At 66.0% G+C, this 40,770-nt stretch carries 40 protein-coding genes and 1 riboswitch; of the genes, 30 read left to right on the forward strand and 10 right to left on the reverse strand.

The features are described 5' to 3' along the window. The first annotated feature begins 171 nt into the window (after positions 1 to 171). The 4 genes from R3P93_RS23325 to R3P93_RS23340 are packed head-to-tail and all read left to right on the forward strand — an operon-like array spanning position 172 to position 2,986. A complete protein-coding gene (locus R3P93_RS23325) occupies positions 172 to 825 on the forward strand; it encodes a GntR family transcriptional regulator (protein ID WP_317534251.1) in 654 nt (217 codons plus the stop codon). Beyond that, a complete protein-coding gene (locus tag R3P93_RS23330; RefSeq protein WP_094640897.1) occupies positions 825 to 2,081 on the forward strand; it encodes an MFS transporter in 1,257 nt (418 codons plus the stop codon). The genes R3P93_RS23325 and R3P93_RS23330 overlap by 1 nt, the downstream gene beginning before the upstream one ends. Before the next feature lie 30 nt (positions 2,082 to 2,111). After that, entirely contained in the window at positions 2,112 to 2,732 is a 621-nt protein-coding gene (locus R3P93_RS23335) for a hypothetical protein (protein ID WP_317534252.1), read from the forward strand. A 59-nt stretch (positions 2,733 to 2,791) separates the two neighbouring features. Further along, complete coding sequence (locus R3P93_RS23340) at positions 2,792 to 2,986, forward strand: hypothetical protein (RefSeq protein WP_094640899.1); 195 nt, start codon at positions 2,792 to 2,794, stop codon at positions 2,984 to 2,986. Between the two features lie 85 nt (positions 2,987 to 3,071). Here the strand turns inward: R3P93_RS23340 and R3P93_RS23345 are convergent, their stop codons facing one another. Continuing rightward, positions 3,072 to 4,409: a M1 family metallopeptidase gene (locus R3P93_RS23345; protein WP_149406444.1), complete on the reverse strand. Its 1,338-nt coding sequence runs from the start codon at positions 4,407 to 4,409 to the stop codon at positions 3,072 to 3,074. Between the two features lie 6 nt (positions 4,410 to 4,415). Next, positions 4,416 to 8,348, reverse strand: coding sequence for a Pls/PosA family non-ribosomal peptide synthetase (locus tag R3P93_RS23350; RefSeq protein ID WP_317534272.1), 3,933 nt, complete (start codon positions 8,346 to 8,348; stop codon positions 4,416 to 4,418). A gap of 209 nt (positions 8,349 to 8,557) precedes the next feature. Continuing rightward, positions 8,558 to 8,673: riboswitch (SAM riboswitch) on the forward strand. 54 nt (positions 8,674 to 8,727) lie between these two features. On the opposite strand from R3P93_RS23350, the gene R3P93_RS23355 reads away from it, so the two are divergent. Both R3P93_RS23355 and R3P93_RS23360 read left to right on the forward strand, forming a co-directional pair. Then, complete coding sequence (locus R3P93_RS23355; RefSeq protein ID WP_317534253.1) at positions 8,728 to 10,083, forward strand: aminotransferase class V-fold PLP-dependent enzyme; 1,356 nt, start codon at positions 8,728 to 8,730, stop codon at positions 10,081 to 10,083. 165 nt (positions 10,084 to 10,248) lie between these two features. Continuing rightward, positions 10,249 to 10,749: a hypothetical protein gene (locus R3P93_RS23360; protein WP_317534254.1), complete on the forward strand. Its 501-nt coding sequence runs from the start codon at positions 10,249 to 10,251 to the stop codon at positions 10,747 to 10,749. A gap of 30 nt (positions 10,750 to 10,779) precedes the next feature. Here R3P93_RS23360 and R3P93_RS23365 read toward each other — a convergent pair whose 3' ends face one another. The 3 genes from R3P93_RS23365 to R3P93_RS23375 are packed head-to-tail and all read right to left on the reverse strand — an operon-like array spanning position 10,780 to position 13,289. Further along, a complete protein-coding gene (locus R3P93_RS23365) occupies positions 10,780 to 11,253 on the reverse strand; it encodes a YbaK/EbsC family protein (RefSeq protein ID WP_068053615.1) in 474 nt (157 codons plus the stop codon). Between the two features lie 37 nt (positions 11,254 to 11,290). Further along, positions 11,291 to 12,280, reverse strand: a complete 990-nt coding sequence (gene alc, locus R3P93_RS23370) for an allantoicase (RefSeq protein ID WP_317534255.1) — start codon at positions 12,278 to 12,280, stop codon at positions 11,291 to 11,293. Between the two features lie 4 nt (positions 12,281 to 12,284). Then, positions 12,285 to 13,289 carry an ABC transporter permease gene (locus tag R3P93_RS23375; protein WP_317534256.1) on the reverse strand — a complete coding sequence of 335 codons (1,005 nt, stop codon included), beginning with the start codon at positions 13,287 to 13,289 and terminating at the stop codon, positions 12,285 to 12,287. A gap of 52 nt (positions 13,290 to 13,341) precedes the next feature. On the opposite strand from R3P93_RS23375, the gene R3P93_RS23380 reads away from it, so the two are divergent. Together R3P93_RS23380 and R3P93_RS23385 are read left to right on the forward strand one after the other, a co-directional pair. Further along, positions 13,342 to 13,986, forward strand: coding sequence for a TetR/AcrR family transcriptional regulator (locus tag R3P93_RS23380; protein WP_179271959.1), 645 nt, complete (start codon positions 13,342 to 13,344; stop codon positions 13,984 to 13,986). Positions 13,987 to 14,014: 28 nt separating this feature from the next. Continuing rightward, positions 14,015 to 14,239, forward strand: coding sequence for a DUF6480 family protein (locus tag R3P93_RS23385; RefSeq protein WP_068283967.1), 225 nt, complete (start codon positions 14,015 to 14,017; stop codon positions 14,237 to 14,239). Between the two features lie 37 nt (positions 14,240 to 14,276). On the opposite strand, the gene R3P93_RS23390 is transcribed toward R3P93_RS23385, so the two are convergent. Then, positions 14,277 to 14,774 (reverse strand): 2-oxo-4-hydroxy-4-carboxy-5-ureidoimidazoline decarboxylase, encoded by a 498-nt coding sequence (locus R3P93_RS23390; protein WP_068053631.1) that lies wholly within the window; start codon positions 14,772 to 14,774, stop codon positions 14,277 to 14,279. A gap of 119 nt (positions 14,775 to 14,893) precedes the next feature. Between R3P93_RS23390 and R3P93_RS23395 the strand changes: the two genes are divergently transcribed. The 3 genes from R3P93_RS23395 (at position 14,894) to R3P93_RS23405 (ending at position 17,348) form a co-directional block, all read left to right on the forward strand. Further along, positions 14,894 to 15,721, forward strand: a complete 828-nt coding sequence (locus tag R3P93_RS23395) for a crotonase/enoyl-CoA hydratase family protein (RefSeq protein WP_317534257.1) — start codon at positions 14,894 to 14,896, stop codon at positions 15,719 to 15,721. 1 nt (position 15,722) lies between these two features. After that, a complete protein-coding gene (locus R3P93_RS23400; RefSeq protein WP_068053636.1) occupies positions 15,723 to 16,187 on the forward strand; it encodes a MarR family winged helix-turn-helix transcriptional regulator in 465 nt (154 codons plus the stop codon). Positions 16,188 to 16,265: 78 nt separating this feature from the next. After that, positions 16,266 to 17,348 (forward strand): GGDEF domain-containing protein, encoded by a 1,083-nt coding sequence (locus R3P93_RS23405; protein ID WP_317534258.1) that lies wholly within the window; start codon positions 16,266 to 16,268, stop codon positions 17,346 to 17,348. A 49-nt stretch (positions 17,349 to 17,397) separates the two neighbouring features. Here R3P93_RS23405 and R3P93_RS23410 read toward each other — a convergent pair whose 3' ends face one another. Next, on the reverse strand, positions 17,398 to 17,847 hold the full coding sequence (locus tag R3P93_RS23410) for a PAS domain-containing protein (protein WP_032395173.1): 450 nt from the start codon (positions 17,845 to 17,847) through the stop codon (positions 17,398 to 17,400). Positions 17,848 to 17,910: 63 nt separating this feature from the next. After that, positions 17,911 to 18,402: an inorganic diphosphatase gene (locus R3P93_RS23415; protein ID WP_068053642.1), complete on the reverse strand. Its 492-nt coding sequence runs from the start codon at positions 18,400 to 18,402 to the stop codon at positions 17,911 to 17,913. Positions 18,403 to 18,544: 142 nt separating this feature from the next. Between R3P93_RS23415 and dacB the strand changes: the two genes are divergently transcribed. The 19 genes from dacB to R3P93_RS23510 all read left to right on the forward strand — a co-directional run bounded on the left by dacB (position 18,545) and on the right by R3P93_RS23510 (position 38,937). After that, positions 18,545 to 19,948: a D-alanyl-D-alanine carboxypeptidase/D-alanyl-D-alanine endopeptidase gene (gene dacB, locus R3P93_RS23420; protein WP_317534259.1), complete on the forward strand. Its 1,404-nt coding sequence runs from the start codon at positions 18,545 to 18,547 to the stop codon at positions 19,946 to 19,948. Next, positions 19,933 to 21,030, forward strand: a complete 1,098-nt coding sequence (locus R3P93_RS23425) for a zinc-dependent metalloprotease (RefSeq protein WP_317534260.1) — start codon at positions 19,933 to 19,935, stop codon at positions 21,028 to 21,030. Before dacB ends, R3P93_RS23425 begins: the two co-directional genes overlap by 16 nt. Next, positions 21,030 to 21,986, forward strand: coding sequence for a tRNA lysidine(34) synthetase TilS (gene tilS, locus R3P93_RS23430; protein ID WP_317534261.1), 957 nt, complete (start codon positions 21,030 to 21,032; stop codon positions 21,984 to 21,986). Before R3P93_RS23425 ends, tilS begins: the two co-directional genes overlap by 1 nt. An 11-nt stretch (positions 21,987 to 21,997) precedes the next feature. Next, positions 21,998 to 22,549, forward strand: a complete 552-nt coding sequence (gene hpt / locus R3P93_RS23435) for a hypoxanthine phosphoribosyltransferase (RefSeq protein ID WP_032395535.1) — start codon at positions 21,998 to 22,000, stop codon at positions 22,547 to 22,549. Positions 22,550 to 22,847: 298 nt separating this feature from the next. Continuing rightward, positions 22,848 to 25,739 carry an ATP-dependent zinc metalloprotease FtsH gene (ftsH, locus tag R3P93_RS23440; RefSeq protein WP_317534262.1) on the forward strand — a complete coding sequence of 964 codons (2,892 nt, stop codon included), beginning with the start codon at positions 22,848 to 22,850 and terminating at the stop codon, positions 25,737 to 25,739. Positions 25,740 to 25,958: 219 nt separating this feature from the next. Then, positions 25,959 to 26,558, forward strand: a complete 600-nt coding sequence (gene folE / locus R3P93_RS23445) for a GTP cyclohydrolase I FolE (RefSeq protein ID WP_037195562.1) — start codon at positions 25,959 to 25,961, stop codon at positions 26,556 to 26,558. A 19-nt stretch (positions 26,559 to 26,577) separates the two neighbouring features. Next, the gene (gene folP, locus R3P93_RS23450; RefSeq protein ID WP_317534263.1) at positions 26,578 to 27,426 is read left to right on the forward strand and encodes a dihydropteroate synthase; all 849 of its coding nucleotides are present in this window, start codon (positions 26,578 to 26,580) and stop codon (positions 27,424 to 27,426) included. After that, on the forward strand, positions 27,423 to 27,827 hold the full coding sequence (folB, locus tag R3P93_RS23455; protein ID WP_317534264.1) for a dihydroneopterin aldolase: 405 nt from the start codon (positions 27,423 to 27,425) through the stop codon (positions 27,825 to 27,827). The genes folP and folB overlap by 4 nt, the downstream gene beginning before the upstream one ends. Beyond that, positions 27,824 to 28,366, forward strand: a complete 543-nt coding sequence (folK, locus tag R3P93_RS23460; protein ID WP_317534265.1) for a 2-amino-4-hydroxy-6-hydroxymethyldihydropteridine diphosphokinase — start codon at positions 27,824 to 27,826, stop codon at positions 28,364 to 28,366. Before folB ends, folK begins: the two co-directional genes overlap by 4 nt. Beyond that, positions 28,363 to 28,833 carry a DUF3180 domain-containing protein gene (locus tag R3P93_RS23465; protein WP_149406707.1) on the forward strand — a complete coding sequence of 157 codons (471 nt, stop codon included), beginning with the start codon at positions 28,363 to 28,365 and terminating at the stop codon, positions 28,831 to 28,833. The genes folK and R3P93_RS23465 overlap by 4 nt, the downstream gene beginning before the upstream one ends. Before the next feature lie 90 nt (positions 28,834 to 28,923). Further along, entirely contained in the window at positions 28,924 to 30,249 is a 1,326-nt protein-coding gene (locus R3P93_RS23470; protein WP_300523556.1) for a DUF6779 domain-containing protein, read from the forward strand. Positions 30,250 to 30,363: 114 nt separating this feature from the next. Beyond that, positions 30,364 to 31,275, forward strand: a complete 912-nt coding sequence (locus tag R3P93_RS23475) for a Rossmann-like and DUF2520 domain-containing protein (RefSeq protein ID WP_317534266.1) — start codon at positions 30,364 to 30,366, stop codon at positions 31,273 to 31,275. Continuing rightward, on the forward strand, positions 31,272 to 32,174 hold the full coding sequence (gene panC, locus R3P93_RS23480) for a pantoate--beta-alanine ligase (RefSeq protein ID WP_317534267.1): 903 nt from the start codon (positions 31,272 to 31,274) through the stop codon (positions 32,172 to 32,174). Before R3P93_RS23475 ends, panC begins: the two co-directional genes overlap by 4 nt. A gap of 9 nt (positions 32,175 to 32,183) precedes the next feature. After that, positions 32,184 to 32,615, forward strand: a complete 432-nt coding sequence (panD, locus tag R3P93_RS23485) for an aspartate 1-decarboxylase (protein WP_317534268.1) — start codon at positions 32,184 to 32,186, stop codon at positions 32,613 to 32,615. Between the two features lie 4 nt (positions 32,616 to 32,619). After that, positions 32,620 to 33,420 carry a type III pantothenate kinase gene (locus tag R3P93_RS23490; RefSeq protein ID WP_269595900.1) on the forward strand — a complete coding sequence of 267 codons (801 nt, stop codon included), beginning with the start codon at positions 32,620 to 32,622 and terminating at the stop codon, positions 33,418 to 33,420. A 137-nt stretch (positions 33,421 to 33,557) separates the two neighbouring features. Next, positions 33,558 to 34,127, forward strand: a complete 570-nt coding sequence (locus R3P93_RS23495; RefSeq protein ID WP_317534269.1) for a cysteine dioxygenase — start codon at positions 33,558 to 33,560, stop codon at positions 34,125 to 34,127. 11 nt (positions 34,128 to 34,138) lie between these two features. Continuing rightward, positions 34,139 to 34,561, forward strand: a complete 423-nt coding sequence (locus tag R3P93_RS23500) for a rhodanese-like domain-containing protein (RefSeq protein WP_149406462.1) — start codon at positions 34,139 to 34,141, stop codon at positions 34,559 to 34,561. Between the two features lie 36 nt (positions 34,562 to 34,597). Beyond that, on the forward strand, positions 34,598 to 36,121 hold the full coding sequence (gene lysS, locus R3P93_RS23505; protein ID WP_317534270.1) for a lysine--tRNA ligase: 1,524 nt from the start codon (positions 34,598 to 34,600) through the stop codon (positions 36,119 to 36,121). Positions 36,122 to 36,396: 275 nt separating this feature from the next. After that, on the forward strand, positions 36,397 to 38,937 hold the full coding sequence (locus R3P93_RS23510; protein WP_094640916.1) for an ATP-dependent Clp protease ATP-binding subunit: 2,541 nt from the start codon (positions 36,397 to 36,399) through the stop codon (positions 38,935 to 38,937). Between the two features lie 248 nt (positions 38,938 to 39,185). Here the strand turns inward: R3P93_RS23510 and R3P93_RS23515 are convergent, their stop codons facing one another. Next, complete coding sequence (locus tag R3P93_RS23515) at positions 39,186 to 40,040, reverse strand: IS3 family transposase (RefSeq protein ID WP_317534271.1); 855 nt, start codon at positions 40,038 to 40,040, stop codon at positions 39,186 to 39,188. Next, positions 40,037 to 40,525 carry a transposase gene (locus R3P93_RS23520; RefSeq protein ID WP_269595324.1) on the reverse strand — a complete coding sequence of 163 codons (489 nt, stop codon included), beginning with the start codon at positions 40,523 to 40,525 and terminating at the stop codon, positions 40,037 to 40,039. The genes R3P93_RS23515 and R3P93_RS23520 overlap by 4 nt, the downstream gene beginning before the upstream one ends. Positions 40,526 to 40,770: the final 245 nt, after the last annotated feature.

A 40,770-nucleotide genomic window follows, 5' to 3' on the forward strand; every position in this document is an offset into this window, starting at 1 on the left:
CCTCAAACGCGCCATCGCCCGCGAAATATTCGGCCTACTGAAGCCCACACCCAGCCCTTGACAGACATAGGAGCATCGTTCGGTGGCCTTTTCGGCAGTCAATGTCACGTTGAGTGGACTTTTTCGGCTCCCGAATTGGTGCACAGTTGAGGTGCATCTAGTATCTATGTTGTGTCCGAGACGAAATCTGCCGCTGATACGGCGTATGTGACGGTCAAGGAGCTCATCGTCTCGGGGGAACTGCCCGGCGGTGAGCTCGTCAGCGAGGGTGAGATCGCCACCCGGCTCGAGATCAGTCGCACGCCCGTACGCGAGGCGTTTCTGCGTCTGCAGGTCGAGGGGTGGATGCGGCTCTACCCCAAGCGCGGGGCACTGGTGGTGCCGATCGCGGTGGGTGAGGCCGAGAGCGTCGTCGACGCGCGTCGACTCGTCGAGGCAGGCAGCGTTCGCGCATTCATCGACGACGCGTCAGCCCGCGAATCCGTGGTGTCCGCGCTGCGGGAGAACCTGCAGCTACAAGAGCAGCTGGCCGTGGACGGTACCGCCGCCGAGTTCAGCGCCGTCGACGCCGACTTCCATCGCACCGTCGTCCATGCGGGCGGCAACCCGTTGCTCGACGCGTTCTACGACGGACTTCGCGAGCGTCAACGCCGAATGACCGCAGCCTCGGTGACGCGTGACCCAGGCCAGATCTCCCGCATCGTCGACGACCATCGCCGGCTGGCCGACCTGATCGAGGCCGGCGACGCAGACGGATTCGAGCGCGCCGTCGAACAACACATGCTCGGGGTGCACGGCCTACGACCGGACAGAGGGGGAGCGTGATGAGCGAGACGATCACGAACGATCGAGACATCGAGACGACTGCGCGACGCTGGCTGCTGGTGGCGTCGGGGATGTTCGCTGTGGCCTGGGGCGGCAACGAGTTCACGCCGCTGTTGGTGATGTACCGACTCGACCACGGGTTCTCGGCCGTGGTGGTCGATACGTTCCTGTTCGCCTACGTTCTGGGCATCATTCCGGCGATGCTGATCTGCGGACCGCTGTCCGACCGACTCGGTCGACGCCCGATCATGTTGCCCGCTACAGCAATTGCCGCGGCCGGGTCCATCCTGATCGCACTCGGACCGGACAATGCGTACCTGCTCTTCGGTGGTCGCGTGCTCAGCGGTATCGCGCTCGGAATCGGTATGGCCGTGGGCGGCAGCTGGGTCAAGGAACTCTCGAGCCGCGACGCCACCGCCAAACCCGGTGCCGGAGCGCGCCGTGCGGCGATGTCGCTGACCGCGGGCTTCGCCCTCGGTGCCGGAGTTGCCGGTGTGCTCGCGCAGTGGGCGCCGTGGCCGACGCACCTCGCCTACAGCGTGCACGTGCTGATCTGCATCGTCGCCGGTGTCGGCATGCTGTCGGTTCCCGAAACTCGCACTGCCACAGCGGCATCGAAGAACAAGAAGCTGCTCGACGACCTGAGGATTCCGTCCGCCTCCCATCGACGGTTCCTGTTCGTCGTGCTGCCGTTGGCCCCGTGGGTGTTCGGTGCCGCGAGCGTCGCGTACGCGGTGCTGCCGTCACTGATGGCCGACGCGCTGGCCGACGAGCCCGGGGGCGGCTATCCCGTCGCTCTGTCGGCCGCGATGGCGGTGATCGCGCTCGGTTCCGGCTTCGCGATCCAGGCCGTCGGGCGTCGAATCGACACTCCCGCCAGTGCGCGAGGCGCTCTGGTTGCGCTGACACTGCTTGTTGTCGGCATGGCTGTCGCGGCGTGGGCGGCGTCGGTGCTGACCATCGCCGCGGCCCTGATCGCGGCGGCAGTGCTGGGGTGCGGGTACGGCATGGCATTGGTCTCGGGTTTGCAAGAGGTGCAACGCATTGCGGGCCCCGATGATCTCGCCGGCCTCACCGCGGTGTTCTATTCGCTGACCTACCTGGGCTTCGCGGTGCCCGCCCTGCTGTCGGCATTGACCGAGACATGGCCCGGCGTGGTCACGTATCCGATCATCTTCGGCTTCGGCGCGGTGATGGCGGCACTGTGTGGCCTGGTGGTGCGATCGAAAACGTCTGCGCACTTGCCGAGCGCGTAGGGGCGGTTCGGCTCTAGGATCAGCGGCATCATGCTGCAGTCCTCGCGCACGGTCCCGCCGCATCGGGTGCCTCCGACGGTGGCGATCGCGGGTGCCACAGTATGGAACCGGCGTGAGGCGTACTGGTTTCTCGTCGCGGTGATCGTGCCGGCCGCATGCTGGTCGAGATTTCCGACGATGGTGCCCTACGTCTTCGCGATCGTGCTGCTGGGTGCAGTGGTATTTCGCAGCCGACGGATTGCCTGGTGGGCGTCGATGCTGCGCTGGGGACTGATCGCCGACGTCGAGACCGTGGACACGGCACCGCGTGGTGACCGCAATCTTCGCCTCGCGCACGCCACCGGCTGGAACGTCCAACGACGTTGGTACACAGGGGTTGTCACCGAATCAACGGTGCGGTACCGGGCCGGGGAAGCGCGCGGCCATCTGTTCGTTCGGGGACTGCCGTTCACCACCGGCGTGGTGCTCGCGCACTCGAAGAATCCTGGATCGGCCATGGCCATCAGCGACTTCCCCTGCGATCTGCAACTGGACGGCAGGGGACGCTGGGCGGCGTCGTTCCCGCCGGGCTTCTGGCGACAAGCACTGGCAACGTCAGCGCTGTACGGCTACGCCGTGGCCGGCTTGGTGTTGTCAATCGGAGTTCGCTGACACAGCCGATGCGGTGGGTACCGTGGAGCGGGCACATCCCTCGTCCGACGGGAGCGAGCATGAAGTACAACTACTCCGGACCCTGGCCGATTTTCGCCGTGCTGGGCGTCATCGTGTGTTGGGTGCTGTTTCAGGTCGTGGCACTCGATGCGAGTGTCGGCCGTGCGATCGCGTCGCCGATCAATCTTTTCGCGTTGATGTCGGCGGGCTTCTTGACCATCGGCTACGCGCAGAAACGGCGTCGGCGGGTCTGACCGGAGGATCGGCTCCCCAGACTTGGATCCAGGCCTCCGATTGCAGGCTGATATCCGAAACTGGGGAGCCGATTGCCCGCGGGAGCTACGGCAACGACGGAAGTTGCTTGTCCACCAGCCATGCGTCCCACAGATTTCGGGGGCAACCGAAGCGGGAGGCGAGGTCGGTGAAGTCCGCCGTTGCGACCGTCGAGTAGCGGTACTTGGAGGTCCATTCCTGGATCAGTCCGAAGAATCGCTCGTCGCCGATGGTGCGTCGCACTGCATGCAGTGCCAGTGCGCCGCGTTTGTAAACGCGGTCGTCGAAGATGCGCTCGGGCCCCGGGTCGGTGAGTTGCAGGTCCATCGCCAATCCGCGCTGAATGGTGTGCGCCCGCTTGGCCTTGTCGTGAGCCGTTGCGCCGCCGGAGTTCTCGGCCCAGATCCACTCCGAGTAGCACGCGAATCCCTCGTGCAGCCAGATGTCGGCCCACTTGCCGAGGGTGAGCGAATTGCCGAACCACTGGTGCGCCAGCTCGTGCGCCACCAGACGCTCGTAGTACCGGGAACCGGAACAGTGATTGGCACCGAAGATCGACAACCCCTGCGCCTCGATCGGAATCTCGAGGTCGTCGTCGGTCACCACCACGGTGTACGACGCGAAAGGGTAAGGGCCGTAGAGCCGTACGAATGTGTCCATCATCTGCGGTTGACGACCGAAGTCGTGATCGAACTGCGCTCGCAGGCGCGGCGGAGTGATCGCCTTCATCGGCACCGGCCCCGGGCTGACGATGCGATGCTCGTACGGACCGATCTGGATGGTTGCGAGGTAGCTGGCCATCGGCTCGGGCTGCTCGTAGACCCACGTGGTGCGGCTGGCGCGAGTCTGCTTGCGCACCAACGTTCCGTTGGCCACCGCGTAGTACGGCGAATCGGTGGTGATGGTGATGCCGTAGCTGGCCTTGGACACCGGATGGTCGTCGCACGGAAACCACGACGCAGCGCCGTTGGGTTGGCTGGCGACGAGCGAGCCCTCGGTGAGCTCCTCCCAGCCGACCTCACCCCACAAACCGTTGATGGGCTTCGGGGTTCCGCCGTACGCGACCGTCACCACCAGTGCCGCACCCGACGCGATGGGCTTGGCGGGCGTGATCTTCAGCTTGCCGCGCTGGTGGCTGAACTTCACCGAACGCGATCCGTTGACCGACACCTTCGACACGTTCATCGCCGGGCCGAGATCGAGCGCGAACTTCGACACCGTCGCAGTGGTGACCGCGGTGATCTTCGCCTTACCCGCCAGCCGGTTGCTCTCTACCTTGTACTCGAGGTCGAGTTCGTAGCGCGAGACGCGATAGCCGCGGTTGCCGTTCTGGGGGAGATACGTATCGATCGGATTGTCACTGGAGTCGACGTCGAACACCGGTGCCACGAGCCTGTCCGGCACGGTAGATCACCCCTCGTTTCGGTCGTCGCGAATACGCGGAAAGGGATCACCCTTGGCCCACGGCGCGATCGGATTGCCCTGCCAACGAGTATGCGCGGGAACCGTATCGCCGCGCATCACCAGAGAGGCAGGCCCCACCGTCGCACCATCACCTATACCCGATGCAGGCAGCGCGACACAGTGTGGTCCCAGTGTTGCGCCTCTGCCGAGATCGACCGTGTCCATGGACATGATCCGATCATGGAACAGGTGCGTCTGCACAACGCACCCTCGGTTGACCGTCGCACCGTCGGCCAACGTCACCAGATCGGCCTCGGGAAGCCAGTACGTCTCACACCAGACGCCGCGGCCGATATCCGCACCGAGCCACCGCAACCACATGTTCAGTACCGCGGTGCCCTCGGCGGCGCGCGCGAACCAGGGCGCGGCAACGGTCTCGACGAACGTGTCTGCCACCTCGTTGCGCCACACGAACGAACTCCACAGCGGGTGATCGGTCTTGCCGATCCGGCCCACCCACAACCACTTCGCCAACGCCGATACCGCAGCAGCCACAAATCCGGCGACCAGCAGGACGACGCCACTGAGCAACGCAGCCAACCAGTACCCGACGGAGTCGGCGATGGCGGTGAGCGAGAACAGCACTCCGAGTCCGATGCCGAACGTCACGACGACGGGAATCAACCGGCACGTCTCGACGAACGACCGGGCGACCTTGAGCTTGCGGGGCGGATCGAACGTGCGCGACGAATCCGCACTACCGGCGGCCCGACGCAGCCGCACCGGCGGACTGCCGAGCCACGACGAGCCGGACTTCGCCTTGTCCGGCGTCGCGGACAGCACCGCGACCAGGCCGTTCTTGGGAACGGTTCGCCCGGGCCCGGTCATGCCGGAGTTGCCGAGGAACGCCCGCTTGCCGACCTTGGCGTCGCCCAGATGCATCCAGCCGCCGCCGAGTTCGTAGCTGGCGACCATCGTGTCGTCGGCGAGGAACGCGCCGTCGGCGACGGTGGTGAACTTGGGGATCATCAGCACCGTCGACGCTTCGACGTCCTTGCCGATCTTCGCGCCGAGGAGCCGCAGCCAATGCGGCGTCAACAGTGACGCGTAGAGCGGGAACAGGAAGGTGCGCGCGGAGTCCATCAACCGTTCGGTGGCCCAGACCTGCCAGCCGATACGGCTGCGCACGGGGTGGTAGCCGCCGACGAGACCGATGCTGAGCAATCGCACCGCGACGACGGTGATCACCGCGAACACCGCCAACGACACCATCGTCGCGACGGGCAACATCACCAGACCACGTTCGAAGGCGTCGAACACGGAGTCCGCGGTGTGAATCCACCAGCCCATCAGCACCAGGCTGACGCCGATCGAGAACAATGCCATGCCGGACAGGAACAGCGACGCGACGCCGTACGCGAACACCCATTTGGTCGCGCGCGGTGGCGTTTCCGCGGGCCACGGATGATCGGCCTTGCCGACCTTCTGAGCCGGCGAACCGGACCACATCTGACCGGCCTTCACCCGTCCGACGACGGCGGAGCCTGCCGTGACGACAGCGTTCTTGCCGACCTTGGTGCCGGGCAAGAGCGTCGAGCGGGCGCCGACGGTGGCACCGGCACCGATCTCGACGCCGCCGATGTAGACGAGATCTCCGTCGATCCAATGCCCGGACAGATCCACCTCGGGCTCGATGGAACAGCCGTCGCCCAGCTCGAGCATGCCGGTGACCGGCGGCATCGTGTGCAGGTCGACACCCTTGCCGATCTTGGCACCCAGAGCGCGCGCGTAGTAGACCATCCACGGTGCACCCGAAAGGTTCGACGCACCACTGGCATCGGTCAATCTCGTTGCTGCCCACAGCCTGATGTGCATGCTCCCGCCGCGTCGATACGCGCCGGGTTTCAGCCCGGCCAGCAGGATGCGAGATCCGATGACCGAGATCGCCATCCGGCCGACCGGAGTGATGAACAGGACGAACGCCACGAGTACCCACCACCACGACAGCGTCGGGGCCCAGGGCACGTCGCCGAACCAGGACATGACGTTGAACAGCAGTCCGAGCCAGGTGACCCACTGCAATCCGGTCAGGGTGGTCAACGGAACCGTTGCCGCGATCTGAGCCCACTGCGCGGTACGCGACGTCGGTGCCACGTCACGAGGAACGGCCTCGACGACAGGCTTCAGATCGTCGAGATACTGCGCCAGTGAACCCAGCCGTGGGTGGTCGTAGAGCTGCGCGACGGTGATCTCGGGGAACCGTTCGCGCAACGCCGTCACCAACTGAGCGGCCGACAGCGAACCGCCGCCGTTGGCGAAGAAATCGGCGTTCTCGTCGGAAACCTGCGCGCCGAGGATGTTGGTCCACAATTCGGCCACCCACCCCGCCGTACCGCCGAGCGCAGACGCGCCCGCCATACCGGGCAGGGGCCACGGCAGCGCGTTGCGGTCGACCTTGCCCGAGGTGCGCGTCGGCATCTCGTCCACCAGCGCAAGCCTGGGCACCAATGCCGCGGGCAACTGCTCGGCGAGCAATTCGCGTGCGGCTTCGAGATCGAAATCGGGATTGGTGCTGGCGAGATACCCGACGAGCACCGAGTTTCCGGCAGCGGTCTTGCGGATGGCGGCCGCCGCGCCGCCGACGCCCGGAAGTGCTTGCAGCGCATTGTCTATCTCGCCGAGCTCGATGCGTCGACCGCCGAGCTTGACCTGATCGTCCGCGCGGCCCTGGAACAGCAGACCTTCGAGCTCGAGCTTGACCAGATCGCCGCTGCGGTACGCCCGGTCCCATCCCAGAGAGGGCATGGGCGCGTACTTCTCGGCGTCCTTGGCCGGATCGAGATACCGAGCGAGTCCGACGCCGCCGATGACCAACTCACCGACTTCGCCGACCTGCACCGGGGTGCCCGAAGCGTCGACCACGGCCAGGTCCCAGCCGTCCAACGGCAATCCGATGCGGACGGGCCCCTTCCCGTCCATGATCGCCGCGCACGCGACGACCGTCGCCTCGGTGGGGCCGTACGTGTTCCAGACCTCACGGCCTTCGACGGCGAGCCGCTCGGCCAGTTCCGGCGGGCACGCCTCTCCGCCGAAGATGAGCAACCGCACCGCCTCCAGAGCCACCGCGGGCCAGAGCGACGCGAGGGTGGGCACCGTCGAGACGACACTGATGTCGCGGGAGACGAGCCACGGGCCCAGATCGAAACCGGACCGCACCAACGACCTGGGTGCCGGAACCAGACACGCACCGTGCCGCCACGCCAGCCACATCTCCTCGCACGACGCGTCGAACGCCACCGACAGACCGGCCAGCACTCGGTCGCCCGGACCCAACGGATCCTTCTGCAGAAACATGCGGGCCTCGGCGTCGACGAACGCCGCCGCATTGCGATGACTGACCGCGACACCCTTGGGCGTGCCCGTCGAACCCGAGGTGAAGATGACCCACGCGTCGTCCTCGGGAGTCGGCGGCAGTGGGTCGGTCTCGGGAAGGCCGTCTTGCTTGGGAGCAGTACCGGCGGCGATGCCGCCCGCAGTGACGATGGCCGTCACCTTCGCCTCACCGAAGACCAACTCGGCCCGCTCCTCGGGATCGTCCGCGTCCACCGGCACGTACGCGGCACCGACCGCGAGGATGGACAGGATCGCGACATAAAGGGAGAAGGAACCCGACGGCATGCGGATGCCGACGCGATCGCCGCGCCTGACACCGGCATCGGCGAGCCACTGGGCGCCCTCGGCGATGTCGTCCAACAACTCGGCGTAACTGACCGAGACGGCACCGTCGTCGATGGCGGGGGCGTCGGGAAAACGATGAGCGGTATCACGGAGAACGTCGATGAGAGTCCGGGCAGGAGGGGCGAGCGACGAGCGAAGAAACGCCGCCGGTGCAGGCGCGGTGTCCGCGCTCGAACCCGGCAGATCGTTCTCTTGATGCACAGACAACCGGGCGTCCTTCTCGTTCGTTGGCAAGTGACTCTGTGGTGCTGGGACTCTGTTCTGCTGAGAGAGCAGCGCCGTTGGTTATCTCACGTTCTGTTTGCCAGCAGATGAACGAGCGCTCCTTCCTACCGCGGGAATCCTACTGCTGCCCACGCGTGAGTTCCGGCTTGACAAAACCGCAGTGGTTTTGCCAGTGTCTTCTCCACGGTCACGAGTACCAGCGTCAAGCCCCGGCTCGCTGGTCGGCAACCCTCCTCCGCGGTGGGGTGCTCCGGGTGACGACCAGGCTGATGTCGGAAAACCGGCGCGGCAAGCGCGGACTCGTTCACCACATCCTTCGGTTGCGGGTCCCTCGAACGTGAGGGCTTGATCTGTCATGACATCTGTACTTTCCCGCCCCTGTGCTCCTTTTGCCCCTGTTTCGGGCACGGATCTGCAGGTACCTCTGGTGCAGGGCGGCACCTGCACCTACGCCAATTTCGACTACGCTGCCAGCGCACCGGCTTTGGCGGCGGTGACCGATCGGATCGCGGAACTGCTGCCGTTCTACTCCAGTGTTCATCGCGGTGCCGGGTACGCCTCACGGGTCTGCACGGCAGCGTACGAGAAGGCGCGGGTGACGGTCGCCGATTTCATTGGTGCGCAGTCGGATTCGGTGGTGGTGTTCACCCGGAACACCACCGACTCGCTGAACCTGCTGGCCGCATGCGTGCCGGGTGAGACCGTGGTGCTCGACATCGAACACCACGCGAACCTGCTGCCGTGGCGTGACCGGCGAGTGGTGGTGGCTGCGTCGACCCTGGCCGAAACTATCGCCCGCCTCGACGCCGAACTTGCCGCGAAACCTGCTGCTCTGCTTGCGATCACGGGCGCATCGAACGTCACCGGAGAAGTTCTGCCGATCGCGGAACTCGCGGCACTGGCGCATCGGCACGGCGCACGCATCGCGGTGGACGGTGCCCAGCTGGTTCCGCATCGGCGGGTCGACATCGCCGCACTCGGGGTGGACTACCTCGCCTTCTCCGGACACAAGCTCTACGCCCCGTTCGGCGCGGGAGTGCTTGTGGGCAGGCGTGATTGGCTCGACCTCGGTGAGCCACACCTGGCCGGCGGTGGCGCGGTACGGAGCGTGGGCATCGACCACACCGATTGGGCTCCGGCGCCGCAGCGGCACGAGGCGGGCACCCCCAACGTGCTCGGGGTTGCCGCATTGGCCGCGGCCTGCGAGGCCATTGCCGGATTCGACGATGCCGAGCTGCAGGCGCACGAGCGCGAACTGTCGTCCCGACTGCGCGACGGGCTGGCCGCACTGGACGGCGTCGAGCAGCTCGAGGTGTGGGCCGACGCGACCGACAGCGTCGGCATCGTCACCTTCACCGTCGCCGGACGCGACCCCGGTGAGGTCGCCGCGTACCTCTCCGCCGAACACGGAATCGGCGTGCGAGACGGGAAGTTCTGCGCGCACCCACTGCTGAGCAGGCTGGGGCATGCGGCCGGAGCGGTTCGGGCCAGCATCGGCCTCGGCAGCTCGTCGGCCGATGTGGACCGACTCGTCGACGCACTCGCCGCCCTGGTCGAATCGGGACCGAACTGGCATTACGCGGAGGACGCCGGCTGGTGGAACCCCGTACCCGACCCGCGACCCTTTCCCGAGCTGGCCGGCCGGGTGGACGGGGTGGGTGGGCTCAGCGCCGCCGGGGTTGGATCCCCGTGCACCCCCGCAGACAGTTAGCATGGCGTCATGACCGTGAGTGTCGTGTGGGCGGGCAACCGCCACTGGTGCAACAGATATGTGGATCTGTGCCGCACTGCGTCCGGGTCGTGTTCGAGTTCGGCTCCGCTCCGACCGAATGCCACCGACCGAATGCCACCGACTGAAGAATCAGGACTACCACTCATGTCGCACAACGTCACCCGCGTCGCCGTCGAATTCTCTGCGGGTTGGACCGAACTGACCGCCGCTCCCGAGACGGATGTAGTCCGAATCCAGGCCTCCGACCTGCGGGAATCCCAGCAGCAACGCGCGCGGCTCCGCGCCGAGGCAGTCGACCGCGGCGAATCTGCCGACAGCACAGCAGTGTTTCTCGACCTCGAGATCCACATCGCGGCCGATGCCCGGACGGCCCGTCGGGAATTCGCCGCACTGGATGCGCCGAGCAGCCCGTCGTCGATCCGCTACGTCGGAACACCGGCGGGACTGGCCAGTTTGATCTCCGACGTCACCGCGGCCGAGGTGGCCGACGGCGTGACATTGACAGCGCTCGGCGACGTCGCTCGCCAGTCGGTTCTGATCAACAACGGCGTACTGCCGCTGCTGGAATCCCGCGGGACCCGACTCGACATCGATGTGGTCGACGCGGTCCTCGGCGCACCGATCGCCCCGACTCTCGCGTCCTGAGGATTCGCGTCCTCGGGACGTGCGCGGCGGTCAGGTGACGTCGATCGCCAGACCCGCAGTGATGCGCACCAACTCGGTGAACGTGGACCTGAAGATCGTGTTGGTGTGACCGGCGGCCGCCCACACCTCTGAGTAGCCGGCCAGATCCTGGTCGACGAACGTATCGAGGTTGGTGGGGTGGCCGACCGGGGCGATCCCACCGATCGGCTGGCCGGTGGCATGCTTGGCCGTGTCCAGAGGCGCACGCGTCAACACGCCGCCGAGACGCTCACCGGTGTGCTCGAGATGAACATTGTGGGCACCGGAGACGAGCAGCAGCACCGGCTCGTCGCCCAGCAGAAACACCATCGACTTCACGATCGCGCCCACGTCGACACCGAGGGCGGCAGCAGCATCGGCGGCAGTGTGCGTGCCCTCCGGACTGCTGACCACCACCCCGTGATGACCACGTGAAATCAGCGTGTCGGCAACATGGGCTGCATTCGGATGAAGTAGCCGGGACATGAACCAACCCTATTGCCCCGCGACCGTTTACGCCGCTCTATCCCTGGGTCGTTCCTGCAGGCTCCACTTCCGTGTCCAGATCACCGAACAGTCTCAGTCGCGCCATGCCACCGTCCGGGAAGATGTCCATCCGAACCTCCGAGACCGGGGTCTCGTGATCGAGTACGAAGCGATGACGGGTGTCGGGCTGCAACGTCGTTCGCGGCAACAGCTCGATCCACTCGCCCTCACCGAGCCGTCCGCGCAGCGACGCCGCGCCAGGGGCGTTGCCGAGGAAGCAGGTGGTGTCGAGCTCGGCAAGGCGAACGAGCCCGCTGCCTGCCAGCTGTACCTGAACCCAGTCGTTCGCGTCGTTGCGTCGACGCGAGGTCTCCCAACCCTCACCCATCGACCGCGGCGGGCCGGGGAACAGCAGATTGTTGGGGGAGCTGTAGAACATGTTGGAGCACGCCGAGACGTAGGCACCGTTCTCGAGCGCTGCCAGGTCGACCGGCCCGGCCGCGAGGAACTCGGGATCGGGCTTGCCGCGGCCCAGTACCCGCAACCGCGCCACGCCGCCGTCCGGGTAGATCGACAGTTTCACGTGCGTCCACCGCGCGTCGGAGGCGACGGCGAACCTGTTCTCGCTGTCGCCGTCGACCGGGCTGCGCGCGACGATGGTGGTCCACTCGGTCTGCGTGCGCAGCTCGTCCGGGGACGGGAAGCCCTGCACCTCGGCGGCCTCGACCGAAATCTCCGGCGGGTAGTTTCCGGTGAACCACGAGGTGTCGACGACGATTGCCGAGACGACGCCCGGTGCGCCGAGACGCACGATGGCCTCGTCGTAGCCTGCCTCGCGTCGCCGACGCGTCTCCCACCCGTCGTAGATCTGACCCTTGTGCCCGAACGTCGCGGTCGAGTAGTCGGCCTTGCCGGGACTGACGAGATTCTCCTTCTCCGCGAACGTCTCGTCGTTCGCCCACACGACTGCGCCTCCGAGAGTGCGGACAGCGAGATCGGGCAGAGGCAGCGGGAAGGTGGAGGTCATGGGATCACACTTTACTGGTCTCGCGTGAGCTCATCGGGTTGTGTGCGTACCGACGCCGCAGAGCCGCCGCGACCATCAGTAGCGCGCCGATCACGATGTAGAGCGTCAGGCCGAGTGCGGGTTGCCCCAGTCCGGTGCCGGAGAAGTACACGATGCTGCGTACGCCCTCGGTGCCGATGCCAGGGGTGATCCACCGACCGATCGAGGCGTAGAGCGACGGCAGTACATCGGACCCGAAAGCGCCTCCTGCACTGGGGTTTCCGAGAATGACGAACAGCGCGATGGCGGCGGGCACCGCCGCGACACCGATCAGGGCGCGCAGGCCCATGGTGAACAGTCCGGTGGCGAAGACGACCCCGGTGCCCAGCAGGGTCAGTGGAAACCAATGGCCGGCAAAGGTTTCCAGTACATGGGTGGTGAGGAATGCGCCGAGAGTGCCGGAAGCGAGGGAGTACACCGCGAGAATGCCGACGTGCATCCAGGTTTCGCGGCGCGAGGTCGGTGCCCCGATCAACAGTCCGAATGCGGCAGCCAGAAGGTAGCCGCCGACGACCCACCCGACCGAGAGATAGAAACCGGACAACCCTCGGTTGTCGTGCACACCGACCGGGATCTCGTCGCGCACCACGAACTGGCGGCCCTGGGCGGCGTCGACCTCGGTGAAGATCGATTGCAGCGCGGTGGCTTCGGAGCTGCCTGCTGCGCTGGCGGTGATGAGCGTGTCCGTCCCGTTCGCGCCGACGACATAGGCCCCGATGACTTCCCTGTCGCGGAGCAGTGAACGGACCTCGGCGGTATCGGCCGCGGTGCGTGCCTCGAGCGGGGCGCCGTCGATGGCGTTCAGGCGATCGGTCGTCTGCTGGTCCAGCCCCTCGGGGAGACCGGCCTCGGTCACCACCGCGATGGGGATCGCATGCGGAGTCGGCTGATGAAACGCCGAGACGTAGCTGAGGATGAAGCCGAGCTGAAGTATCAGCACCGCGGCGGCGAGCAGTGACATCTTGCGCATGGGTGACTCCTGAATCTTGTCGATACCCGAGGTATTCAATACTCTAGGTATCGTGAATGCCGACGAGCAAGAAAAGTGGGGGTCGACACAGTCGCAGCGACGACCGCAGCGTGCCGACGTTCGAGATCGACTGCTCGCCGCCGCAGCGGACGAGTTCACCGAAAATGGCTATGCCGCAGCCAAACTCACCGACATCGCAGACCGCGCCGGCTTCACCAAGGGAGCCGTCTACTCCAATTTCGAGTCCAAGCAAGCGCTGTTCGCCGAGCTGCTGGCCAGGCGGTCCCTCGACCTCGCGGCCCGCGTACTGGCTCACATTTCCGATCTGGACCCCGGCGCGGCAGCCGGAGCGGGCGGCGGAGAGATCGCGTCGTGGGTGGTCGCCGAACCCCGCTGGCCGCTGCTGACCGTCGAATTCGGGATTCTCGCCGGACGCGACCCGGCCGTCGCGGAGCGCTATCGCACCGACCGTCGAGCACTCCGGCGCGAGCTCGAACGCCTCATCGCCGAGCGAGCGGACGACTGGGGAGTCGGCGAGAAGTTCGATGCCCGACGCCTCGCGACGTCACTGGCGGCCTTGATCTCCGGATTGGCCGTCGAACATTCGGTGGATCCGGAGGAAATCGACGAGGGAGTCATCGCCGACGCGGTCTCCGAACTGTTCGCGGGAGCGATAGCTAGGGCACATCTCGATTGAGGGACACGGCACCGGGTAACCGGGACAGATGAATGCTCAGAATCCCGATCCCGACGTCACCGCAGGACTCGAAGCCGGTGGCAGTGTCACGCCAGGAGACACCCCGCCCGCCGAAACGGGAGTCGGCGGCCCCAATCACGAACCGCCGCAGCGCAGCCGTGTCATGCCGATCCTCATCATCGGTGTGGTGGCGTTGCTGGCGATCCTGATCGCCGGTGGACTGATCGGTCGCGTCGTCGGTCTGTTCGGCTGATCCCGGGTCGGCGGCCCGTCCGTACTCGGCGAACAGGTCAGTACTGCGGCCAGCCGCCCTCGGGCCCGAGCAGGCGATCCAATCGAATGTGGTTGATCTTCGCCAGCTCGTCGCGCATGATCTTGCGTTCGGTCCGATCGTCGTTGTCGAGTCGATGGCCCAGATCCACCAGGATGTCGCGCGGCTCGAAGCCCTCGGGCTCGAACAACCCGCTCCAGATGTACGGATAGCCGAATCGCTCGCAGTACGCGCGCGCCGCGGTCACCAGAGCGCCTCGCGTATCGGCGTTGATGGCTGCGCACACCTTGCTCGGCTCGGGACGCGTTGCGGCCAACATGTCCATGTCGCCGTCCGACAGCTCCGCCAGTTCCGCGTCGGCTGCCGAGAACAGCTCTGCCCGTGAGCGATACCTGCGGCCGTCCGCCACCCTCGACGCCCACGCCACCGAGCAACAACACTCGTACAACGCATGCACCGCCTTGCGGCGCGGCAGATCGTTGAACGTCTCCAGGCCGAGTCCCTGATGCATCAGCATGGATAGATGGTGAGCCTCATTCGGCGTATGCACCAGAGCTGAGCAGGGACTTAGCGCAGACGTTACGCGCCGTAACATGCGGTGCGGGGATGGGCGACTCTGCCGCTAGGCTCGCAGGCATGACGGAACGAACCTGGAAAGCCTTCTCCGTGGAGATCGCCGACCACATCGCGCAAGTGACCCTCCTCGGACCGGGCAAGGGCAATGCCATGGGCCCGGACTTCTGGAGCGAGAGCCCCGAGCTGTTCGCTCAGCTCGACGCCGATCCCGAGGTTCGTGCAGTCGTGCTCGCGGGCTCGGGCAAGAACTTCACCTACGGACTCGACCTCGCCGCGATGGCAGGAACCTTCGGTCCGCTCATGGCAGACAAGGCACTGGCCGGTCCCCGAACGACGTTCCACGACACAATCAAGACGATGCAGAAGGCCATCAACGCCGTGGCGGACTGCCGCAAGCCCGTCGTCGCGGCCGTGCAGGGCTGGTGCATCGGCGGTGGCGTCGACCTCATCACCGCCGCGGACGTGCGCTATGCCAGTGCCGACGCGAAGTTCAGCGTGCGTGAGGTGCGGGTCGCGATCGTCGCGGACATGGGGTCGTTGGCTCGACTGCCCGCGATCATCGGCGATGGGCACATGCGTGAGCTGGCGCTGACGGGCAAGGACATCGACGCCGCGCGCGCCGAGAAGATCGGCCTGGTCAACGACGTGTTCGAGGACCACGATGCTGCCCTGGCCGCTGCTCGCGAATGCGCCTCCGCCATCGCCGCCAATCCGCCCCTGGTGGTGCAGGGCATCAAGACCGTGCTGGATCATTCCCGATCCTCCAGCGTCGACGATTCCCTGCGCTACGTCGCGGCCTGGAACGCCGCCTTCCTCGCCTCGCACGACCTCACCGAGGCGATCACCTCGGTGTTCGAGAAGCGACCGGCGCAGTTCACCGGTAACTGACGTGGTCGAGTTCGCCGAGGAGCTGGGCACGCAGCTGGTTCGGCTGCAACGCCTGCGTGAGCGCAACATCGCTGCGATCTCGTCCTCGGGCGGTGTCGACGGTGCCGCGTACGTATGCTTGTTCCGGCTCCTGCGCGACGGACCGATGCGGTCGAGTGAACTCGCCGCCATGGTGAATTCCGATCCGTCGACGGTGAGCAGGCAGGTGGCTCAGCTGGTCGAACGGGGGCACGTCGAGCGGCTGCCCGACAAACGTGACGGTCGAGCGTTCGTGCTCGCGGTGACCGCGTCGGGTCAGGAAGCAGCGGCGGCGATCCAGCAACGACGAACCGACAATCTCGGACGGGTGATCGAGGGGTGGACACGGCAGGACCGAGAATCGCTCGTGACGTTGCTCGATCGTTTCTTGACCGATTACGAAACCATCAGGCCGGACCTGCCCGACCGTCGCGCAGGTAGCGTCTGATCGGCGGGCGATCCACGATCGGGGCGATCGAGGCAGTGCGCAGTCGCTCGTAGAGCAAGCGCGGACGGAGGGGATGCTGTGCCGATCGGTCGTGACAAGCCGTTGCTCGCGTCCGATGCCGGGACCCGTCGGAACTCGGTACGACTCGAACGCCGGGTGGCGCGAGGAATCGCCGTGCTGGTGCCCTCGTTCGGTCTCATCGGGGCGATAGCGATGCTGTCCTCGGACGGTCCCGTTGGACCGACGGCTGTTGTCGTGTGCCTGATGGTCTTGCTGTCGACTCTCCCGGTAGGGGCATGGTGGTGGCTGCGCTCGGCGGACGCCTCCCACATGCCGGGATGGTTCGTCGTGTACGCCGACGTGGGCGTGTCGACGATGCTGCTGACCTTCGACGACCGTGATCTCGCGCTGTACGGCGCTGCCCTGTTCGCCGTGATCGGGACCTACATCGCGTACTTCTCGCGGCGAACCGTGCTCAAGTTCCACACGGCATTCGTCAACGCGGTCATTCTGCTACTCGCAGTACTCGCCCTGGTCGAGCGGCCGGAGGATCCGGCGTCGATCCTCGCCCGCACCCTCGTGACGGTTCTGGTGGTCAACTCGGTACTCGCGTTCCGCGCGGTGATCCAGCGCCAACTCGATCTCGCCAATACGGACTCGCTGACCGGACTGCTCAACAGACGCGGCCTGGAATTGCGGCTCCAACGCATGATGAACTCGCTGGACGAGCACCGTTCCGTCGCACTGATGGTGGTCGATCTGGACCAGTTCAAGCGCGTCAACGACACCTACGGTCATGCGGTGGGGGACCGAGTGTTGCGCCGGACGGCCCGCAGGCTGACGGCGGTCACGGGCACGCGGCCGTGCGTGGCACGCACCGGCGGCGAGGAGTTCACCATCGCGCTACCGGTCGACGATGCCGCCGCGCACCGGATCGCCCACGAGATCCTCGAGTCGATTCACGACCCAGCCGACGACGTGCCGGTGACGGTCAGTGTCGGGGTGGCCCTGCTCGACGGCAGTCGATGGTCCACCGCCACCGCCACCGAGTCCGGTGGCAGTGCCGATCTGGTCCACAACGTGCTGCTCGACGCCGACACGGCGATGTACGAGTCCAAGCACGCGGGCGGAAACAGAGCAACGGTGTACGCCGGCGAATGATCCGCCGGCGTACACCGTTCGTCGTTCGGGGAAGAACGTGTTCCGTGCGTCAGCGCAAGGCGCTCTTGGGGTCGTTCCACAGCTGATCGGTGAAGTCCTCCAACGCGACGAGAACGATGGTGTCCTCGGTACGGCGCAGGATCGACTTGCTGGCGCGCACCTGCACGATATCGCCGGTCTTGTCGGTCATCCGCCACAGAGAATCCGCGCGGGTGGCCACCGTCGTGAGGAACATGTCGGCGACGTTGACACCCTCCGGAGCCCGGTCGGGGAAGATGTCGTGCAGGTGGAAGTCCTCCCGCTCGGTGCGGTCGAGACCGAACAGATCGTCGAAGGCCTCGTTCGCGAACACGATGGCACCGGTGGGGTCGACCGCGAGGATCGGCACCGGGATCCGGTCGAGGACGACCGTCACCGGCAGATCGGGAAACTGAGTCGGATCCGAAATCGGTCGCGAATCGAGATTGCGCCGATCACCGTTGGAAGTGCTGTCGGTCATACGTCTCCCCAAACTATGTTTCGTCGGCCCACGGCCGAGACGAGGTGTGTGGTGCCGAAACGATCAGTGACCCGGATTGTCCGCCAAGCGCTTGAATGATGCAGCGATTTCGGCCTCTGCCTCTGCGCGCCCCACCCAGTCTGCCCCGGTGACGTGCTTGTTGGGTTCGAGATCCTTGTAATGGACGAAGAAATGCTTGATCGCATCGAGCTCGAACGTCGAGACGTCGCTCAGGTCCTGGATGTGATCCCAGCGAGTGTCACCGGCCGGAACGCACAGCACCTTGTCGTCGCCGCCGGCCTCGTCGACCATCTTGAACATCGCCACGGGGCGGGCCTCGACGATGACGCCGGGGAACACCGACTCGGGCAGCAGCACCAGTGCGTCGAGCGGGTCGCCGTCCTCGCCGAGCGTGTTCTCGATGAAGCCGTAATCGGCTGGATACGCCATCGCGGTGTAGAGGTAGCGATCGAGGCGAACACGTCCGGTGACGTGGTCTACCTCGTATTTGTTGCGCTGCCCCTTGGGGATCTCGATGGTGACGTCGAACGGCACGTGCAGTCCTCACTGTCGTCGTCGAGCCGGAACGGCTCGAGTCGTTGGGAATGTGTCGATGGTGGCGGCGCAAGGCTACCGGACCCGAGGATACTGTTGACTGGACGATCATGGGTACGACCACGGCAGTTACGGAGGAACGGTGGCGGGGCTGACACGGCGGTTCCTCGGCCCCACAGCGGGTCAACGGCGCAGGAAGAAGCGCGTGATCCTGACGCTGTGTGCGCTGTTCGTGGTGATCCTCGCTGCGACGACCGCCGCGCTGGTGCTGCCGTCGGTGTCCGACGGTGCCGAGACCGCCATCGAGCCTCCGCCCGAGACAGTGCTGCCCAACCCGCTGATCACCCCGTTCCCGGAATCGGCACCGATGCCGAACGCTGCAGGTCTGGCAGCGGCGCTGGCCCAGGTGGTCGACGATCCAGCCCTCGGCACGTTCACCGGAACCGTCGCCGACGCGCAGACCGGGCAGGTGCTCTGGTCCCAGAACCCCGACACCCCGATGACACCTGCCTCGACCACCAAGGTGCTCACCGCGGCGGCTGCGATGCTCGGGCTGCCGGCGGATCATCGCGTCACCACTCGCGTGGTCCAGGGCAGTGGCGAGGGCGACATCGTGCTGATCGCGGGCGGCGACCCCACCCTCACCGCGCTGCCGGTCGGCACCGACGGGTTCTATCCCGGGGCGGCGCGCATCGACGACCTGGTGGAGCAGATTCGGCGCAGCGGAACGGTGGTGCGCAGCATCGGCGTCGACACCTCGATCTACTCCGGTGACACGATGGCGCAGGGCTGGTTTCCCGCCGACATCGCCGCCGGTTCGATCACTCCGATCGAACCGATCATGCTCGACGGCGGACGATCGAACCCACTGGTCGACGAGTCCCCACGCAGCACCACCCCGGCACTGGACGCGGGCCGCGCACTGGCCGCCGGGCTGGGCGTCGACCCGGCGGCGGTGACGACCGGCGAGGCCGCCGACGGGGCCGATCAGATCGCATCCGTCGAATCCGCGCCGCTGCGAAACCGCCTGCAGCAGATGATCTACCGCTCCGACAACGTCCTCGCCGAGGCCATCGGACGCGAACTGTCACTCGAGATGAACACGGCCGCAAGCTTTTCCGGCGCAACGGCGGCGATCGGGCAGACCCTGTACTCCGCAGGTTTCGACATGACCGGACTCACGCTCGAGGACGCCAGCGGGCTGTCGGTCGACGGCAGGATTCCGGCCAGGCTGCTCGATCAGGTGTTGACGTCGGCAGCCGGAACCGAGCAGCCGGCGCTGCGTCCGATGCTCGATTACCTTCCCGTCGCCGGTGCCACCGGAACCCTGACGGATCGATACGCCTCGGGGAACCGAACCGGAGCGGGGTGGGTTCGAGCAAAGACCGGAACCCTTTCTGCTGCAAGCGCTTTGGCAGGATATGTCGTCGACGTCGACGGCCGAATCCTGACCTTCGCCCTGATGTCCAACGACCGGCCGCCCGACGTCAGTCGCCCCGCCCTCGATGCCGTCGCATCGACCCTGAGATTGTGTGGTTGCCAGTGAACACGGACGCAGCAACGAAGGCCGACGACAGCGCAGCCACCTCCGGTTTCGCCGGAGCCGTCGACTGGTCCGTTGCGGCCAAGGCCGGAGCGAAGCTGGCCCGCAAGGGCCCGGCCACCTCTCGCTACACCGCCGCTGCAGCCGTGGAAGAGCTTGCCGCCGCGTCCATTCGGGCCGAGGGGCCGGTTCGCGAGACCACCGGCCTGGCCGACGGACTCCCCGTGCCCGACGCCCAGGTGGTCGATCGCGCCGGCTGGATCGCCGCGGCCGCGTCGTCGATGAAGCACCTGACCGGAGACGACGACGGTACGCCGCCGTCAGGCCTGCTCGGCGGAAAGCCGGCCGGGCTGCAGGCCGGAGCGATGCTGGCGTTCCTCTCCAGCGCCATTCTCGGACAGTACGACCCGTTCACCGGCGAGAACGGAACGCTGCTTCTGGTCGCGCCCAACGTGATTGCCGTCGAGCGGGCGCTTCGCGTGTCGCCGAGCGACTTCCGACTGTGGGTGTGCCTGCACGAGGTCACACACCGAGTGCAGTTCTCCTCCGCTCCCTGGCTCGGCGGCTACATGCGCGAGAACGTGGGGGTGCTCTCCGACGGCACCGACGAGCCGCTCACCGATGTCGCCAACCGGCTGACCGGCGCGCTGAAGGCCCGCAAGAATCCGAGCGGGGCGTCGAAGTCCGAGGACGCAGGCATCGTCGGATTGCTGCGCGCCACCCAACCGCAGCCCCAGCGCGACGCCATCGACCGGCTCCTCGTGCTGGGCACCCTGCTCGAGGGTCACGCCGACCACGTGATGGACGCCGTCGGGCCGGCCGTCGTGCCGACCGTGACGCAGATTCGCGGCGCCTTCGATCAACGCAGGCAACGCAAGGTGAACCCGCTCCAACGCGTCATCCGGGCCCTGCTCGGCATGGACGCGAAGATGGCGCAGTACGTGCGCGGCAAGGCGTTCGTCGATCACGTCGTCGCCGCGGTGGGAATGGAACGCTTCAACACCGTGTGGACCGGGCCCGACACGCTGCCGTTGCTGTCGGAGATCGAGGACCCGGACGCCTGGATCGCCCGAGTTCTGGGCTAGTGCTCCTACCTGAGGGGCCCGCACTGCTGGAGATTCGGCATGCGGTGCGTGGTTGGTTGTCGGCCTATCCGGGACCGGTGGCCGTCGCGCTGTCCGGTGGCGCGGATTCGCTCGCTTTGACGGCCGCGACCGTGGCCGAGGCTCCGAACGTGCGCGCCTTGATCGTCGATCACGGTCTGCAGGCCGGCTCGGCGGAGGTTGCGGCGACGGCTGCGGCGCGGGCGTCGGACTTGGGAGTGGTCGATGCGCGCGTGCTGCCGGTCCAGGTGACCGGCTCGGGTGGGACGGAGGCCGCCGCCCGCCGGGCCAGGTACGACGCGTTGGATCGCGAGCGCGGCGACGCGTCGGTGCTGGTGGCGCACACCCTCGACGATCAGGCCGAAACGGTGCTGCTCGGGCTGGGGCGCGGATCGGGCCCGCGGTCGATCGCGGGCATGGCGGCGTTCGATGCGCCGTGGGGTCGGCCGCTGCTCGGGGTTCGGCGCAGTGTGACCAGGGCTGCCTGCGTCGAGTTGGGGATGGAGTCGTTCGAGGATCCGCACAACATCGACCCCGATTTCACTCGGGTGCGGTTGCGTCACGAGGTGCTACCCCTGCTCGAGGACGTGCTCGGCGGTGGTGTCGCCGCTGCGCTCGCCCGGACCGCCGAGCAGTTGCGCGAGGACGGCCGGGTGCTCGACGCGCTCGCCGAATCGGTCGTCGGGTTGGGTGCGTCGGAACTCGAGGTGTCCTCGATCGACTCGCTCGACACCGCGATTCGTCGCCGCGTACTGCGCCGATGGTTGCTCGGCCGGGGTGTGACGTCGCTGACCGACCGGCAGATCCGGGCCGTCGACGCCCTCGTCGGACGGTGGACCGGCCAGGGCGGGGTTGCGCTGCCGGGAGGAACGCCCGACGCCAGGTTGGTGTGCTCGCGTCGGCATGGCAGGCTGAGCGTCGGCCTGGAGAACGAATGAAGGGAAACCCCGTGTACGAGGGCGACATCGAATCGGTTCTCATTTCCGAGGAACAGATCAAAGCGCGCACTGCGGAACTCGCAGAAGAGATCGCCCAGCGGTATCCCGAAGGCTCACCCGAAGGTGACCTGCTCCTGGTCGGTGTCCTCAAGGGCGCGATCATGTTCATGACCGACTTCGCCCGGGCCCTGCCCATCCCGGCGCAGCTAGAGTTCATGGCGGTCAGCTCCTACGGCTCGTCCACCTCGTCGTCGGGTGTCGTTCGAATCCTCAAGGACCTCGACCGCGACATCACCGGACGCCACGTGCTGATCGTCGAGGACATCATCGACTCCGGTCTGACGCTGAGCTGGCTCAAGCGCAACCTCGCGACCCGCTCGCCTGCCTCGCTGTCGGTGGTGACGCTGCTGCGCAAGCCCGACGCCATCAAGGTCGACGTGGAGGTCGCGAACGTGGGCTTCGACATCCCCAACGAGTTCGTCGTCGGCTACGGCCTCGACTACAACGAGCGCTACCGAGATCTGCCCTACATCGGTCTGCTCGATCCCAAGGTCTACAGCTGAGCTGGTTTCTTCGGTTCGTCCGGTCCACCCCGTTCGCGTGAATGGACCATTGCCGCGCGGAGACGTGTGCAAGGGTCCATCGATGCGGATAGTGTGCCCGACAGGTGGGGAACTGCCGGGGGAGTGCAGTCGTTGGAGGGGAAGAAGCGTCGACGCAAACAGGTGCGTGGACGCACAGCGCCAGGTATGAGCGAGTCAGATGTCCGAGTCTCGCGCTAGCCTGGAGTATCCGGCGGGCAGGGAGCAGCCAGCGCGCGGGAGCGGACTGAAAGGACACGGCCGACTCGGCTGAAGCTGTATGAATCGGAAGACAGTAATACGAAATCTTGCCATCGTTTTCGGCATTCTGTTGGTGATCTATGCCTTCAGTTACTTCGGTAACGACACGCGGGACTGGAAGACGGTCGACACCTCGGTGGCGATCGCCCAGCTCGACGATCGCAATGTCGAGTCCGCGCAGATCGACGACCGTGAGCAGCAGATCCGGCTGACTCTGCGGGAAGCGTCCGACGCCACCGACAACGAGACGCAGATCATCGCCAAGTACCCGGACTCGGCGTCGGAGCAGATCTTCGACAAGGTCGACTCGCAGGGCTTGGCGAGCTACAACACCACCGTCACCCAGGAGAGCTGGTTCAGCTCGTTCCTGCTGCTGATTCTTCCGATGGTGCTGATCCTCGGCGTGATCATCTTCGTCATGAGCCGCATGCAGGGTGGCGGACGCGGCGGGGTCATGGGCTTCGGCAAGTCCAAGGCCAAGCAGCTGACGAAAGACATGCCCAAGACCACGTTCGCCGACGTCGCAGGCGCGGACGAGGCCGTCGAAGAGCTCTACGAGATCAAGGACTTCCTGCAGAACCCTGCGCGCTACCAGGCGCTCGGTGCCAAGATTCCGCGCGGCGTGCTGCTGTACGGCCCTCCCGGAACCGGCAAGACGCTGCTCGCGCGCGCCGTCGCAGGCGAGGCCGGAGTGCCTTTCTTCACCATCTCCGGCTCGGACTTCGTCGAAATGTTCGTCGGCGTCGGTGCATCTCGTGTGCGCGACCTCTTCGAGCAGGCCAAGCAGAACAGCCCCTGCATCATCTTCGTCGACGAGATCGACGCCGTCGGTCGCCAGCGCGGCGCGGGCATGGGCGGCGGCCACGACGAGCGCGAGCAGACGCTCAACCAGCTGCTCGTCGAGATGGACGGCTTCGGTGAGCGCACCGGCGTCATCCTCATCGCCGCCACCAACCGCCCCGACATCCTCGACCCCGCCCTGCTGCGTCCGGGCCGCTTCGACCGCCAGATCCCGGTCGGTGCCCCCGACCTGGCCGGCCGTCGAGCAATCCTGAAGGTGCACTCGGCAGGCAAGCCCGTTGCTCAGGACGCCGACCTCGAAGGTCTCGCCAAGCGAACCGTCGGGATGTCCGGTGCCGACCTGGCCAACGTCATCAACGAAGCAGCACTGCTCACCGCTCGTGAGAACGGCACCGTCATCACCGAGGCGTCGCTCGAGGAGTCGGTCGACCGCGTCGTCGGTGGCCCGCGCCGCAAGAGCCGCATCATCAGTGAGCACGAGCGCAAGATCACCGCGTACCACGAGGGTGGTCACACTCTCGCCGCGTGGGCGATGCCCGACATCGAGCCCGTCTACAAGGTCACCATCCTCGCTCGCGGTCGCACCGGCGGCCACGCGATGACGGTGCCCGAGGACGACAAGGGCCTGATGACGCGGTCGGAGATGATCGCTCGTCTCGTCATGGCCATGGGTGGCCGCGCAGCGGAGGAGCTCGTCTTCCACGAGCCGACCACAGGTGCGTCCTCGGACATCGACCAGGCGACCAAGATAGCCCGCGCGATGGTCACCGAGTACGGCATGAGCAGCAAGCTCGGAGCCGTTCGGTACGGGCAGGAACAGGGCGATCCGTTCCTCGGCCGTTCGATGGGACAGCAGTCCGACTTCTCGCACGAGGTCGCCCGCGAGATCGACGAGGAGGTGCGCAAACTCATCGAGGCGGCGCACACCGAGGCGTGGGCCATCCTCAACGAGTACCGCGACCTGCTCGACACCCTTGCCTCGGAGCTGCTCGAACGTGAGACGCTCACCCGCAAGGACCTCGAGAAGATCTTCCACAGTGTCACCAAGCGTCCGCGCATCACCCTGTTCAACGACTTCGGTGATCGCAAGCCCTCGGACAAGCCGCCGGTCAAGACTCCCCGCGAACTCGCCGCCGAGCGCGGCGAGCCGTGGCCTCCGGTACCGCCGGCCCCGAAGCAGCTTCCGCCGCAACAGTTTCCGCAGCCCAGCTACGCCGGTTCTCCGCAGCTGACCAAGGGTGGCTACCCGAACGGAAGCAACGGATACAACGGCGGACCGACCAACGGCGTGCCCACCAACGGCGCCCCGTCGAACGGTGCTCCGACCAACGGTGGCCCGGTCAACGGATCACCGAGCACCGGGGACGTCGATGCGCCGAACACCGGTGGTGGCCGACGCAGCGCCCCCGCAACCGGCGGTTACAACGGCGGTGGCTACAACGGTGGTTACGGCGGCCCGACCAACGGAGGCGCTCCCAACGGGGGCGGATACTCCGAAGGCCAGCGTCGGCAGGAACCTCGCCCGAGCGGCCCCGGCCAGGGCTCGCGTCCCGATTACGGTGCCCCGGCCGGATGGTCGGCTCCGGGGTGGCCCCCGCGCGACCAGCCTGCGGTTCCCCGGTACCAGGGACCGACAACGCCGCCGGTCCACGATCAGCCGAACCGCGAGCAGCCGGGATCGGACCAGAATCGGTACGAGCCGCCGCAGGGTCAGCCTCCGACGTACCGACAGCACCCGACCTACCAGCAGCCACAGGCATACCAGCCGCCGACCGCTGCGCCGTCGAACCAACCGCCGACGAATCAACAGCCGGGATATCAGCCGCCGCAGTATCAGCCGGATCCGTTCCGGCCGGACACTCGGGACCAGGGTCGTACCTCTCGGCACGAGCCCCCGTACGGCCAGCACCAGGACGATGCCGGACCGGCCGAGGCGTCGCCACCCACGTGGGAGGTGCCGACTCCATCGCAGAGCTATCCGCTGCCCGGAGACGATCGTCCCTCGCACAACCCGTCCGAGGACTCGCACCGAGACGAGCGAGCAGAGGACGACGGCGACGAAGGTCCACGCACTCAACGCTGGGAAGGGCCGGGCGGTTCGTACCGCTAGGTCGGTCATTAGGCTGGCTGGGTCGACCCTTTCGGTCGGCCCAGTCCGTCGTTCGAACCGTGCTGCAGGTCGGCGCAGCTGCTCCGCGAGGAACAGGTGCGGTTCGGCCCAGCTGTCACATTCGCGGAGCCCAACCGGAGGTACGTTCTCGTGTCAGTCAACCGGACCGACGAGTCGGCAATCGACTCGGCAGAAGTCCCAGCAGCGCAGCAGCGGGCAGTGGAACAGACAGTGGCCTACGCCACCGGCGCGGTCTTCGACCAGCCTCGTGCCGAGGCCGCAGTGCGTGAGCTGTTGATCGCCGTCGGCGAGGATCCAGACCGTCCGGGCCTGCTCGACACGCCGGCCCGCGTGGCGCGTTCCTACCGTGAAATCTTCGCCGGGCTGTACACCGACCCGGACACGGCGCTGAACACGACGTTCGACGAGGGGCACCAGGAACTGGTTCTCGTCCGCGACATCCCCATGTTCTCCACGTGCGAGCATCACCTGGTCTCGTTCCACGGCGTCGCACACGTCGGGTACATCCCGGGCAAGAGCGGTAAGGTCACCGGCCTGTCGAAGCTCGCGCGCGTGGTGGACATGTACGCCAAGCGCCCGCAGGTTCAGGAGCGTCTGACCAGCCAGATCGCCGATGCGTTGATGCGCAAGCTCGACCCGCGCGGTGCGATCGTCGTGATCGAGGCCGAGCACCTGTGCATGGCCATGCGCGGGATTCGCAAGCCGGGTGCCAGCACCACCACCTCGGCGGTGCGGGGTCTGTTGCAGTCCAGCGCGGCATCGCGTTCGGAAGCTCTGGACCTGATCCTGCGGAAATGACACGTCCGGTCGAGTCCCGATGAACCCGGCGCGCAGTATCCCCCCGGCACCGGTCGTCATGGGTGTCCTCAACGTCACCGCCGATTCGTTCTCCGACGGCGGTAGGTACCTCGATGTCGATGCCGCCGTCGAACACGGACTGGCGATGCACCGTCGCGGAGTCGACATCGTCGACGTCGGTGGCGAGTCGACGCGTCCCGGAGCAGACCGGATCGATCCGACTCTCGAGGCGCAGCGTGTCGTGCCGGTCATCGCCGCGCTGGCCGCAGCAGGGGTGGCCACCAGCGTAGACACGATGCGTGCCTCGGTCGCCGAGGCCGCGATCGAGGCCGGGGTCTCGATCGTCAACGACGTCTCGGGTGGTCGGGCGGATCCGGCCATGGCCGGGGTCGTTGCGGACGGCGGATTGCCGTGGATCCTGATGCACTGGCGAGCCGCCGGATCCGAGTATCGGCACGCCGGTCCAGCCGATCGATACAACGACGTGGTCGCCGACGTCCGCAGCGAACTGCTCGAACAGGTCGATCACGCGGTGGCCGCGGGTGTGGACACGGCGATGCTCGTGCTGGACCCCGGCCTCGGATTCGCCAAGAACGCCGAGCACAACTGGCAACTGCTGCGGGGCCTGCCGGACTTGGTGTCGGCCGGCTTCCCGGTACTCGTCGGCGCTTCCAGGAAGCGCTTTCTCGGCTCGCTGTTGGCGGACGACGACGGTACTCCGCGACCGCCGGACGGGCGAGAGATCGCCACCGCCGTGGTGTCGGCGCTCGCGGTCGCCGGGGGAGCATGGGGTGTGCGCGTGCACGACGCCCGCGCATCACTCGACGCGGTCGCCGTCGTACGGGCATGGCAGGGTGATCGGGCATGAGCGAGATCAGCAGCCGCGGCGGCGCGGGGACGCGCCGCGGCGACCGCATCGAACTGCGGGGCCTGACGGTGCGCGGCAATCACGGGGTTTTCGACTTCGAGAAGCGAGACGGACAGGACTTCGTCGTCGACATCACCGTGTGGATGGATCTGCGGCCCGCGGCCGAGACCGACGACCTGACCCGAACGCTGCACTACGGAGAACTGGCCGAGCATGCTGCGGCCGTCGTCGCGGGCCCGTCCAGGGATTTGATCGAGACGGTCTCGGCCGAGATCGCCGAGGTCGTGTTGGCGTACGACTCTCGCGTCGACGCGGTGGAAGTGGTGCTGCACAAGCCGTCAGCCCCGATCCCACTGACGTTCGGGGACGTTGCCGTGGTGGCGTACCGGGAGCGGGTGTGACCCGCGTGGTGCTGTCCATCGGCAGCAACATCGGTGATTCCCTCGCCCACTTGCGTTCTGTCACAACAGAATTGGATTCGCGCGTGGTGTCCTGCTCGCCGGTGTACCGTTCGGCTCCCTGGGGTGGCGTCGAGCAGCAGGACTTCCTCAATGCGGTCGTGGTGGCCGAGGACGATGACTTCGACGCCTGGGACTGGTTGCGTTTCGGTCAGCGCCTGGAGGAGGCGGCCGATCGCGTTCGAGTGCAGCGGTGGGGGCCGCGGAGCCTCGACGTCGACGTGGTGGTGTGCGAGAACACGATCAGCGACGACCCTCGTTTGATCCTCCCGCACCCGCGCGCGCACGAACGAGCGTTCGTACTGCTGCCGTGGCTGGACGTCGAACCGGACGCCACCCTGCGTGTCGGCGACGACGACATTTCGGTGTCCGAGTTGCTCGCGCGACTGAGTCCGGAGGAGCGGGCCGGGGTGACGAAGCAGGAGTGGAGCCTGCAGGAACGACCTGTGGAGCACGACGGTGTCGGTGATGGGTCGTGGTGACCAATCCCACCAAGGTCTGGGATGTCTTGGGTCTTTTCCTGGTGGCCGCAATCGGTACGTGGCTGTTGGTTCGGGTCTTCTACGGCTCGTTGCCGCCGATTCCGGTGTACGCCGGGGCGTCGTTGTATCTGGTGGCAGTGGTGCAAGTGGTGACTGCGGTGATCGTGCGCAATCGCATCGCCGAGCACCGGGTGGGCACCGGTCTGCACGATCTGCATCCGCTGACGGTGTTCAGGGCGTTGGTGTTGGCGAAGGCATCGATGCTGGTGGGGACTGCCGTCGTCGGCGTGTGCGTCGGATTTCTGGTGTACGTGCTGCCGCGTGCGGCGACGATACGTGCAGCGTCGTCGGATCGGGCCGGAGCCGTCGTTGCGCTCGTGGCCGGACTGGCCGTCGTCGCTGCCGCGGTGTGGCTCGAACAGTGCTGCCGTGCCCCGAAAGACCGTGACGACGAGCGTTCTCGGTAACCCTCGAAACATTTGATTGTTACCTCGGTTGTGTAAGTGATCGGTCGAGGATGACTATTTGCGAACGATTTGCCAGTTACCCTTGTGGACATGACAGATCAGACTCGCGCAAAGAAGGGACGCCGTAAGAGGCGTAGTGCGAGCCAGCTGTTCCTCGCGGCGCTCGTCGTGTTCGGCATCATCGCCAGTGTGTTGTTGCTTTTCACCGAGAGCGTGCAGTGGATGAGAGTCGGTGTTCTCTCGGCGCTGTGGGCTGCGGTGATCGGTGCGTTCGCGATGACCAAGTACCGGCGTGAGGCGGCCGCAGATCAAACCAAGGCCAAGGACCTGCAGACGGTCTACGAGCTGCAGTTGGCTCGGGAGATCTCGGCGCGACGCGAGTACGAGATGAGCGTCGAAGCTCGGGTTCGTGGCGAATCGCAGCTCGAGATCGACGAGGTCGCAGCTCTGCGCAACGAACTCGCTGCCCTTCGCCAGAATCTCCAGGTGCTCTTCGACGGCAATCTGCCCACCGAACGTGTGGCACTGAGGGCCGAAGCGATGAGGATGCAAGAACTCGGCGGACGCGGATACGACAGCTACCAGCCTGCGCCGTCCGGCCTGTACGTCCCCGGTCGCGGGAACGGCAACGGTTCGATGGCACCGGGAACCGGCCTCAACGGTGTCGGAACGCCCTACGACGAGCCGGTCACGGCCGAGACCTCGGTGGTGTACCCCGAGGATCCGGACGAGATGCCGCAGGCCACAGCCTCCGCACCGGCGGCGGCCGCCGAGGCGGATCAGGATCGGTACGCCGAGGATTCGTTCGCGGAAACGAGCTACGACACCGAGTCCTCCGATGCGGACTCGTTCGAGCGAACCGGGGCGCAGGCACGTCCTTACGGCGCACCGAGGCCTGCGGGGCGCGTCACTCCGCCCAGCTCGCCTTTCACCGCATACGACTTCGAGCAGACGCGTCGACCCGTTGCCGAGCCGGAACCGGCGGCGGAGCCCGAGCCACAGGTCGAGGAAGAGACCTACGAGACCGGACACGCGGACGTCGATGCGGCCGGTTCGTATTCCACGGAGTCGTTTTCCACGCAGTCGTTTGCCGCGGAGCCGGCCGAGCAGTACGAGACCGAGCCTGCAGCGGAACCGAGCGACGACGCCTTCTCTGCTTCGCGCGCCTCGTTGCGTGAATCGGCCGACGCGTTCTTCACGGCCGATCAGGACTACGAGACACCGGCCGAGGACACTGCCGTCTCGTCCCGGCGAGGTCGTAGGCGCGCGGAATCGGCCGACGACGAGGACGCGTCGGGCGCACACTCGAACGGTCGATCGGTTGCCGAGATCATGGCCGGTCTGCAAGGCGGAGGGTCCGGTGATGCGGCCGTGACCGATCCGGGTACCCGTCGCCGTCGTCGTCGCGCAGACTGAGAACCAGATCACACTGCTCTCCCATGGCCTGCGAGGGGTCGCGGTCGCTATTGTTCCGTGCAGGACGTCTGGTACCCGCCGAGCGGGACTGGAACGAACGAGAGGAATTTTTCGGTGACCTTTTCCGGCACCGGTGGTCTGTCGCCGGCTCGCCTGACGGTTGGTGTCGTCTCGGCAGGACGGGTCGGTACCGCATTCGGTGAGGCGCTCGAACGCGTCGGGCATGTTGTCGTCGGTGCTGCCGCGGTGTCCGATGCGTCCCTCGATCGGGTGCGTGCGCGACTTCCCGAGTCCCAGGTTCTGCCCGTCGACGAGGTTGCTCGTCGCGCAGAGCTGCTCGTTCTGGCCGTACCGGACAGCGAGTTGGCGTCGATCGTCGCGGGCCTGGCGTCCACCGGGGCGGTTGCACCGGGAAAATTGGTGGTGCACACCTCCGGCGCGAACGGGATTTCGGTGCTCGAGCCCCTGGCTGCCCTCGGTGCCGTGCCGTTGGCCATCCATCCGGCGATGACGTTCAGCGGCGGAGTCGAGGACACCGACCGGATGACGGCGGCGTGTTTCGGCATCACTGCAGGCGACGAGATCGGCTATGCGGTGGCGCAGGCTCTCGTCCTCGAGATCGGCGGCGAGCCGGTGCACGTGCCCGAGAACAACCGAGCGCTCTACCACGCCGCGCTCGCTCATGGCAGCAATCACCTCGTCACTCTGGTGGCCGACGCGGTCGAAGCGCTCCGGGTTGCCTTGGCGGGACCAGGTTTTCCCGGTTCGGACTCCGAACGTGGTGTACCCGAGCGGGTTCTGGCTCCACTGCTCGAAGCTGCGCTGGACAACGCGTTGCGCAACGGCCAGTCGGCGCTCACCGGACCGGTGGCTCGCGGCGACACCGCTGCAGTCGGCAAGCATCTCGACGTACTCGAATCCGTGGATTCGCGGATCGCAGCCGGATACCGCACCCTGTCGTTGCGCTCGGCGCAGCGCATCGGTGCCAAGGCAGACCTGATCGAACTTCTGGAAGGGAATCGATGACCCTCGCGGGCAGCTACACCAAGGGGCAGTTGACGGTTCACCACGATCCCGCGGTGATCACGTCGGTGTCGAAAGCGCTGCGAGGCGTCGGGAAGCAGGTTGCTCTGGTCCCGACCATGGGCGCGCTGCACGCCGGGCACCTGCAGTTGGTGCGGCAGGCCAAGCTCACCGGTGCCGTGGTGATCGTGTCGATCTTCGTCAACCCGTTGCAGTTCGGTGTCGGTGAGGACCTCGATTCCTACCCACGGACTCTCGACGCCGATGTCGCGCTGCTGCGTGAGGAGGGCGTCGAGCTGGTCTTCGCGCCGTCGGCTTCGGACATGTATCCGTCGGGTCCGCGCACCACCGTCAATCCCGGCCCGCTCGGCGCTGAACTCGAAGGACGGAGCAGACCAACGCATTTTGCCGGAATGCTCACCGTCGTGGCCAAGCTGCTGCAGATCGCGGCTCCCCATCGCGCGTACTTCGGGGAGAAGGACTACCAGCAACTGACGTTGATCCGACAGATGGTGCGCGATCTGAACTTCGACGTCGCGGTCATCGGGGTGCCGACGGTTCGCGAGCAGGACGGCCTCGCACTGTCCTCGCGTAACCGATATCTCGATGCCGAGCAGCGCGACGCGGCGATGGCATTGTCGGCCGCGCTGGTGGCCGGGGCGCACGCTGCGGCAGGCGGTCCCGAGGCCATCATCGCCACCGCGCGTGCCGTCCTCGACGAGGCACCGCTGGTGCAGGTCGACTACCTGGAGGTACGCGACCCGCATCTCGGCCCCGCTCCCGAACGTGGAGACGGAAGACTGCTCGTGGCCGCCAAGTTGGGCACCACGAGATTGATCGACAACGTCGGTGTCGCCGTCGGCACCGGTTTCCTCGAGTACCCCGACGACCCGAAGAGCTGAGGGCACAGCATGTTTCGAACGATGATGAAGTCCAAGATCCATCGCGCCACCGTCACGCATGCAGATCTGCACTACGTGGGCTCGGTGACCGTCGACCAGGATCTGATGGAGGCAGCCGATCTGCTCGAAGGCGAGCAGGTCACCATCGTCGACATCGACAACGGTGCTCGACTGGAAACCTACGTCATCACCGGACAGCGCGGCAGCGGTGTCATCGGAATCAACGGAGCCGCAGCGCATCTGGTGAACCCGGGCGACCTGGTCATTCTGATCGCCTACGGGGTGATGAACGAGCAGGAGGTTGCCGACTATTCGCCGCGGGTGGTGTTCGTCGACGAGAAGAACCGTCCGGTCGAACTCGGCAGCGACCCGGCCCATGCGCCTGCGGGCTCGGGTCTGATCACGCCGCGCGATCTGCGGGCCGATTCCGTGCTGGTCTGATTCGATGCTCCTCGCGATCGATGTGCGCAACACCAGCACCGTGGTAGGACTGTTCACCGGCACCGGTGATCACTCGAAACTGCTGCGCGATTGGCGAATTCGGACCGACCCGCATGTGACGGCCGACGAGCTGGCTCTGATGTTGCGCGGTCTGCTGGGTGAGGACGCCGAACGGATCACCGGAGTCACTGCGCTGTCCACCGTGCCGTCGGTGCTGCGGGAGATGCGGACGATGCTCGCGCGCTACTGGGATCACGTGGTGCACGTGATGGTCGAACCCGGTGTGCGGACCGGCGTGCCGTTGCTGGTCGACAACCCCAAAGAGGTCGGTGCCGATCGCATCGTCAATACCCTTGCCGCACACGACCTGTACGGCTCGGCATGCATCGTGGTGGACTTCGGTACCACCACCTGCGTCGACGTCGTCTCGGCCAAGGGTGAATTCCTCGGCGGTGCCATCGCTCCCGGACTGGAGATGTCGGCGTCGGCCATGTCGACTCGCACGGCCACGTTGCGCGAGGTGGAGATGGTTCGGCCTCGTTCGGTGCTGGGCAAGAACACCGTCGAGTGCATCCAGTCGGGCACCATCTTCGGGTTCGCGGGACTGGTGGACGGCCTGGTCGGGCGAATTCGACGCGAGGTCCCCGAGGTGACCGGAACGGATGTCGCGATCATCGGCACCGGCGACATCGCCGCGCTGATCCTGCCCGAGTCGACCACCATCGAGCACCACGAACCCGACCTGACCCTCGAAGGGCTGCGTCTGGTCTACGAACGAAACATGGCAAAACGACGTCCGCGCTGAGTGTTTCGGTGGTGTGGGGTAGCGCATCGGGTGTTCGTGTGTCAGAATCGTCGGCGTGATGACGTGCATGGCCACCCAGGAGTGTTGTCGAGGCTGAACCCTGCCTCGTTCGTAACACACCCCTGGAGTAGAGCTTCATGCTTTCCACACCTGTACTCTCTGCACCCTCCCGCACCCGATTGTCGTCGCGTTCGGTCTCGACGCTGCCGACTCGGTTGCGTCCACCCGACCTGCTGCGCATCACCGACCAGGGCGCATCCGACGTCCTCGAGGGCCGCTTCGACCACCTGCTTCCCGATGGCGGCCGCTGGCCGACCGACGAGCGTTGGGCCGCCAGGTTGCATTCCGACGACGATCTCGACGTCTGGTTGATCAGCTGGGTTCCCGATCGGTCCACCGAACTGCACGACCATGCGGGCTCGCTCGGCGCGCTGACCGTTCTGAGTGGATCGCTACTCGAATATCGTTGGGCTGGAACAGGACTGAAGCAGCGTCGTCTCGACGCCGGTGATCAGGCGTCGTTCCCGCTCGGTTGGGTGCACGACGTGATGCACGATCCGACGTCGGCGACGACCGGGCCCACCCTCAGCGTGCACGCCTACTCGCCGCCGCTGACGGCGATGTCCTACTACGAAGTGACCGAACGGTCCACGCTGCGTCGTACCCGCAGCGAGCTCACCGACGCACCCGAAAAGGCCACGCTGTGACCATCCAGACCATGACCATCGTCGAAATGCTCGAATCCGCGCGCGAGACCATCGATCGCATGACCGTCTTCGAGCTGCGCGACGCCGTCGCCCGCGGAGCCGTCGTCGTCGACATCCGCCCGCAGGCGCAGCGCGCCGTCGAGGGGACCCTGCCCGGAGCGCTCGCGATCGAACGCAACGTTCTCGAATGGCGTCTGGACCCGACGAGCGATGCGCGCCTGGCGATCGCCGTCGATCACGACGTGGAGTGGGTCGTCATCTGCTCGGAGGGCTACACCTCCTCGCTCGCGGCCGCGTCGCTCAAGCTGCTGGGTCTGCACAAGGCCACCGATCTGGTCGGCGGCTACCAGGCCCTGAAAACGGCTGGATTGCTCGGGGTGTTGACGCAGGCCAAGCACTGCGTTCGTGAAGCCGAGGCCGTCGCAGCGCACTGATCGTCCTGACAGTCCTGGACTGTAAAGTGTCTGCGCGTGAGTGATACAGCTTCTACCCAGCCGGCCGACGACACCCCGGAGCAGCTACGGATTCGTCGCGCCAAGCGCGCTTCATTGCTCGAGCGCGGGGTCGAGGCGTACCCGGTGTCGGTTCCGCGGACCCATTCGCTGCTCGAGATCCGAACCGAATTCCCCGAGCTCGAACCCGATACGACGACCGGCTTGATCGTCGGAGTCGTCGGCCGCGTCATCTTCGTGCGCAACACCGGCAAGCTGTGCTTCGCGACGCTGCAGGAGGGTGACGGCACTCAACTGCAGGCGATGATCAGCCTGGCCGGCGTCGGCGAGGACGCTCTGGCGCAGTGGAAGTCCGATGTCGATCTCGGCGACTTCGTCTTCGTGCACGGCGAGGTCATCAGCTCCCGTCGCGGCGAGCTGTCCGTCATGGCCGACGCCTGGCAGATCGCGTCGAAGTCGTTGCGGCCGTTGCCCGTCGCGCACAAGGAGCTCAACGAGGAGACGCGCATCCGGCAGCGTTACCTGGACCTGATCACCAACCCGGTCTCACGAGAGACCGCCCGCAAGCGCATCGCCGTCGTTCGTGAACTGCGCAACGCACTCGAACGTCGTGGCTTTCTCGAGGTCGAGACGCCGATGCTGCAGACGCTGCACGGCGGTGCGGCGGCTCGCCCGTTCGTCACCCACTCGAACGCGATGGACACCGATCTCTACCTTCGCATCGCACCGGAGCTGTTCCTCAAGCGCTGCGTCGTCGGCGGCATCGAGAAGGTCTTCGAGATCAACCGCAACTTCCGCAACGAAGGTGCCGACTCCTCCCACTCGCCGGAATTCGCGATGCTCGAGACGTACGAGGCCTACGGCACGTACGACGATTCGGCGAAGATGACCCGTGAGCTGGTCCAGGAAGTGGCCATGGCCGCCCTCGGATCCACGGTCGTGACGCTGCCCGACGGCACCACCTACGACCTCGGCGGCGACTGGGAGACGCTCGAGATGTACCCGTCGCTGTCGGAATCGCTCGGATTCGACGTCACTCCCGACACCACCGTCGACGAACTGCTCGCGATCGCCGACAAGGTGGGCGTCGAGGTGCCGCGCAAGGACGGCGTCCCGATCTACGGCCACGGCAAGCTCGTCGAGGAGCTGTGGGAACACCAGGTGGGCGACGCGTTGACCGAGCCCACGTTCGTCCGCGACTTCCCGGTCGAGACGTCCCCGCTGACGCGTCAGCACCGCAGCAAGCCCGGCGTCACCGAGAAGTGGGACCTGTACGTCCGTGGGTTCGAGCTGGCCACCGGCTACTCCGAGCTGGTGGATCCGATCATCCAGCGCGAGCGTTTCGAGGATCAGGCCCGTCAGGCCGCCGCCGGCGACGACGAGGCCATGGTGCTCGACGAGGACTTCCTCGCCGCGATGGAGCAGGGCATGCCGCCGACCACCGGAACCGGCATGGGCATCGACCGTTTGCTGATGGCGCTGACCGGCCTCGGCATCCGCGAAACGATCCTGTTTCCGATCGTCAAGCCGTCCCAGACCTGATCGGACGGTAAAGGACTGTTCGCCAGCAGCGGACAGCCGATGGGAAACGTTTTGCATAGTGCCTGCGTTATGAACAGTAAGCAGCCACGGAAGTCCGTTCGAGTGGGCGGTTGCGCAGCATTTCAGGGGTGGAGGGTCGGCGTTCGTAACGTCGGCCAACTACAGTGAGAAGCAGTCTTACCTTCAAATGCACAAGCGACCGCAGTGTTATGGACACTGCAGCGCTAGAAGAACTGGCGGGCGAGCAACCACCCGCCAAGAAGTGAGGGAGAGCGATGTTCGAGAGGTTCACCGATCGCGCGCGGCGTGTTGTCGTCCTGGCTCAAGAAGAAGCCCGGATGCTCAACCACAACTACATCGGCACGGAGCACATTCTGCTCGGCCTCATCCACGAGGGCGAAGGCGTCGCAGCCAAGTCTCTCGAGTCGCTGGGCATCTCCCTCGAAGGAGTTCGCAGCCAGGTAGAGGAAATCATCGGCCAGGGCCAGCAGGCTCCGTCCGGTCACATTCCGTTCACCCCGCGCGCCAAGAAAGTACTCGAGCTCAGCCTGCGTGAAGCACTGCAGCTCGGCCACAACTACATCGGCACCGAGCACATTCTGCTGGGACTGATCCGCGAAGGCGAAGGCGTCGCAGCTCAGGTTCTGGTCAAGCTCGGAGCCGACCTCAACCGTGTGCGCCAGCAGGTCATCCAGCTGCTCTCGGGTTACCAGGGCAAGGAGCCCAGCGAGTCCGGCAGTGGCCGTGGCGAGGCGGGCACCCCGTCGACGTCGCTGGTCCTCGACCAGTTCGGTCGCAACCTGACGCAGGCCGCGCTCGAGGGCAAGCTCGACCCGGTCATCGGTCGCGCGAAGGAAATCGAGCGCGTCATGCAGGTGCTCTCGCGTCGTACCAAGAACAACCCCGTCCTCATCGGCGAGCCCGGTGTCGGTAAGACCGCAGTCGTCGAGGGCCTCGCGCAGGCCATCGTCAACGGCGAGGTTCCCGAAACGCTCAAGGACAAGCAGCTCTACACCCTCGACCTCGGCTCGCTCGTGGCCGGCAGCCGTTACCGCGGTGACTTCGAGGAGCGCCTGAAGAAGGTGCTCAAGGAGATCAACACCCGCGGCGACATCATCCTGTTCATCGACGAGCTGCACACACTCGTCGGCGCAGGTGCCGCCGAAGGTGCCATCGACGCAGCGTCGATCCTCAAGCCGAAGCTGGCTCGTGGCGAACTGCAGACCATCGGTGCCACCACCCTCGACGAGTACCGCAAGTACATCGAGAAGGACGCCGCCCTCGAGCGTCGTTTCCAGCCCGTCCAGGTGGGCGAGCCGACCGTCGAGCACACCATCGAGATCCTCAAGGGTCTGCGCGATCGCTACGAGGCACACCACCGCGTCTCGATCACCGACGGTGCCCTCGTCGCGGCCGCCACGTTGGCCGACCGGTACATCAACGATCGGTTCCTGCCCGACAAGGCAATCGACCTCATCGACGAGGCGGGCGCGCGGATGCGCATCCGCCGGATGACCGCGCCGCCAGACCTGCGTGAGTTCGACGACAAGATCGCCGACGCACGCCGGGAGAAGGAATCGGCCATCGACGCACAGGACTTCGAGAAGGCTGCGAACCTGCGCGACAAGGAGAAGACCCTCGTCGGTCAGCGTGCCGAGCGTGAGAAGCAGTGGCGCTCGGGCGACCTCGACGTCATTGCCGAGGTGGACGACGAGCAGATCGCCGAGGTTCTGGGCAACTGGACCGGCATCCCCGTCTTCAAGCTCACCGAGGAGGAGACCACCCGTCTGCTCCGCATGGAAGACGAGCTGCACAAGCGGATCATCGGCCAGGTCGAGGCAGTCAAGGCAGTCTCCAAGGCGATCCGTCGCACCCGTGCAGGTCTGAAGGACCCGAAGCGTCCGTCGGGCTCGTTCATCTTCGCCGGCCCGTCCGGTGTCGGTAAGACCGAGCTGTCGAAGGCTCTCGCGAACTTCCTCTTCGGCGAGGACGACGCACTGATCCAGATCGACATGGGCGAGTTCCACGACCGCTTCACCGCGTCGCGTCTGTTCGGTGCTCCTCCCGGATACGTCGGCTACGAAGAGGGTGGCCAGCTCACCGAGAAGGTCCGCCGCAAGCCGTTCTCCGTCGTGCTGTTCGACGAGATCGAGAAGGCACACTCGGAGATCTACAACACGCTCCTGCAGGTGCTCGAAGACGGGCGTCTCACCGACGGCCAGGGACGCACGGTCGACTTCAAGAACACCGTGCTGATCTTTACCTCGAACCTCGGTACCGCAGACATCTCGAAGGCAGTGGGCCTCGGCTTCTCCTCGGGTGAAGGCACCGGCTCGAACTACGAGCGGATGAAGCTCAAGGTCAACGACGAGCTGAAGAAGCATTTCCGCCCCGAGTTCCTGAACCGCATCGACGACATCGTCGTGTTCCACCAGCTCACGCGAGACGAGATCATCCAGATGGTCGATCTCATGCTCAACCGAGTCGAAGGTGCGCTCAAGAACAAGGACATGGCGATCGAGGTCACCGAGAAGGCCAAGTCGTTGCTGGCCAAGCGCGGATTCGACCCCGTCCTGGGTGCGCGGCCACTGCGTCGCACCATCCAGCGCGAGATCGAGGACGCACTGTCGGAGAAGATCCTCTTCGGCGAAATCGAAGCCGGCCAGATCATCCTGGTCGACGTCGAGAACTGGGACGGCGAAGGCGCAGGCGAGGACGCGAAGTTCACGTTCCGCGGCGAGAAGAAAGCCATCATCGTCCCCGACGAGGTCCCGGTCGACCTGGCCAAGGCCACCGGAGACAGCGACAGCGAGTAAGTTTCACCTATCCCAACCAACGGGCGATCCTCTTCGGAGGGTCGCCCGTTGTCGTATGTCCACCCGCCGCCCCGTTCGCTCCCGTTCGCCCGCCCCGTCGGTCCGGGTTCGCGCGTCCCCCGTTCGCGTCAATGGACCCTTGCACTGCCCAGACGTATGCAACGGTCCATTCACGCAGCTCATGGACGGGCGTGAATGGACCGTTGCACTGCACTGGTCCCCGTGGGTTGGACCGGTTAATGGAAATCCTAGGCCGCGAGGGCCTGGGCTCGGTATCGCACCGGGCTCAGGCCGTCCAGGCGTAGCGAGATTCGGTCGTTGTTGAACCAGTCGATGTAGTCCTCGATCGCGGTGCGCAAAGCGTCGAGGTTCAGGTATCGGACGTGATGAAACATCTCTTCTTTGAGGTGACCGAAGAAGTTCTCGATGATCGCATTGTCGTAGCAGTTCGCTTTGCGGGACATCGACTGGATCGCTCCCGCATCGGCCAGCAACCGTCGCCACGAAGAGTGCTGGTAGTGAAAGCCCTGATCCGAGTGCACAATTGGGCAATCCTGTTCACCGAGGGTGTCCAATGCTGCCCGCAGGGAACGGTTGGTGAACTCCGTCGTCGGGGACTTTCCGATCGAATACGAGATGATCTGACGGTCGAACAGATCCATCACCGGCGACAGATACAACTTCGCGTCCCCGACCCGGAACTCGGTGACATCGGTGACCCACTTCTGATTCGGGGCCGCCGCCGTGAACTGACGATCGAGGACGTTCGCCGCGACCGCCCCGACCTGACCCTGATACGAGACATACCGTCGACGGCGCCGCACAGCACAGGCCAACCCGAGCTCGCGCATCACCGCGAGCACGGTCTTCTTCGCCACCCGCCACCCTTTGTCGACGAGGACTCGGTGCACACGCCGATGCCCGTAGCGTCGGTGATTGTTCTCGAACGCGCTGGTCACCGCAGCTTTCAACGCGGCCTTCGGGTCGGGCCGACGTAACTGCGCCTGACGGTAGAAAAGCGTCGAGCGGGCCAAGCCGGCGACGTCGAGCAGCACATCGAGACGGTACTGCGCCTTGAGGGCGATGACAGCGAGAACTTTCACCGTCGTCCCTGTTCCCTCAAGGCCCGCAATTTTCCCAGGTACGCCACCTGAGTGCGCAGCCGCTCGTTCTCCTCACGCAACCGGTCGAGCTCGCTGGCCTCGCCGGGATCAGAACTCGACGATGCCGGTCGACGTCCCGCCCGCTTCGGTCGTAGCGCCTCGTCGCCGTCGCGGCGGTATCCGCGGACCCAGGGCTCGATGATTTTCGCCGACGACAGTCCGTACTCGCGTGCGAGCTCGATCTTGTTCTCCCCAGCCAGAACACGTTGCACCACAGCAAGTTTGAACTCGAACGAGAAGTGTTGTCGATCCGGTTTCTCCACCAACGCATTCCTCCCTCGAACCCGCCACCGGTCGTAGAGCAAGATCACTGGGCCTGCCCCGCCACCGACCTTCTTAGCAGCCGAGACGGCACCGACACCATCCTCGAACAACGCTACCGCCGCGACCCGCTGATCCTCGGTAAGTGAACTTCGTGCACGCATACAAAAAACTCCCCGGTAGTCGGAACTGAATTACTCAGTCCAACTTCCGGGGAGCGGTGCACACCGCTCAGACGTGTGCAGTGGTCCATTGACGGAAGACCCGAGCGCCGAGGGCAACAGCGATCACAGCAAGTTCGGCGAGCAGGATCCAGAACAGCAGCGCGATGTGGGAGTGTCAGATTAACGGTGGATCCGACCTTGGCGTCGGTTAGTTTCCGTTCGGGGTGATGCGTCCTTCGAAGGTG

Source organism: Rhodococcus cerastii (genome assembly GCF_033042195.1).
Taxonomy (GTDB): domain Bacteria; phylum Actinomycetota; class Actinomycetes; order Mycobacteriales; family Mycobacteriaceae; genus Rhodococcoides.

What these genes read in the sequence shown, in the direction of transcription:
- R3P93_RS23330 (WP_094640897.1), top strand. Translation starts at nt 825, where the DNA reads ATGAGCGAGACGATCACGAACGATCGAGACATCGAGACGACTGCGCGA.
- R3P93_RS23335 (WP_317534252.1), top strand. Translation starts at nt 2,112, where the DNA reads ATGCTGCAGTCCTCGCGCACGGTCCCGCCGCATCGGGTGCCTCCGACG.
- R3P93_RS23340 (WP_094640899.1), top strand. Translation starts at nt 2,792, where the DNA reads ATGAAGTACAACTACTCCGGACCCTGGCCGATTTTCGCCGTGCTGGGC.
- R3P93_RS23355 (WP_317534253.1), top strand. Translation starts at nt 8,728, where the DNA reads ATGACATCTGTACTTTCCCGCCCCTGTGCTCCTTTTGCCCCTGTTTCG.
- R3P93_RS23360 (WP_317534254.1), top strand. Translation starts at nt 10,249, where the DNA reads ATGTCGCACAACGTCACCCGCGTCGCCGTCGAATTCTCTGCGGGTTGG.
- R3P93_RS23365 (WP_068053615.1), bottom strand. Translation starts at nt 11,253, where the DNA reads ATGTCCCGGCTACTTCATCCGAATGCAGCCCATGTTGCCGACACGCTG.
- alc (WP_317534255.1), bottom strand. Translation starts at nt 12,280, where the DNA reads ATGACCTCCACCTTCCCGCTGCCTCTGCCCGATCTCGCTGTCCGCACT.
- R3P93_RS23375 (WP_317534256.1), bottom strand. Translation starts at nt 13,289, where the DNA reads ATGCGCAAGATGTCACTGCTCGCCGCCGCGGTGCTGATACTTCAGCTC.
- R3P93_RS23385 (WP_068283967.1), top strand. Translation starts at nt 14,015, where the DNA reads ATGAATGCTCAGAATCCCGATCCCGACGTCACCGCAGGACTCGAAGCC.
- R3P93_RS23390 (WP_068053631.1), bottom strand. Translation starts at nt 14,774, where the DNA reads ATGCTGATGCATCAGGGACTCGGCCTGGAGACGTTCAACGATCTGCCG.
- R3P93_RS23395 (WP_317534257.1), top strand. Translation starts at nt 14,894, where the DNA reads ATGACGGAACGAACCTGGAAAGCCTTCTCCGTGGAGATCGCCGACCAC.
- R3P93_RS23410 (WP_032395173.1), bottom strand. Translation starts at nt 17,847, where the DNA reads ATGACCGACAGCACTTCCAACGGTGATCGGCGCAATCTCGATTCGCGA.
- ftsH (WP_317534262.1), top strand. Translation starts at nt 22,848, where the DNA reads ATGAATCGGAAGACAGTAATACGAAATCTTGCCATCGTTTTCGGCATT.
- folP (WP_317534263.1), top strand. Translation starts at nt 26,578, where the DNA reads ATGAACCCGGCGCGCAGTATCCCCCCGGCACCGGTCGTCATGGGTGTC.
- folB (WP_317534264.1), top strand. Translation starts at nt 27,423, where the DNA reads ATGAGCGAGATCAGCAGCCGCGGCGGCGCGGGGACGCGCCGCGGCGAC.
- R3P93_RS23470 (WP_300523556.1), top strand. Translation starts at nt 28,924, where the DNA reads ATGACAGATCAGACTCGCGCAAAGAAGGGACGCCGTAAGAGGCGTAGT.
- panC (WP_317534267.1), top strand. Translation starts at nt 31,272, where the DNA reads ATGACCCTCGCGGGCAGCTACACCAAGGGGCAGTTGACGGTTCACCAC.
- panD (WP_317534268.1), top strand. Translation starts at nt 32,184, where the DNA reads ATGTTTCGAACGATGATGAAGTCCAAGATCCATCGCGCCACCGTCACG.
- R3P93_RS23490 (WP_269595900.1), top strand. Translation starts at nt 32,620, where the DNA reads ATGCTCCTCGCGATCGATGTGCGCAACACCAGCACCGTGGTAGGACTG.
- R3P93_RS23495 (WP_317534269.1), top strand. Translation starts at nt 33,558, where the DNA reads ATGCTTTCCACACCTGTACTCTCTGCACCCTCCCGCACCCGATTGTCG.
- R3P93_RS23500 (WP_149406462.1), top strand. Translation starts at nt 34,139, where the DNA reads ATGACCATCGTCGAAATGCTCGAATCCGCGCGCGAGACCATCGATCGC.
- R3P93_RS23510 (WP_094640916.1), top strand. Translation starts at nt 36,397, where the DNA reads ATGTTCGAGAGGTTCACCGATCGCGCGCGGCGTGTTGTCGTCCTGGCT.
- R3P93_RS23520 (WP_269595324.1), bottom strand. Translation starts at nt 40,525, where the DNA reads ATGCGTGCACGAAGTTCACTTACCGAGGATCAGCGGGTCGCGGCGGTA.